The sequence below is a fragment of the Promicromonospora sp. NPDC057138 genome, from assembly GCF_042670845.1.
Lineage (GTDB): Bacteria > Actinomycetota > Actinomycetes > Actinomycetales > Cellulomonadaceae > Promicromonospora.
The window spans coordinates 56820-106459 of record NZ_JBHUUX010000013.1 but is presented as its reverse complement, the minus strand read 5'-3'; the positions used below and the strand labels follow the sequence as shown (position 1 = coordinate 106459).

Sequence of the window (49640 nt, the reverse complement as noted above, 5' to 3'; positions counted from 1 at the left end):
GCCACGACCCACCCTCGACCTGAAGACCCCCGCCCAAGCACTCAAGAACCTCCTGGCCCAAGCCGCCTAAGTTGCACTAACCGATTGACAACGGGGGCGCCGATCGACGCGTCCGCTGCGGTTCGGCGCCCGAACCCGCTAGGCCGCCAGCAGCGAGACCGCCACGGCCAGCATGATCAGCGCGATCACGCCGTCGAGCACGCGCCAGGCGCCCGGGCGCCGCAGCACGGGCGCCAGCAGGCGCGCGCCGTACGCGAGCCCGGTGAACCAGGCGACGCTGGATACCATCGCGCCGGCGGTGAACCACCAGCGGGCGTCGCCGTAGGTGGCGGCGACCGAGCCCTGCAGCATCACCGTGTCGAGGTACACGTGCGGGTTCAGCCAGGTCAGCGCCAGCGTGGTGAGGACGACGGGCTTGAGGCGCCGGCCGGGGCTGTCGCCCAGGGCGCCGTCCTCGGCGGCGGCGAGCGTCGTGTCGCCCTTGACCGCCCGCACGGCGGCCATGGCGCCGTAGCCGAGCACGACGGCGGCGCCCAGCCAGCGCATCACGACCACGGCGTCGGGCCACCGCTCGACGAGGGGTCCGAACCCTGCGCCGCCGGCCGCGTAGAGCACAGCGTCCGAGGCCGCGCAGATCGCCGCCACGACGCCCACGTGCTCGCGGCGCAGGCCCTGACGCAGCACGAACGCATTCTGGGCTCCGATGGCGACGATGAGCGAGAGGCCGAATCCGAGTCCGGCGAGCAGGGCGAGCATGGCCTCACGTTAGGCAGCGTCACCACCTGAAGACCAGTTCACGTTTCTCAACCAACATAAGCAGAACTGAAGATGGGCCAGACTGGGAGCATGCGATGGGACTCCCGCCAGCTCGAGGCACTGGCCGCCGTGGTCGCCGAGGGTTCGTTCGACGCCGCGGCGCGGGCGCTGCACGTCACGCCGTCCGCCGTCAGCCAGCGGATCCGCGCCCTGGAGAACGCCGCTGGCAGCGTGCTCGTGCGGCGCGCCCGGCCGGTGGTCGCTACGGCGTCGGGCCAGGCGCTCCTGCGGCTCGCCCGGCAGACCGAGCTGCTGGGCGCGGAGGTCGCCGCGGAGCTGGGCGCGAACGGCGTGGGCGACGGCCCCGGCGAAGGGGCCGACGGCGGCACCGCCGACACCTTCGTCACCGTGCCCCTCGCGGTCAGCGCGGACTCCCTGGCCACCTGGGTGCTGCCCGCTCTCGCCCAGGTCGACGGCGTCACCTTCGACCTGCACCGCGCCGACGACAGCCGCACCGCCGACCTGCTGCGCGAGGGCGTGGTGATGGCGGCGGTCACCTCGCAGACCGCCCAGGTGCAGGGTTGCCGCAGCACCCCGCTCGGGATCATGCGCTACCGGCCGGCCTGCACGCGCGCCTTCGCGCGGCGCTGGTTCCCCCACGGCCCGACGCCGGAGGCGCTCGCCGCCGCACCGGTGATCGTCTTCGACCGGACCGACGACCTGCAGGACATGTACCTGCGCGAGCGGGCGCCGGAGGCCAGGCCGCCGCGGCACCACGTGCCGAGCACCATCGAGTACGAGGAGACGATCTACCTCGGCCTCGGCTGGGGCATGCTGCTGGTCAAGCCCTCCCTCGGCGGGCGCCCCGCCGGCAGCGACATCACGCCGCTGGAGGCCGGCACAGTGGTCGACGTCCCGCTCTACCTGCAGCAATGGAAGCTGCGTTCCGCGGTGCTCGACAGGGTCGCGGCGGCGCTGCGAAAAGAAGCAACACGCGAGCTGCTCCCTGCGTCAACTCTGGACGTTCCCCCATCTTTAACCCTGATTCAGCCCTACCGCACTTCCGAATCATGAACCGGACATCCGCCGTCCGACTTCCTACCGTTCGGACATGCTTTCCGCCCTCGCCGGCATGGCCTTCGGCCTGTCGCTCATCGTCGCTGTCGGGGCGCAGAACATCTTCGTGCTCCGCCAGGGGCTGCGCCGGGAGCACGTCGGCCTCGTGGCCGGGATCTGTGCCGCCAGCGACTTCGTGCTCATCTCGGCGGGGGTCGGCGGGCTGGGCGCCCTGATCCAGAGCGCGCCGCTGGTCGTCGAGATCGCGCGCTGGGCGGGCGCCGCCGTAGTCCTGGTCTACGGCGGGATGGCCGCGCACCGCGCGGTCAACGGCCAGCGGGTGGTGATGGGTCGGCACAGCGTCACGGACCGGACGGTCGGCGCCGCCGTCGCCACCACGCTCGCCCTCACCTGGCTGAACCCGCACGTGTACCTCGACACCGTGGTGCTCGTGGGCGGGCTCGCCGCCACGCACGGCGACGACCGCTGGTGGTTCGGGCTCGGCGCCTGCGTCGCCAGCGCCGCGTGGTTCGTCGCGCTCGCCTACGGGGCGCGCTACCTCGCCCCGCTGCTCGAGAAGCCCGGTGCGTGGCGCGTCCTGGACACCGTCGTCGCGGCGACGATGCTGGTCGTAGCGGTGTCCCTCATCTTCGCCACCTGACCTGCTTGGCCGGGTCAGGCGCAGACGCCGTCGATCAGCACCTCCGGGCTCGGCTTGGGCTTGGGCTTGGCCGCCGTGCCGCCGTCGGCCGTGCCGGTCTCACCGGTCCCGGTGCCGCCGGTCTCCGTCGTGTCGCCCGTGCCCTCGGGCTCGGTGCCGGTCTCGCCCGTCCCGGCGTCGCCCCCGGCATCGCCCTCGCCGGTGTCCGCAGCACCGTCCCCGGCGGCACCGCTCGGGTCGGACGACGGCTCGGCGTCCGGCAGCACCACCTGTTCGGGCGGCTCGTCAGCGGCGACGCGCCGGAAGATCTCGGCCGACTCCGGCGACCACGAGACCGTGGCGCCGTCGGCGTTGTCGTAGACCGGGACCGCCGTCATGATGATGTTTCGCTTCTCGATGTCCCTCAGCGACCAGGCAAGGCCGGCGACGCTGCCCGGGTTGGCGATCGCCGGGTCCGCGCTCAGGGAGCCCAGTGCCGCGTTGATCAGGCGGAAGGTCTTGGTGGGGTCGGCGAGAGTCTCGGCCGACAAGATCTGCCGGAGCAGCGCGTTGATGAACCCCTGCTGCCGCTGGATCCGCGTCAGGTCGCTCCCCATCTCGAGCCCCATGCCGGTGCCATGGCGCACGCGGAGGAACTGGATGGCCGTCTTGCCGTCGAGCCGGTTCTCGCCCGCCGGGAGGTCGATCCGGGCCGACGACGGGTCGCCGTGCAGCTCCTCCGGCAGGCACATCTTCACGCCGCCGATCGCGTCGACGACATCGATCACGCCGTTCATCTTGACAACGGCATGGTTGGAGACCGTCACGCCGGTCAGGGAGTTGACCGTGTTGATGGTGCACGCGGCCGCGTACCGCATGTCCGCCGCGGCGCCGCCACTGCCTGTCTCGAACGCGGAGTTGAACCGGTCGGTGTACGGTGCCGACTCGCCTCCGCCGGGCAGCTTGCAGGCGGGCACGTTGACCATCGAGTCGCGCGGGATGGACACGATCTCGATCCACTGCCGGTCGGCCGAGATGTGCACCAGCATCGTCGTGTCCGACCGCATCCCGCTGACCGAGCCGCCGATGTCGGCGTTCGTGCCGTCGCGGATGTCGGTGCCCATGAGCAGCAGGTTGACCGGCTCGTCCTTGAACGGGTCGGACGGGTCCTTGGGCTTGACCTGCTCGGCAACGAGGCCGTCCAGATCCTGGACCTCGATCTGCGAGACCGCGCTCTGGTACACCGTCGCGGCCGCAGCGGAGCCGAAGGCCATCACCCCGACCACGCCCATCGTGACGCTGCGGAACACGAGGGCCTTGCGCCAGCTCCGCACGTGGCGGGGCTGGCGTTCGCCCGTTCGCGCATGTCGGGGAACCCCGGGAATTATCTCGCCGACAGGTCGGACCGCCGTCCAGAAGTCACTCGCCACGTCTCGGAGGGTAGGGCCTCGGTGCAACAAACGTGTAAATAAGTCCGGCCGTTCCCAGGCGGCATCCAGACCGCGTTTGGCGTTCAGTCGGCGCATACGCCCGGCAGCAGCGAGGGCGAAGGCGACGATTCGGGCGTGTTCGACGGCGTCGGACCGCCGTCCTCGCCTGTTCCCGAACCGCCGGAGGAGCCCGATGCCCCGCCGGAAGGTTCACCCGATGCCCCGCCGCCCCCCGCGCTGGTCGACGGCGACGGCGTCTCGTGCCCGGGTGGCGGCTCGTCGGCCGCCAGGCGCTCCCAGATGGCCGTGGCGTCCTCGGTCCAGACCACCCGGTTGGGATCGCTCGGGGCGGCCACCACGGGCAGCTCGGTGAACACGATCTTGGCCGGGTCGATGTTCCGGATGCTGTACGCGAGGCCCGCGAGCGCCGCCGGGTCGGCCAGCCCGGGATCCGCGGAGATGGCCTGCAGGATCGCCCGGATGGTGCGGTACAGCCGCGGCGAGCTCGTCACGACGTTCTGGTGCAGGACCTGGCGCACGAGCGCGTCGACGAAGGCCTGCTGCCGCTCGATCCGCGTGAGGTCGCTGCCCACCTCCAGGCCGAGGCCGGTGCCGTGCCGGGCCCTGAGGTAGCCGATCGCCTGGCGTCCGTCGAGGGTCTGCTCGCCGGCGGGCAGCTCGAAGCGCCCGTAGTCCGGGTCCTGGACCAGCGGCTCGGGCAGGCACATGCGCACGCCGCCCAGCGCGTCGACGACGTCGACGACGCCGTCCATCTTCACCACCATGTGGTTGGTGACCGGGACGCCCGTGAGCGTCTGCACGGCGGAGATGGTGCAGGCCGCGGCGTAGGTGAGGTCCTCCTCCGCGCCGCCGCCGATCGTGAACGCGCCGTTGAACATGCCGTAGGTGGCACCGGACTCGGTGCCGTCCGGCAGCTTGCAGGACGGGATGTCGACCAGGGAGTCGCGCGGGATCGAGACCACCTCGATGCGCTTCCGGTCGCCGGAGATGTGCACCAGCATCGTGGTGTCGGAGCGCATGCCGCCGTCGCCCGCCCCCGCGATCTCCGTGTTCTCGCCCCCGCGCAGGTCGGTGCCCAGCACGAGGATATTGAGGCTGCGCCCGGTGAACGGGTCGTCGGGGTCCGCCGGCGACGGCGTCGGCCCCTGGACCAGCCCGGAGACGTCGCTGACCCCGATCTGGTGCTTGAAGTCGAGATAGGCGGCGGCGCCGCCGGAGGCCACGAGGGCGAGCACGCCCACGACAAGGAGCGCCACGGCTCGCGCGACGTGGTGACTGCGCTGGTTACGGAGGTGCCGGGGCACATGTGGAGCATATGCATGTACCCCGGCACAAGGCCTGTTAAGTAGCGGATCAGCTCACCGCGGCGACGCCGAGGTCCGGGTTGTCCGTGAAGAAGCCGTCCAGGCCCGCCTCCATGAAGACGCGGATCTCGCCGACGAGATCACCGATCCCGTTCGGGTCGGCCGACGAGCGGAACTCGGTCGGCAGGAACTGGTTCTCCCGCCGGAACGTCCAGGTGTGCACGTCGAGGCCGACGCGGTGCGCGTCGCGGATCACCGCGGTCGGCGCGGCGAGCGTGCTGTCGGCGTTGCGCGGGATCAGCAGGCTCTTCTCGGCGCCGATGCCGTCGGCGTAGGCCGCGACGTCGCGCAGCCCGCTCCGGGTGACCATGTCCGCGTAGGTGCGCGGGTCACCGTCGGCCACGAAGTCGTAGGGCGCACCGCTGCTGCTGATGAGCTGGGCGAGCGGCACGTCGGTCAGCTCGTCGAGCTCCTGCAGGTTGCCGACCTCGAACGACTGGATGATCACCGGGGCGCCGGCGCGGTCGAAGCCGCCCAGGCGCAGCTCGCGTACGAGCGGCTCCTCCAGGGACAGGCCCACCGAGTCGAAGTAGGTGGGGTGCTTGGTCTCGGGGTAGACGCCGACGGGCGCGCCGTCGCAGGTACGGCTGTTGCGCGCCAGGTCGAGGACCTCGTCGAGGGTCGGGATCAGGTAGAGCCCGTCGAACGCGGTGTTCTGCGGCCGGACCTGGGGCAGGCGCTCCTTGGCGCGCAGGGTGCGCAGCTCGGCGAGCGTGAAGTCCTCGGTGAACCAGCCGGTGAGCTGGACGCCGTCGATCGTCTTCGTGGTGCGGCGGTCCGCGAACTCGGGGTGGGCGGCGACGTTCGTCGTGCCGCTGATCTCGTTCTCGTGCCGGACGACCAGCACGCCGTCCTTGGTGGAGACGACGTCGGGCTCGATGTAGTCCGCGCACATGTTGATGGCGGTCTCGTACGAGGCGAGCGTGTGCTCCGGCCGGTAGCCGGAGGCCCCGCGGTGCCCGACGACGGTCACGCCGTCGTCCGTCACGCGCTTCTCCGTGAGGTTCACCAGGGCCATCTCGGTGTCGTCCGGCGTGCCGGTGACGCGCGCGTCGTTGCCCGGGTAGTTGTTGTCGTTGCCGATCAGGAGCGTGTCCCTGTCGACGAACAGGACGGTCTCGAAGGACTGCACGGGCAGCGCGAACGTCTCGCCGAGGCCGTAGCCCTCCCCGGCGTCGATGCCGCGCGGGTTGGCGATCCGCAGCGCGTCGACCACGAGGTTCTTGCGCACGAACCCGTCCCGGCCGGTGCGGCCCAGGTCGATCTCGTACACGCGCTTGGTGACCGCCTGGTCGCCCTCGAAGTCGTCGCGCTCGATGAGCAGCATCGAGTCGCTGCCGGTCGCGAACGCGTCGCCGACGACGTCGGCGGGCTGGTCGGTCTGGTACGCCCAGCGCTTGCCCGTGTACTCGCCGCTCCGGGTGTCGAACTGGTAGATCCAGCGGCGGCGCGCGTCGGCGTCGTCGGCCAGGGCGCCCTCCACCACCGGGTAGAGGTAGCGGCCGCTGGCCGCCATGGCCTCGAAGCCGCGGCTGCTTCCGACGTTCGGCTTCTCGCCCGGCTCCAGGTACGGGTTGGCGGGCGACTTGCCGTCCGGGAACTCGTACGGGGCCTCCAGCAGCGTGCCGTCGGCGTCGAAGTGCAGCAGGAACGGGCCGAACTCCTCGCCCACCCAGAACGTGCCGTCGGCCGCGCGGACCAGGGACTCGATGTCGAAGTCGGCGCCCGTGAGCAGCCGGTCCTCGGTGTCCTCGTTGACGATGTCGAAGTCGAGCACGTCGTTGCGGTCGTTGTACGCGATGAAGTCGAGCACCTCGATCTCGCCGTCGCCGGAGCCACTCCGGCCGGTGTCCCAGTGGGGGCGCACCAGGTAGTTGCGCAGCAGGAAGTCGGCGGAGTTGCCCTTGGCCCCGAAGCCGTTGTCCGGCTGGGCCCAGAAGGTGCCGTCGTGGTTGTCGACCATCGCCGAGAAGCCGGGGATCACCTGGCCGTCCCAGGGACCCTGCCGCCCGTTGGCGGGGGTCGCCGCGGCGCCCGACGGCGGGCCTTCGGCCAGGTAGTCGGCCGACAGGGCGGCGCGGCCGGCCAGGGTGGCGGCGAGGTAGGTGCCGCCGTCGTGCTCGGGCCCCGGACCGGGACCGTGCTGGGGTCCGGCGACGGCGACGGCCGCCGGAAGCAGCAGCGATGCCGCTGCGGCGACGGCCGCCACGCGCGAGGCGCGGGTACGCATGGGTGTGCTCATGCGGCCGAGCCAAGTCGGCGGAGCCGACGTCCCGGTGAATCCCGCCCGAAGCGCGGGTGAACACTCAGATCGGCGTGTGCCAGCCGCCCTTGCGGTACGCCGGGGTGGCCGTCGCCAGCACGACGAAGGCGAGCAGGCCAGCACTGAGCATCACCGAGGACATCGCGACGGTGTCGCTGCCGAGCAGGCCGACGATGGGCGACACGAGGCCGGCCAGCAGCGACTGGATGGCGCCGATCATCGCCGCGGACGTCCCGGCGATCTCGCCGTGCCGGGACATGGCCAGGGCCGACGCGTTGGCCGGGATGAGGCCCTGGAACGCGAGCACGAGCCACAGAGCCACCAGCAGGCCGATCAGGCCACCGAGCTGCGTGACCGCGACCACGAGCAGCAGCACGGACATCACCAGCTGCGCCACGAGGGCCGTACGCAGCAGGCGAACAGGAGCGACGCGCCGCACCAGCGCCGCGTTGACCTGCGCCGAGAGCACCAGACCGAGCCCGTTGATGGCGAACAGCAGCGAGAACTGCCCGTGCGTGAGGCCGTAGCCCTGCTGGAACACGAACGGCGAACCCACCACGTAGCTGAGGAGCGCGCCCATCGCGAGCCCGGGGATGAGGGCGAGCGCCATGAAGTGCCGGTCGCGCAGCAGGGTGCGGTAGCCGCGCAGCACGGACGACGCTCCGCCGGTCGTACGCCGCGCCACCGGGTTGGTCTCGGGCATCACGAAGAACACGATGACCGCGAGCGTGGCGCCGATCAGCGCGAGCACCACGAAGATCCAGCGCCAGTCGAACGCCTCCAGCACTATCGACCCGAGCGACGGCGCCAGCATCGGGGCCACGCCGATCACGAGCATGAGGCGCGACAGGATGCGGGCGGCCTCGGCGCCCACGAAGCGGTCGCGCACGGTGGCCATCGCCGCCACGCTCGCCGCCGAGTTGAAGAAGCCCTGCGCCAGCCGCAGCCCGATGAGCATGTACGCGTCGTCCACGACGGCGCACGCCAGGGAGACCAGAACGTGCATGCTGATGCCGATCATCAGAGGCAGACGGCGCCCGAAGCGGTCGGTCAGCGGGCCGATGACGAGCTGGCCGATCGCACCGCCGACGAGCATGCACGAGACGGTGAGCTGGGCGAGCGCGTCGGACGCTCCGAGATCGGAGGCGACCTGCGGCAGGGCCGGCAGGTACATGTCGACGGTGAGGGCGGGCAGGCACGCCAGCGCACCGAGCATGATCACCCACTTGAGGGTGGATCGGGATGACGGCGCCCGGCGCGCGGGCAGGACTGGGGAGACGCCCGACGGCGCAAGGGTTGGCATGCCGACCATGCTATCGAATCGATACGACCGTGAACAGGGTGACCCTGGTCTCGTGCCGGCTCTGTGTCGCCGAGTGGTCGGCAAAAGGTCACGTGATCGGTAGCCCGGAATGCCGATCACCTGACTTTCTGCCGATGACTCGGCGGCATGTCAGTGGCTCGGGGGATGCTGGGGGCATGTGCGGACGGTTTGCTTCATTCACCCAGACCCAGGACCTCGCCGACCAGCTCGCGATCGCCGAGATCGCCGAGGACACGCGGCTCCTGCCGCCGTCCTGGAACGTGGCGCCGACGGACCCGGTGCGGATAGTCGTCGAGCGGGCGGCCCGCGACTCCACCGAGGTGACGCGGTCGATGCGGCTGGCCCGCTGGGGTCTCGTGCCGTCCTGGGCCAAGGACCCGAGCGTGGGCGCCCGCATGATCAACGCGCGCTCCGAGTCGCTGCTCGACAAGCCGGCGTTCGCCAAGCCGTTCGCGGCGCGCCGCTGCCTGGTGCTCGCCGACGGCTACTACGAGTGGCGCAAGCTGACGCTGCCGGACGCCGGTTCCACCGGCTCCAGGAAGGTTCCGAAGCAGGCGTACTGGATCCATCCGGCTGGCCCCGGCGTGGCCGCCTTCGCCGGGCTCTACGAGTTCTGGCGCAACCCGGCGGCGAGCGAGACCGACCCCGACCGCTGGCTGATCTCGACGACGGTGGTGACCCGGCCGGCGTCGGACAGCATGGCCCCGATCCACGACCGGATGCCGCTGGTGCTGCCGCGGGGAGCTTGGGACGCGTGGCTGGATCCTGCCGTTCGCGACGCGTCAAACCTGTTGCAGGTCGACGCCCCGCGGCTGGCGACGCTCCCGGTGGGCGACGCCGTCGGGGCGGTGCAGAACGACGGGCCGGGGCTGATCGAGGAGGACCCGGAGCCTAGAGACCCGGAGCCGGTTCTGGTTTGACAGGCGTAGAACGAGCTGGTTTATGGCTGGTCGTTGCGTATACGCAACGTAGCGAGCGGATGCCAGACTTCCTCTATACGCTCGCCTCATGACCATTGAGACCGGCGATGCCGGCGTACCCGAGGGCTACAGCAAGTTCATCGCGGACCTGAAGCAGCGCGTCCGCACCACGCAGTTCCGGGCAGTACGCGCAGCCAACACTGAGGTACTGCGGCTGTTCTGGTCGGTAGGCCGCGACATCCTCGACCGCCAGACGAACCAGGGCTGGGGCGCCAAGATCGTGGACAGGATCTCGGCCGACATGCGGCGTGAGTTCCCGGATCAGAAAGGATGGACCCGTCGCAACCTCATGTACATGAGGACGCTCGCGTCCGTCTGGACCACCGAGGAGGAATTTGTGCCACAGGCTGTGGCACAAATTCCTTGGGGTCACGTTCGCGTCATTCTCGACAAGCTCATTACCCAAGAGGATCGCGAGTGGTACGCCGCCAAAGCTGTCGAAGGTGCCTGGTCGCGTGCAAGCCTCGAGTTCGAGATCAAGATGGACCTTAAGAGCCGTCTCGGGTCGGCCCCGTCCAACTTTTCCGCGACCCTCGATGTCGCCGACTCCGATCTCGCCCAGCAGGTCGTCAAGGACTCCTACGTATTCGAGCACCTGGATCCCGGGAAGCAGATCGCGGAACGCGACCGCGAGCAGGCGCTCATAGATCGCATCCAGGACACCCTGCTGGAGCTCGGCCGCGACATGGCGTTTGTCGGGCGCCAGTACCGCATCGAGGTGGGCGGTGACGAGTTCTTCGTCGACCTGCTCTTCTTCCACGTCACTCAGCTGCGATACGTCGTCGTCGAACTGAAGGTCGGCAAGTTCCAGCCCGCACACATGGGCCAGATCGGCACCTACGTCGCGATGGTCGACGGCGAGGTCCGGGATCCAGACGTGCACGCGAAGACGGTCGGGATCCTGTTGTGCACCGAACGCAACGACGCGACGCTCGACTACGCGCTCGCAAGTACTGCGTCCCCTGTCGCGGTCGCTCTCTATGAGGGCCTGACACCGGAGGAGCGCGCCGCGCTCCCGAACCCTGGAGAACTCGAAGCTGTCATTGAAGAGGAACTCCAGGCCCACGGGTCGCTGATCGAATCGGCGCCGGATCCGATCGAGGTCTGACGGCGATCGGAGTCGGCGCAATTGGCCAACAGCACGTTGGCCAATTGCCACCTGAACCAAGGGACCGGATTTGCGCCACATCCCGTGGCACAAATCTGGAATTGCCCAGCGACGGGATCGACGATCCGAATTCGTGCAACAGCCTGCTGCACAAGTGCCGCCCGGCCCTTGCATAGCGCTGGGCCTGCCAGCCAGCTGATCGTCCTCGGACTGCCGGCTACCCCACCGGCGGCACCTCGTCCAGCGTCCGGATCCGGTCCGCCACCTCCGGATACCGGTCGTGCCGGTCCAGCAGCACCGCGTTCAGGCCGGCGTCGAGCGGGCCCCAGTAGTCCTTCTCGACGTCGTTACCCACCATGAGCACGTCGCCCGGCGCGACGCCGAGCACCTCGCACGCCGCCGCGTACGCGCGGGGGTCGGGCTTGCCCGCCGGCAGGTCGTCGGACGCGACGACGACATCGAGATGCTCAGCCAGGCCCACCCGCTCGAGCTTGAGCGCCTGGTGGGCGGAGTCGCCGTTGGTGAGCACCGCGGCGACGAGGCCGGCGTCGTGCACGCGGCGCAAGGCGGGCACAGCGTCGTCGAACGCGGTCCAGGCCCGCTTGTAGCGGGTCAGGTAGCCGGAGAACAGCTCCTCGGCTTCGTCGTCGGTGGCGTCGACACCCAGGAACTCGCGCACGCGGATCCTCCGCTGCTCCGCGAAGGTGATCTCGCGCCGCTGGTAGCGCTGGTAGGCCGCCTCCGCGATGGTGCTCCACGCGGTGACCAGCTCATCCGGGTCATCGAGGCCCAGGCCCAGCTCCGGCACCCAGTCGAGCAGTGCCGCCCGCGAGGCGCCCTCCTGGTCCACGAGTGTGTCGTCGAGATCGAAGAGAACGACTTTCAGCACGCTCGCATCGTGCCACACCCCGCCCGCGCCGCATCCGCTATGCCCCTCCGGTCAGGCCCACGACCTGGCCGTTGATCGCGGTGTTGGCCGCGGACCCGAGCCAGACGACGGCGGTCGCCACCTCGTCCGCGTCCAGCAGCCGGCCGAGCGGGGACCGCTGCTCGTACAGGTGACCCACCTGATCGACGACGTGGGTGTTCGTGGCGGTCCTCGTCAGCCCCAGCATCGCCACGTTGGAGAGCAGGTCGCCGTCCTTCCCGAGCGAGAACGCGACCGAGCGGCTGAAGCCGTGCAGCGCCGCCTTGGCCGCGACGTAGTACTCGGCGCCCGGGGCGCCGTCGGTCACGAGCGACGACGAGAGGTGCACGAGCCGCCCCCAGCCGGCCTCCCGCATCAGCGGCGTCACGGCGCGCGTCAGCCGGATGGCGCCCTCGACGTTGCCGCGGATCAGCCCGGTCCACTGCTCGTCAGGCACGCTGTCGAAGGGCACCATGTCGCCCCATGCCACGGCGTTGTTGACGAGCACGTCCACGCGGCCGGTGGCCTCGACCGCCGCGGCGACGAGCGCCTCGGCGGCGTCCGGGTCCGCCTGGTCGTACCGCACGACGACCGCGCGGCTGCCGATCTCGTCGGCCACCTTCTGCGCCCCGTCGCGGGCGGTGCGGTAGGTGACCACCACGGTGGCGCCCTCCGCCGCGAAGGCGGTGGCGATCCGTCGCCCGACGCCGCCCGACGCGCCGGTCACGATGACTGTCCGTTCCTGAAGTCCGATGTCCATGGCTCCACGGTGCGCGGGGCCGCCGTCGGGCAACCAGGCCGCCCTGAGGCTGGCCCTGAGCGGGCCACCCTCCGCGCCGTCGGCCCACCTACCCTGGAGCCATGACCAGCGAGCTCGGCGACCTCCTGCGCGCCTACCGCGAGGCCCTCGCCCCGGAGGACGTGGGCCTGCCGCGCGGCGCCCGACGGCGGACACCCGGCTTGCGCCGCTCGGAGCTCGCCACCCTCGCCGAGGTCAGCGTCGAGTACCTGACGCGGCTGGAGCAGGGCCGCGACAAGCACCCGTCGCCCGAGATCCTGGGCGCGCTGGCCGACGCGCTCCGGCTGGCGTCGGACGAGCGCTTCCTCCTGCTCCGGGCCAGCAAGGGCACGGGCGGGGCATGCACCACCGAGCCGCCGGCCGACTCCGTACGGCCGCCAGTCCGCGCGCTCCTCGACCGGCTGGAGCCGTCGCCCGCGGTGCTGCTCAACCGCGTCGGGGACGTCCTCGCCGCCACCAGCACGTACCGCCGCCTGCTCGGGCCGTTCGGCCTGTTCGACGACGACCACCCGAACCTGCTCCGGTTCGTCCTGACCGAGCCCCGCGCCCGGGAGGCCTACCCGGACTGGGAGCGCGTCGCGGACCGCCAGGTCGCGGCGCTCCGGATGGAGTCGGTTCCCGGCGACCCGCACGTCGTCGAGCTCGCCCACGCGATGTCCGTGCTGGCCGGCGCGGCGTTCAGCGAGCGGTTCGCCGCCCCGCTCCAGCCCCGCTACCGCACTGCCACGGAACGTATGCGGCACCCCGAGGCGGGCGACCTCCGGCTGGACCTCGAGACGCTGGCGCTGCCCGACGCCGACGGTCAGCGCCTGGTGGCGCACCTGCCCGCGGACGAGGCGACGTCGGCGGCGCTCGACCGGCTGGCCGGACGGCGGCCCGGCGCGCTGCGCGCCGTCTGACACGAGCGCGCTCCGCGCCGTCTGACACGAGCGCGCTACGCCGTCCGGCACGAGTACCGGCCACATCCCGGGCAATCCGGGAACAACGGATGAACTTCGCGATCCGGGGCAACGAAAACCGCAGGTCCGAGCGTCCCTTGCTGCGACAGGTCCCTGTCCTTACCCAGCTGGGGGATTCATGACCGCACGCAGCTTGTCCCGTCCATCACTGCGCCTGCTCACCATGGGTGTGGCCGCGGTGCTGGCCCTCGGAGTGCTCGGAGAGGGAGGTGCGGCCGACGTCGCATCCGCAGCACCGTCGACGGATACCGCCGTGCCCGAGGCGACCGCGCAGCCGCCGGGCCTTCGCTTCGCTCCGGCGGCCAAGACCGTCGAGGCCTACGGCTACGACGGCTACGTGTACTTCGACTCGGCCGTCTGGATGGCCGCCTACGGCGAGGGCTACGAGTTCCGGGCCACCCGGGCCAAGGCCTCCGACCCGGTCAAGCTCACCAAGACCGTGATCCGCGGCGACGAGCGCACCACCACGAAGGCCCCCGCCAAGATCGTCGACGGGTTCAACGGCTTCAAGAAGGGGCTCACGGTCCAGGTCGTCGACGCCAACGGCAACGTGCTGAGCAAGAAGAGCCGCAGCCTGTGCCTCAGTGGTGGGGAGCGCCAGCGCATCGAGCCGACCGGCAGCACCGAGCCGGTCTACCCCATGTGGTGCGGCGGAAGCTGGTTCACGAAGGCCTCGGTCTCCGGGATCGAGCAGGGCTGGGCGACCCAGCTCGACACGTACTTCGAGCTGAAGACCGCGCGGACGAACCTCAGGATGACCGTGACCATCAGCGACCCCGTCGCGGACTTCCTCGGCCTCCCCGCCGACAGCCGCTCCGTGACGCAGCGGGTCAAGGTGGTCGACGAGTGCGGGATGATCGACTGCGGAGAGGTCGGGGAAGAGCTCATGGGCGAGCCCGACGAGGGCTTCAGCACCCTGGCTGAGGGGGAACCGTCCCCGCAGGAGGAGCTCCGGCAGGCGCAGACCAGCGGCGCGCACGCGGGCCACGGCGACAGCACGGAGTCCACGCACCGCACGAACCTCTTCACTCTCCTGGACGACCAGGAGCACACCGGCGGCGACCACCCGGCCCTCGGCCAGCCGGGATCGACGCCCTCGAACGAGACGCCGGCCATGGAGACGCTCCCCGACCTCCAGGCCGTGCCCGCGTGGCAGATCGGGACCGAGCGAGACGGTCGCACCGACCGGCTCACCTTCAGCGCCCACGAGTGGAACGCCGGACCGGCTCCCCTGGTCGTCGAGGGCTACCGCCGAGGCGCCGGGGAGGTCATGGACGCCTACCAGTTCTTCTACAAGGACGGCAAGGAGGTCGGCAGCACCAAGACCGGGACGATGAAGTACCACGACGCTCCCGAGCACGATCACTGGCACTTCCTCGACTTCGCGAGCTACGAGCTCGTCAAGCCCGACGGCTCTCTGGTGACGACGAGCGGCAAGCAGTCGTGGTGCCTGGCGCCGACCGACCCCGTCGACCTCACGGTGCCGGGTGCCACCTGGCGGCCGGAGGCCACCGGCCTCGACAGCACGTGCGGTGACAGGTCCGCCATCTGGCTGCGCGAGGTCCTGCCGGTCGGCTGGGGCGACACGTACAACCAGTCCCAGACCCAGGCGTTCAGCCTGACGGGCGTCCCCAACGGGACCTACCAGATCAAGATCACGGTGAACCCGAAGGGCACGCTGCACGAGCAGACGTTGACCAACAACGTCAGCTACCGGACCGTCGTCCTCGGCGGGACGCCCGGCAAGCGCACGGTGAAGGTTCCGCCGTACGAGGGCGTCGACACGGAGATCGTGGAGGACGGCCGCTGACGGACCGGCTCCACCCGCGTTCTCGGGGGCCGGCGCTGCGTAGGCTGCGCCCCATGAACGCGAGCACGACGCCGTCGGCAGTCCCGTCCGGGAGCCGCATCACCTGCAGCCTCTCGGACGGGATCGCCGATGTCCGCCTGGACCGTCCCGACAAGCTCAACGCGCTGTCGCTCGACATGCTCCGGGAGCTCAGGGCCACCGCGCGCCGGCTGCGGCGCGAACCCGGGCTGCGGGCGGTGGTCATCTCGGGCAACGGCCGCTCGTTCTGCGCGGGGCTCGACCTCGGCGCGGCGGCCCGCGACCCGGCAGCCGTGGCGCGGGCGTTCGTCCCGACGCCGCGGGGCACCAACCTGTTCCAGGAGGCCTGCTGGGCGTGGCGGCGTCTGCCCGTACCGGTGATCGCCGCGGTGCACGGGCACGTCTTCGGGGCCGGCGTGCAGATCGCCCTCGCCGCCGACCTGCGCCTGACCACCCCCGATGCCCGCTGGTCCGTCAAGGAGGTCGAGCGCGGCCTGGTCCCCGACATGTCCGGGATCCGCGCCCTGATCCAGCTCGTCGGCATCGAGACGGCGAAGCGCCTCACCTTCACCGCCGAGGAGTTCCCGGGGTCCGACGCCGGCCGGCTCGGCCTGGCGGGGACCGTCACCGACACGCCCCTGGACGAGGCGTTCGCGCTGGCCGCCCGGATCGCCGAGCGGCGTCCCGAGGCGGTGGCCGCGGCGAAGCGGCTGTTCGACCGCCGCTGGTCGTCGGGCGACCGGCGCACCTTCGCGGCCGAGCGGTGGGCGCAGCTGAAGTTGCTCCCGGGCGCGATGCGGACCCTGCGGAACTCCGCGAAGTAGAGCGGGTGTCCGGACGCACGCTCTACTTCGCGGGCCGAGGCGGTCAGCCGCGGTAGGCGTGCTGGAGGCGGACCGGGGCCAGCCGGCCGATGCCCGGGACGTCGCGCGGCGGCTGCGCCGTCAGCGCGTAGCGCGAGCTCGCGGCGAGCTTCGCCGCCGTGTCCTCGTCGACGAGGACCGACGACGGGTCGGCCTGCTCGGTGAGGCGCGAGGCCAGGTTCACGGTCGGGCCGAAGATGTCGCCGAACCGAGACAGCACCCGGCCCCAGACGAGCCCGACACGCACCGGGATCTCGGGGTCGCCGGGGGCGGCGGTGCCGAGCGCAGCGCCCGAGGTCTCGGCCAGGCCGAGGGCCACCTCGGCGCCGGTGGAGACGTCGTCGGTCACGAACAGGACGGCGTCGCCGATGGTCTTCACCACGCGGCCGCCCGCATTGACGATGATGTCGCGCGCGCCGGCCTCGAACCGCTGCACGAACTCCGCCAGCTCCTCCGAGCCGAGCCCGGCCGTGCGCTTCGTGAACGACACGATGTCCGCGAACCCGACGGCCCGCAGCAGCGGTAGCTGGTGGGTATCACCGCGGTCGTCCGAGTGCGCACCCGCGAACTCGATGGCCATCCGCCCGGTGAGCGCCGCGAGCTGACGTCGCCACGCGTGCTCGAGCTGCCCCTGCAGCATCTCCGTCATCTCGGGGAGCCGGTCCAGGGCGAGCAGGCGGGCCGAGGTCTCGTCCAGCTCGTAGCGCCGGGCCAGATGCTCCACGAGTGCCTCGACCTGCCAGAGCGCCAGCCTGTCAGCGGTGTGGCCCACGGAGCGGATGAACGTCATCTGGGCGCGCTCGTCCATCCGCTCCTCCGCGAACAGCTCCGCCGCGTCCTTGAGCGCCTCGACGTCGGCGTCGGTGAACCAGGTCTCCGTGGGGTGCGTGACCGGCAGGCCGATCCAGCGCCAGTAGCGGGTCACGAACTGCTTGTCGAGTCCCGTGAGCTCCAGCACCTGCGACAGCGTGTAGCGGCGGGCTCCGCCCAGCAGCGTCTCGTCGAGCCGTGCGGCGGTGTCGGCCCCCGGTGCGTCGTGGTGGGTGGGGGACGTATCGGAGTTGTGGAGCACGTCACTACTGTAGGCGTGCCCACCTCGTGCAACCGCATGCATCCGCGGCCCGGGCGCTCGTAGCCCAGCCGTTGCTCAGCCCCAGAATGTGAGCGCCAGGGGGATCCCCATGAGCACCAGCAGCATCCCGACCGTGGTGACGACGTTCCACAGGCCCAGCCGCACGCCGCGCACGCCGTCGTCGCGGTAGAGCAGGACCCAGACCACCAGGAGCCACGAGATGCCCGCGGCGATCAGTCCCGCCGTCGGTGTCCCCTCGCTCTGCACGAAGCCCCGGTCCAGCCGGACCGTGCTGATCAGATAGACCGCGACGATCGCCGCCGCGCACACGATTCCCTTCGCCACACCGACCGTGGCCCGACCTGCCTCCATATGGCATCTCCCGACCGTCGCACGCCGATCTTGCCTGCCGTCGCCTGTGGCGGACATTACCGCAGGCCGCACGCCGCGCGGCGGGGAATGCCGCCGGTTTCACCCCGGCGACCCTGCAGTTCACCCGGAGTGCGTCATCGCAGGTGCCAGACGTCGCCGGCGGTCACCGCGCGTTCCTCGCCCGACTCCACGCGCACCACCAGCGCTCCCGACGCGTCCAGGGCCACGGCCTCGCCCTCCAGCACGCCGGCCCCGCCGGCCAGCTCGACCCGCACCTGGGTGCCCAGCGTCGCGGAGACCGCCGTGTACTCGTCGAGCAGCCCGGCCGCCGCGGCGTCGCCGGCGGCCTGCTCCCAGCGCCGGACGACGGCGTGCACCTCGCCGAGCATCCGCACCAGCACGTCGGTGCGGTCGGGCCTGGGGTAGCCAGCGAGCGCCAGCGACGTCGCCGTCGGCACCGGCAGCTCGTCCGCGGACTGCGACACGTTGAGCCCGATCCCGAGGACGACGGCGAGCGGTGCGTCCGGGTCGGAGCCGCCGGGCACCACCTCGGCGAGGATCCCGGCGACCTTGCGGTAGAGCCCGAGGCCCGCGACGGTGTCGACGGCGGGCAGCAGCACGTCGTTGGGCCACTTCACGGCGGCGGTGACCCCGCCGTCGGACACTGTGCGCACCACCGCGAGCCCCGCGAGCAGCGGGAGCCAGCCCAGCGTCCCGGCCGGGACCTGGGGGCGCAGCAGCACGGACACGGTGAGCCCGGTGCGCGCGGGCATCGCCCAGGACCGCCCGGCGCGGCCCCGGCCCGCGGTCTGGTGCTCGGCGATCAGGGCCGACGGCGCCGGCCAGGCGGCCGGGTCGGCGCGGACCGCTGAGACGAGGTCGGTGTTCGTGGAGGGCGAGGTCTCGACCACCTCGACCCTTGCAAAGCCGGGGACGGTGAGCTCGTCGAGGGACAGGGACTGGTGCACGCCCCCATCCTCTCCCCTGGTCGCCGCGGATGCTCTTGGAGGAAACCCACAAGTCAGCGGCGTGACCCGCTGGACGCTCACGCATCGAGCCGGAGGCATCCGACAACTACGCTCGAACTGTGAACGACGCCATCACCACCCTCGCCGGCACGCGCGCCAAGCTCGACGACCTCGACGCCCGCCGGGCCGCCGCCATCGACCTCCCGGAGGAGACGGCCCAGGAAAAGCAGCACAAGCGGGGCAAGAAGACCGCCCGGGAACGTATCGACGCGCTCCTCGACGAGGGCAGCTTCACCGAGCTGGACGCGCTGGCCAAGCACCGCAGCCGCAACTTCGGCCTGGAGAAGAGACGCATCGCGGGCGACGGCGTCGTCACCGGGTACGGCACCATCGACGGGCGCCAGGTGTGCGTCTACTCCCAGGACTTCACGGTGTTCGGCGGGAGCCTCGGCGAGGTGCACGGCCAGAAGATCACCAAGGTGCAGGACCTCGCGCTGCGCACCGGCGTGCCCCTGATCGGCATCAGCGACGGCGGTGGGGCGCGCATCCAGGAGGGCGTCGCGGCCCTCACCCAGTTCGCCGAGATGTTCCGGCGGAACGTGGCCGCTTCGGGCGTGATCCCGCAGATCTCCCTGATCCTCGGCCCCAGCGCGGGCGGCGCGGTGTACTCCCCCGCCCTGACGGACTTCATCGTGATGGCCGACCAGACGTCGAACATGTTCATCACCGGCCCGGACGTGATCCGCACGGTGACGGGCGAGGACGTCGACTTCGAGACCCTCGGCGGCGCCCGCACGCACAACTCGAAGTCGGGCGTGGCGCACTACATGGGCAGCGACGAGGACGACGCCCTCGACTACGTCCGCCACCTGGTAAGCTACCTGCCGCAGAACAACCTCTCGGACGCGCCGGCGTTCCCGCCGGAGGACGAGACGCCGCTGGAGGTCACCGCCGAGGACGAGGCCCTCGACGCGCTGATCCCCGACAGCGACAACCAGCCGTACGACATGCGCGAGGCCATCGAGGCGGTCCTGGACCCGGAGTCGTTCCTCGAGGTCCAGCCGATGTTCGCGACCAACGTGCTGATCGGGTTCGGGCACGTGGAGGGCCAGTCGGTCGGCATCGTCGCCAACCAGCCGCAGTCCATGGCGGGCACGCTCGACATCGACGCCGCCGAGAAGGCCGCGCGGTTCGTGCGCACCTGCGACGCCTTCAACATCCCCGTCCTGACGTTCGTGGACGTGCCGGGCTTCCTCCCCGGCGTCGGGCAGGAGCACCAGGGCATCATCCGCCGCGGCGCCAAGCTGATCTACGCGTACGCCGAGGCCACGGTGCCGCTGGTCACGATCATCACCCGCAAGGCGTACGGCGGTGCCTACATCGTGATGGGCTCCAAGCAGCTCGGCGCCGACGTCAACCTGGCGTGGCCGACCGCGCAGATCGCCGTCATGGGTGCGAGCGGCGCGGTGAACATCTTGCAGCGCGGCGCGCTGAAGACGGTCCAGGAGGCGGGCGGGAACGTCGAGGCCGAGCGGGCCCGGCTGACCGCCGAGTACGAGGACGCCATCGTGAACCCGTGGGACGCCGCCGAGCGCGGGTACGTCGACGCCGTCATCCGTCCGTCCGAGACCCGCGTGCAGGTGGTGCGTGCGCTTCGCGCGCTGCGCACCAAGCGATCTACGCTTCCTCCGAAGAAGCACGGAAACATCCCGCTCTGACCGGAGGAGATACATGACTCACGAGGACGCCACCCACGGCCCGGCGCCGATGGGCCGCGTCGACGCAGAGCCGATGCACCGCGCGGTCGACGCGCTGGCAGCTGCCCTGCACGACTACGTGGGGACGGCAGTGGGCGTCCGCGCCGAGTTCGGCGCTGCCGAGGCGGACGAGGACCCGCGCGTGCTGGCCCTCGAGTCGAAGGTGGGGCACCTGAACGCCGCCCTGTTCGACGCCTTGCACGGCTCGCTCGGCATGCACCCGGACCTCACCTCGTCGGTGTGGGAGCCGGAGGAGGAGTCGGAGGCCGACGAGGTCGTCGAGTCCGGCCTGCCGGAGGGTGGCGAGTCGTTCTACCTGGGCTTCGTCGTCGCCGCACGCGGTGGCGACGCCTCCCTGGACGGCGTGATCGACCTGCTCGACGCCGCCGGCGAGTCGGTGGCCACGCACCTCACCGAGGGCGGCTACGACATCGCCGAGTGGGCGGCCTCGCGCGGCGAGGCCCCGGGCTTCGGGTTCTACGAGGAGGACGACGAATGAGCTCCGAGGTACGCGTGGTTCGCGGCCAGCCGGACGACGTCGAGGTGGCCGCCCTGGTCGCGGGCCTCGCCGCGGTCGCGGCGACCGGCTCCGAGCCCGAGGACGCCGCCCCGCTCGACGAGTGGACGAACCACTCCCGGGTGCTGCGCGGGAACGGCGCCGCGACGGCCAAGAACTTCGGCGGGCGCTCCGGCCGGCACAACGCCGACGCGTGGCGCTGGAGCCTGCGGTCCTGACCTCCGCGCCGAGGTCGGGGTGGTGTCAGCGCGTCCGGCGGTCGTCCCGGACGCCGAGCCGCCGCGCCCGCGAGAAGGTCGAGAGCTGCTGGCGCAGGCCTCCGAACATCACCGCCTCGGCGAGGAGGGCCGCGACGACGAGCGCCCAGAGGGGCGAGGGGCGCGAGATGCCGACCGTGTCGGAGGGGCCGTCGGCCGCGGCTATCGCCAGAACGACGATGATTGCGAGGCCGGCCATTCCCGCGAGAATGATCGGCGCGAACACGATGCTCCACCGCAGCTCGGTACGGGTCGGCGAGGTGTCCTGATCAGACGGTGCTGCCACGGCCGGCCTCCCCTGCTGGACGAGCGCTCGCTCGCCGCTGGACACCTTACGACACGGACGCGGCCCACCGGCGGCAGCACCGCCGTCCGCCCCCGGCAACACGCGGACCTGCCGGAAAAGCCTCCGCCTCCGTGCGGGCTCGCGAAGTAGGCTCGGCCGGGTGACCACACCCATCACCCGCATCCCGACGCCGATCGACGCCATCGCCGACGACTACGTCACGCGTCTCACCGAGCTCGCTCCCCTGTCCGCCACCGCCATGGGCCTGCCCGGGCACGATCACGAGATCGGCGATCTCTCGCCGGCCGGGCACGACGCCCTCGCCCAGGCCGGCCGTGAGGTCCTGGCCAAGCTGGACGGGCTCGAGCCGGCGGACGACGTCGACCGGGTCACCCTGTCCGCGATGCGCGAGCGCGTGGGGCTCGACCTCGAGCTGCACGAGGCCGGCGAGGGCCTGCGCAGCCTGAACAACATCGAGTCGCCGGTGCAGCAGCTCCGCGACGTCTTCGACATCATGGCCACCGACTCGGTCGAGGCCTGGGAGAACATCGCCTCCCGGCTGAACGGGCTGCCCGGCGCCGTCGAAGGGTACATCGAGTCGCTCACCGAGGCGGCCGCGCAGGGGAACGTCGCCGCGATCCGGCAGGTGCGCGAGTGCGTCTCCCAGGCGCGCGAGCTGGCCGCCGCCGACTCCTTCTTCACGTCGTTCACGCGTGGCAAGGCGGTCGACGACGTGCTGGACGAGTCGGCCGCGTGCAGCCTGGTCCGCAAGGAGCTGGAGCACGGCGCTGCTGCGGCCCGCGGCGCCTACGCGAAGCTCGCCGACTTCCTGGAGCGCGACCTCGCGCCGCAGGCTCCGGAGGCCGACGCCGTGGGCCGCGAGCGCTACACCCTGTGGTCGCGGTACTTCCTGGGCGCGAAGGTGGACCTCGACGAGACCTACCAGTGGGGCCTCGAGGAGCTCGCCCGCATCGTCGCCGAGCAGGAGTCGGTGGCCGCCACCATCGCCGGCCCGGGCGCAACCGTCGAGGAGGCGGTCGCGGCGCTCGACGCCGACCCCGCGCGCAAGCTCCTCGGCACCGCCGCCCTCAAGGCCTGGATGCAGGAGACCTCCGACGCCGCGATCACCGCGCTGAACGGCACCCACTTCGACGTGCCCGAGCCCGTGCTGAACCTGGAGTGCATGATCGCGCCGACGCAGTCCGGCGGCATCTACTACACCCCGCCGAGCGACGACTGGTCCCGGCCGGGCCGCATGTGGTGGGCCGTGCCGGAGGGCGTCACGGAGTTCAACACCTGGCGCGAGAAGACGACGGTCTACCACGAGGGCGTCCCGGGCCACCACCTGCAGTGCGGCCAGGCAGTGTTCGCGCGCGAGACCCTCAACAGCTGGCGCCGGCTGGCCTGCTGGGTCTCCGGCCACGGCGAGGGCTGGGCCCTGTACGCGGAGCGGCTCATGGCCGACCTCGGCTACATGGAGGACCCGGGCGACCGCCTCGGCATGCTCGACGCGCAGCGCCTGCGCGCGGCTCGCGTGGTGTTCGACATCGGCGTGCACCTCGGCAAGCCCGCCCCCGACCAGTGGGGCGGCGGCACCTGGACCGCCGAGAAGGCCTGGCCGTTCCTCATGGCCAACGTGAACATGCCGGAGCAGTTCGTCCGCTTCGAGTTCAACCGCTACCTCGGCTGGCCGGGGCAGGCGCCGTCGTACAAGGTGGGCCAGCGGCTCTGGGAGCAGACGCGGGACGCCGCCAAGGCGGCCGCGGGCGAGAGCTTCGACGCCAAGGCCTTCCACGCCCGCGCGCTCAACCTGGGCTCCGTGGGCCTGGACACCCTCCGCGAGGCGCTGGCCTGACGCCCTTGTTGTGGGCGTGATCGTTGCGCCTCAACCGGACGTGTGGTCGCAACCATCACGCCCACAACAAGAGTGACGTGGGTCACGTCGCGGGGATTGCGGTTTCCCTGTTTCGCCCGGCCGCATTCTCGTTACTGTGGCGCGCGTGCCACGCCTGGTCCTCGCCTCACAGTCCCCCGCCCGACTCGCCACGCTGCAGGCTGCCGGAGTCACCCCGGAAGTCGTGGTGTCCGGGGTGGACGAGGACAAGGCCCTCGCCGACGCCGCCGAGCGGTTCGGCGAGCTCGATCCCGCCGACGCCGTGCTCGTCCTCGCGCAGGCCAAGGCCGAGGAGGTAGCGAGCCGGCTGGAGGAGGCCCGGGACGACGCCGATCCCGACGGTTCGACACCGGAGGCCGACGGCCCGGATGACGAGGGCCCGACCGACGTCATCGTCATCGGCTGCGACTCCATGCTGGAGGTCGACGGCGCCATCGTGGGCAAGCCGGCCGACGCCGACGCCGCGCGCGAGCGCTGGCGCTCCATGCGCGGCGGCAAGGCTGTGCTGCACACGGGCCACTGGGTGGTGGACCTCCGCGACGACACCGCAGGCGGCACCGGCGGGACCATCGGCTCGACCAGCTCGACCACCGTCTGGTTCGCCGACATCGACGACGACGAGATCGACGCCTACGTCGCCACCGGCGAGCCCCTGCACGTCGCGGGCTCGTTCACCATCGACGGCCTCGGCGGCCCGTACGTCGAGCGCATCGAGGGCGACCACCACGGCGTCGTCGGCATCAGCCTCCCCCTGCTCCGCGAGCTCCTCGCCGAGCTGAACGTCCCCTGGCGGACCCTCCGCACCCCGTGACCCCGCGCCGGGTCCGTGAGTGGGCAGCCGAGCGCGGGGTTGGTCGGGTCATTGGCGCCCATTCCGCTACTACTACGGCACTGGTGCAGACACCGCTCACCCGCCGAGCTCGACCGATGTGCCAACCGCGGTGCCCTGCACCCAGCCGAGCCGGGCCAGACGCTCGGCGATCTCCCTGCCGACACCGTCGTCGTCGGCCATGCTCCGGGCAGCCGGGAACCTGAGGACGATGAGTCGGTCCGTACCCACGAGACCATTCTGCCGCAGCGCGTCGTCGGCGAGCATCGCGGCCCCGGAGTGGAAGGCGCGGCCGTCGATCTCGACCACCACGTACCGGCCGTCCGGGAGGCTCCAGACGAAGTCGACCCGGCCGAGGAAGACACCACCCGAGGTGAACGTGACCTGCTGCCCGTCGGGCGGGACGCCGTGGTCTATGCAGGACAACCGCGCGAATGTCTCGGCAGGAGACGCGTCGCGACCGTCCACCAGGCAGAACAGGCTGTGCACCCGCGCGGCGCCACGCCGTCCCCGCAGAAGCTCCCGCACGCGCCGTAGCCCATCCTGGTCGATGTGCCCCTCGTGCAGCGCATTGCTGAGCACGGCCACCGCTGCATCGCGGGGGAGGTCAGGAAGGGCCTGCGCCAGCGCATGGACGAAGGCCGCAATCCGGCGCCCGCGATAGCGCTCCACCGGGAAGGCGCGGTACCGCCGTAGGACCCCTCCGCCGCCCACGGCCGCGTCCGCGCCCCCGGGCCGTGCCGCCTCCGGGACGAGGTCTGCGGGCAGGCCGGCAACCCCGTGGAGGGCAAGGGCGCAGGCGCCGGTGGCGATACCGTCCGGAACTGCGAGCATTCCGATCCAGGCCGCCCGACGCCGGACGTGGTCGTGGTAGTCGTCGCGCTGCCGCCGCTCGACCGGCACCGGGTCGGTGTCGTAGACGCGCCGGGTGACGCGGGTCCAGGTCCCCTTCTTCACAAGTCGCGCTACGGCATGCTTGTCCAAGCCGGCCGCGTCGCACTGGGCCTTGTTCACCAAACCCTCCTGGGTCGCGGCATCGGAGCGCAGGCGGGATGGGAGCGGTCTCGGGGGTCTCATGAACCCGATTCCACCCCGGCAGGCCACGTTCTGAGGGCTGCCGCGAGGCCCGCTGTGGACGGATGCGCCCCAGGGGAGGCTGTGGTCGCGCTCCCTGCCCGGAACCGCCGTCGGGCATACGTAAAGGGCTGGAGGAATTTCTCTGCAGCTGGCGGGCCTCGCGCTCGCCGAGCCCCGGCGGCGGACCTGGATCTGGCCGAACGCAGGCTTAGTTGCCCTATTGGCCCTCATTCCGCTACTGCTTCGGCAGTCGGCGAGGGGCGGTCCCCAGCCGCCAGCCTCGCGGCAAGCGACGGCATTGCTGCGCTCTGCCGGATACCCACAACCAGGCGACCCGCATCCGACGTCGCAGGCCACACGCCATGTCCGAACCCTCCAAACGGCCCGGGTCGAGGTTGGTCTGGTCTCCAGACTTTGCGCCGGGTGCCCGGGGGCGGTACGTCGGTCCCGCACGACCGGGTTACGGTGAGCCGTGCCCAGTTCAAGCCTGCCCCGAACCATCTCGAAGGTGCTCATCGCCAACCGTGGTGAGATCGCCGTCCGCGTGGCCCGTGGATGCGCCGACGCGGGGCTGACTTCCGTCGCCGTCTACGCCGACCAGGACCGCGAGGCCCTGCACGTCCGCCTCGCCGACGAGGCCTTCGCGCTGGGCGGTGCCCGCGCCGCCGACACGTACCTGGACCCGGCCAAGCTGCTCGACGTCGCCCGCCGCTCCGGCGCCGACGCCGTGCACCCGGGCTACGGCTTCCTGTCGGAGAACGCGGAGTTCGCCCAGGCGGTGCTCGACGCCGGGCTCGTGTGGATCGGGCCGCCGCCGTCGGCCATCGAGGCGCTGGGCGACAAGGTGAGCGCGCGGCACATCGCGCAGCGCGCCGGCGCGCCCCTGGTGCCCGGGACGCCCGACCCGGTCAAGGACAGCAGCGAGGTCAAGGCCTTCGCCGAGCAGTACGGCCTGCCGATCGCCATCAAGGCCGCGTTCGGCGGCGGCGGCCGCGGCCTGAAGGTCGCGCGCACGTACGACGAGATCGACGAGATGTTCGACTCGGCGGTCCGCGAGGCCGTGGCCGCGTTCGGCCGGGGCGAGTGCTTCGTGGAGCGCTACCTGGACAAGCCGCGCCACGTGGAGACCCAATGCCTCGCGGACGTCCACGGCAACGTCGTCGTCGTGTCGACCCGCGACTGCTCGCTGCAGCGCCGCCACCAGAAGCTGGTCGAGGAGGCGCCCGCACCATTCCTCACGCAGGAGCAGGAGAAGGCCCTGTACACGGCGTCGGAGGCGATCCTGCGTGAGGCGGGCTACGTGGGCGCCGGCACGTGCGAGTTCCTCGTGGGCGTGGACGGCACCATCTCGTTCCTCGAGGTCAACACGCGGCTCCAGGTGGAGCACCCGGTGACCGAGGAGGTCACGGGCATCGACCTGGTGCGCGAGCAGCTGCGCATCGCCGCGGGCGAGGAGCTCGGCTACGACGCCCCTGTGGTGCGCGGGCACTCGATCGAGTTCCGCATCAACGGCGAGGACCCGGCCATGGGCTTCCTCCCGGCGCCGGGCCGGCTGAACACCATCGTGTGGCCGTCGGGGCCGGGCGTGCGCGTCGACACGGGCGTCGTCGCGGGCGACTCGGTCTCCGGCGCCTTCGACTCCATGATCGCCAAGCTCATCGTCACGGGCGCGACGCGCACCCAGGCGGTCGAGCGGGCCCGGCGCGCGCTGCGCGAGCTCGTGGTCCAGGGCATCCCCACGGTGGTCCCGTTCCACAAGGCGGTGCTCGAGTCCGACGCGTTCGTGCCCGCCGACGGTTCCCCGTTCCGCGTGCACACCCGCTGGATCGAGACGGAGTTCGCCGACACCCTCAAGACCCTGGCCCCGGCCACGCCGGCCCAGGACGACGAGGCCGACGAGGTGACCGCCGAGCGCGTGGTCGTCGAGGTGGGCGGACGCCGGCTCGAGGTCGTGCTGCCCGCGGGCCTCGGCGTCGCCGCGGGTCGCGCGCGTTCGGCGAACGCCGCCCGCCGTCCGGCCCGGCGCGCCGCCGGGGCCAAGACATCGGGCGGTTCGGCCGGGAACACGCTGGCCTCGCCCATGCAGGGCACCATCGTCAAGGTGGCGGTGGAGGACGGCGCGCAGGTGGCCGAGGGCGACCTCATCGTCGTCCTGGAGGCCATGAAGATGGAGCAGCCCATCCTGGCCCACCGAGCGGGCACCGTGCGCTCCCTGACGGCCCAGCCGGGCGCGGGTGTGACTGCGGGCGCGCCGCTGTGCGAGATCATCGACTGAACTGCGGGGCAAACGGGTCAAAAAGGTCGCAGTTGATCCGCTAGATTTTGCGGCGTGACCCATGTCGTGACACTCAGCCCCGAAGAGGCCATCGCCCTCGTCCGTCCTCGCAAGACCCTTCCGTCGTTCGTCAGCGATCTGACCTGCGACGACGGCGTCATCTCCGTGACGGCGGACCTGCGCCGCCTCACCTACGCCCCGCTCCCCGTCAAGATCGCGGCCAAGGCCGTCCCCGTCATGCACGCGTCAGCGCGGATCACGTCGTTCTCGCAGAACATCGCGGTGCTCGACGTCGACGCCGACGCGGCCGGCCTGCCCGCCACCAAGCTGCTCCCGCTCGCTTCGGGCACCATCGCCAAGATGGTGAAGAAGAGCGGCCTGCCCGAGCACTCGGTGCAGCTCCGCAAGGACGGCACCGTCTCCCTCGACGTGCGCGCCCTGATGCGCGGCTCGTTCACCGAGGTGACCGGCTTCCGCCTCGAGGACGGCAAGGTCGTCGTCGAGGGCGTACCCGCCTGAGCCCGAGCCGAAGGTGCAGCACAGGGTGCGGGTCGGTCGCTGACAGTTTCGGCTCCGACCTGACAGACTGACGCCGTGCCGAACGCGACCGTACCCCCGACCGATCTACACCGGCACGGCGGTGACGGCTGGGTGACCTGCGGGAACCACCGCCACTGGGGCCTGTTCGGCGCCGCGGGACTGCTGCTCGTCCGGCGGGACGCCGACGGGGCGCCGTCGCACCTGGTGCTCCAGCACCGCGCCCTGTGGTCGCACATGGGCGGCACCTGGGGCATCCCCGGCGGCGCCCTCGCCCCGGACGAGAAGCCGTCGGCGGGCGCCCTGCGCGAGGCCGCCGAGGAGGCAGCCATCGACCCGGCGGCCGTGCACGTCGTGGGCACCCACGTGCTGGAGCACCCGGCCTGGACCTACACGACCGTCGTGGCCGACGTCGCCCCGGGGTACCGCATCGAGCCGCGCGCCGCCGACCCCGAGAGCCTGGAGGTGCGCTGGGTGGGGCTCGGCGACGTCGGTTCGCTGACCCTGCTGCCCGCGTTCGGCGATGCCCTGCCCCGGCTGCTCACCATGCTGGGTTAGGGTCGAATCGTGCATATCCGGATCGCTCCCGAAGAGGTGCTCGGCCTGGCGAGGATCGCCAAGCAGGCCCCGCCCATCATCACGTCCGTCGTCGGCGACGGGGACGCGATCCGCGTGGTCGCGGACCTGCGCCGCCTCGAGACCCTCCCCGGCCCGCTCAAGCTGGCCGTGAAGATCGCGCCGATAGTGCGCGCGGACGTCAGGCTGGCCGCCTTCGAGCGCGGCGTCGCCACGCTGACCGTCGAGGTGAACGCCGCCGGCCTGCCGGCGCACCGGCTGCTCAGCCTCGCCGCGGCGCCCATCGAGCAGGAGGTCGCGAAGCAGGGGCTGCCCCCGGGCGTCGTGGACGTGCAGCCGGACGCGCGGATCGCCGTCGACGTCGAGCGCCTGCTGGAGGCCAAGGTCCCGGGCCTCACGGTCTCGCACGTCAAGATCGAGGACGGCCGCATCATCCTCGACGCTTCCGTCGCCTAGCGCCGAGGGCTACTTGCCCACTCGGGCGTCGAGGACGCGCGCGCCCTCCGCGATCGAGCCCGACAGCGACGGGTAGATCGTGAACGCCGAGGCGACGTCCTCCACCGTGAGCCGGTGCTGCACCGCCAGCGTGATCGGGAAGATCAGCTCCGACGCGCGGGGCGCCACCACGACGCCGCCGAGCACCACGCCCGCCTCGGGGTGCGCGAACAGCTTCACGAACCCGTCCCTGATGCCGAGCATCTTGGCGCGCGGGTTGCGCGCGAGCGGCAGCGTCGTCGTGATGTATCGCGAGCTCTGCGCGCGCAGCTTCTCCTCGCTGTAGCCGACGGTCGCGATCTCGGGCGCGGTGAAGATGTTGGAGGCGACCGTGCGCAGCGCGAGCGGCTGGACGGCGTCGCCCAGGGCGTGCGCCACGGCGATCCGCCCCTGCATGGCGGCCACGGACGCGAGCGGGAGGACGCCGGTGCAGTCGCCGGACGCGTAGATCCCCCGCACCGACGTGCGTGATACCCGGTCCACGACGACGTGCCCGGACTCCGACAGCCGCACGCCCGCCTCCTGCAGCCCGAGGCCCGACGTCGCGGGCACGCCGCCGACCGCCACGAGCACGTGCGATCCGTGCACCACGCGCCCGTCGGACAGCGTCACCTCGACACCGTCGTCGGTGCGCACCGCGGACGCCGCTCGCGAGCGGGACAGCACGGTCATGCCCCGGCCCCGGAACACGCCCTCGAGCAGCTCGGCGGCGTCCTCGTCCTCGCCGGGCAGCACGCGGTCGCGGCTGGAGACGAGCACCACGTCCGACCCGAGCGCGTTGTACGCGCCCGCGAACTCGGCGCCCGTGACGCCCGAGCCCACCACGATCAGCCGCTCGGGCAGCTCCCGCAGGTTGTACATCTGGGTCCAGGTGAGGATGCGCTCGCCGTCGGGCACCGCGGTGGGCAGGGTGCGCGGGGTCGCGCCGAGCGCGAGGAGGATCGAGTCCGCGTCGAGCGCGGTCGTCGAGCCGTCCGGCAGGTCCGCCACCACACGCGAAGGCCCGTCCAGGCGCCCCTTCCCGACGATGATCCGGATACCCTCGCGCTCCAGCCGGCCGCGGATGTCGGCGCTCTGCGCCCCCGCGAGCGCGAGCACGCGCTTGTTCACGGCCTGCAGGTCCACGAAGTGCTTGCGCTTCTCCGCCGTCCCGGCCGCCGACGCCGCTGCCTGCACGCCCGCACCGCTCAGCGTGGGGGCGGCGTAGGCGGACACCACGGGGATGCCGCCGGTCGCGAGCGAGACGTCGACGTCGGACAGCGGGTCCACGACGTCGTCGGGCATGCGGATGCCGAGCTCGGGGGCGCGGTCGGCGATGGTCATCCACTCGGCGGTCGCGATGAGGGTCTTGGAGGGGACGACGTCGGTCAGCACCGCCGCGCCGCCCAGGCCCTGCTGCTCCACCACGGTGACCCGCGCTCCGTGGCTGCGGGCCACGAGCGCCGCCTCGTACCCGCCGGGGCCACCTCCCACGACGACGACGTGGTGCGGGACTGCTGTGGGATCGAGGGGGGTCACGGCTCCATTCTCGCATCGTCGGCGACCGCTCAGAAGTTGCCCCCCGTATGGGCGCGTGCCAGGAGGAAAGTGGCGATAACCTCGGACCATGAGTACGGACCTGGATCTGGACGACCCGACGACCGACCCGTTCGACGTCGCTGCAGCCGCCGCTGAGTACATCGCGGCCAAGACCGGGGTGCCGGAGCACGACATCGCGCTCGTCCTCGGCTCCGGCTGGGGTGGCGCGGCCGAGCTGATCGGCGATGTCGTCGCGGAGATCCCCACCGCCGAGATCCCCGGCTTCGTGCAGCCCGCGGTCCAGGGCCACCGGTCCACCACGCGTTCGGTCCGCATCGAGCGGCCCGACGGCGCGGTGCGGTACGCGCTCGTGCTCGGCTCCCGCACGCACCTCTACGAGGGCCTCGGGATTCGTCGCGTGGCGCACGGCGTCCGCACGGCGGCGGCCGCCGGCTGCGAGACCGTGATCCTCACGAACGGCTGCGGCAGCGTGCACATCGGCTGGCGTCCCGGGCAGGTCGTGCTCATCAAGGACCACCTGAACTTCACGGGGCAGACCCCGCTCGAGGGCGCCAAGTTCGCCGACATGACCAACATCTACACGCCGCGCCTGCGCGACGTCGCCCGGAGCGTGGACCCGGACCTGCCCGAGGGCGTGTACGCGCAGTTCCACGGCCCGCAGTACGAGACCCCGGCCGAGGTCAAGATGGCGAGCCTGATGGGCGCCGACCTCGTCGGCATGTCGACGGCGATGGAGGCCGTCGCCGCCCGGCACTGCCGCATGGACGTCCTCGGCATCTCGCTGGCCACCAACCTGGCCGCCGGGATCAGCCCGCACCCCCTCTCCCACGAGGAGGTGCTGGAGGCGGGCCGCGAGGCCGGGCCGCGGATCAGCGACCTGCTCGCCCGCGTGATCAAGCAGATCTGATGGCCATGTCCTCAAACACGCCGACCGCCACCGGGACCCTCTCGGCGCCCGACCTCGTCGCGCGCGCCGAGTCCTGGATGGCGGCCGATGTCGACGACGCCGACGTCGCCGACCTGCGTAACCTCGTCTCGAAGGCCGACCACCCCGACGTGGGCAGCGACGCGCTCGCCGAGCTGGCCGACCGGTTCTCCGGCCCGCTCCAGTTCGGCACCGCCGGGCTGCGCGGTGCGATGGCCGCCGGGCCGAACCGGATGAACCGGGCGGTGGTGATCGCCGCCGCCGCGGGCCTGGGGGCCTTCCTCACCGCCGAGATCGGCGGGGGGACCCCGCGCGTGGTGATCGGCTTCGACGCCCGCCACCGCTCTGCCGACTTCGCCCGCGACACGGCCGCCGTCCTCGTCGCGGTCGGGGCCGAGGTACTGCTGATGCCTGCACCGGGCCCCACGCCCGTGCTCGCCTTCGCGGTGCGTCACCTGTCCGCCGACGCCGGTGTGATGGTCACCGCGAGCCACAACCCGGCGGCCGACAACGGCTACAAGGTGTATCTCGGCGGGCGGGTCGTCGCCGACGCGGGGCAGGGCGCGCAGATCGTCCCGCCCTACGACGCCCTCATCGCCGGCGAGATCGCCCTCGTGCGCGCCGCGAAGGACGTGCGGCGCGCCGACTCCGGCTGGACCGTGCTCGACCAGGAGATCACCGAGGAGTACCACGCCGCCGTCGCCACCCTGCACGACGGCGAGCCCCGCGCCCGGCTCCGCATCGTCACCACGTCGCTGCACGGCGTGGGCGGCGACGCCGTCGCGCGGGTGCTGGCCGAGGCCGGCTTCACCGACGTCGTCCCCGTGGAGGAGCAGGCCGAGCCCGACCCGGACTTCCCCACCGTGTCGTTCCCCAACCCGGAGGAGCCGGGCGCCATCGACATGGCGCTCGCTCTGGCGCAGGACGCCCACGCGGACCTCGTCATCGCCAACGACCCCGACGCGGACCGCTGCGCCGTCGCCGTGCTCGACCCGCAGTACGGCACGTACCAGGGCGCGGAGACCGCGTTCTCCCAGGGCTGGCGCATGCTGCACGGCGACGAGGTGGGCATGCTGCTCGGCTGGGACGCGGCCGAGCGGGCCGCGCGCTCCGGCCGGGGCGGCGCGCTCGCGTGCTCCATCGTGTCCTCCCGGGCGCTGGCGGCCATCGCGTCCCGGCACGGCCTGGACCACGCCACGACGCTCACCGGCTTCAAGTGGATCTCCCGTACGCCCGACCTGGTGTTCGGCTACGAGGAGGCGCTCGGCTACTGCGTGGACCCCGAGCACGTGCGGGACAAGGACGGGCTGTCGGCGGCGGTCGCCGTAGCGCAGCTCGCCAGCAGGCTGGCCGCCGAGGGCCGCACCCTCCTGGACCGGCTCGACGACGTGGCGCGCGCCTGCGGGCTCTACGTCACCGGCCAGGTGTCCGCGCGGTTCGACGACCTGGCCCTGATCGAGTCGACGATGTCTGCGCTGCGCACGTCGCCGCCGTCGGCCCTGGCGGGCTCGCCCGTCGACTCGGTGCGCGACCTCGCCGAAGGTATGAACGGCCTGCCGCCCACGGACGGCGTGGTCCTGCTGACCGCGGACGACACGCGGGTCATCGTGCGGCCCAGCGGTACCGAGCCCAAGGTCAAGTGCTACATCGAGGTGGTCTCGGCGGTCGACCCGGACGCCTCCGCCGGCGCGCTGTCCGCGGCCCGCGTCGCGGCGCGGGCCCGGCTGGCCCGGGTGCAGGCGGACCTCAGCTCGGTCCTGGGGCTCTGACCACCCCGCCGTCTCCAAGAGCCGGCGGGGCCGGTCACGCCGGAGCGACTACTGCACGACTGCGGGCAACAGGTCCATCGTGTCCTCGTTGGCGGCCAGGAAGTCCGGCACCTTGTCCTTCGCCACGGCCTGCATGAGCGGGTCGAACGCAGCGCGGTCAAGCACGACTATCGACTGCCCGTCAGCGCTGCGTCCCGTGCCCGTGTAGGGGGCGGTCATGAACGTGATGTCGTTCGTAGAGATCTCCCGGGCGCTGTCGAACAGCTCCTGCATCTTATCGATGGTGAGCGCCTCGTCCACCGCCACCGAGCTGGTGACGGCCTCGAAGAAGCGCGTCATCTTCAGGGGGTCGCTCCGGTTGTTGTTGACCTTCGCGACGATGGCCCGCATCCAGGCCTGCTGCCGCTGCACGCGGCCGAAGTCACCGTTCGCCAGGGCGTGCCGCTCGCGCGTGAAGGCGAGCGCCTCCTCCCCCGTCATCGCCTGCCGCACCGAGCCGCCAGCGCCGTCGGGCACCGTGATCAGAACGCCGCCCAGGGAGTCGGTGAGGGTGGTGAAGGACTCGAAGTCGGTCACCGCGAAGTGGTCGATGCGCACGCCCGTCAGGTCCTCGACGGTCCGGATCATGAGGGTCGGGCCCCCGTAGGAGAACGCGGCATTGATCTTCGCCTCCCCGTAGCCCGGGATAGGCACCCACGAGTCGCGCGGGATCGAGATCGCGGCGGCCGACTGCCGGTCGGCGGACAGGTGCACGAGCATGATCGCGTCGGTGCGCTGCGCGCCGGCCTCCCACGCCGACGGGTCGCCTGCCGAGATCCGGCTGTCGGAGCCGAGCACCAGGATGTTCACGGGCGCGGTCGGCCCGTCCGCCGGCGAGGCGCTGGGCCGCGTCGAGGGATCGATCTCGGCGAACGGGTCGAGCCGCTCCACGTTGTCGTCGAGCGACATCCGGTAGCCGAAGTAGGCCGCGGTCGCGCCACCGCCGACGAGCAGGAGCGCGCCCGCGACGATCCCGGCGACGAATCCTTTGCTCCGGCGGGCGCGACGTGCGTGACGCACGTCACCGTCGACGGGATTGGGTGCGGTGAGGAGATCGCCCACGCGATCGGGTGCAGCCATGGTCGGTGATCTTAGTGGCGATTTCTACGCAAAAGCCGTCTACTACTCTGTGCCCTGCACCGCAACCGGAGAGTGTCCTCAGGGCTGACGAGACGGTGGACCCTGACGAGCCGCCAGACAGAACGGAGAGTCGCAGTGATCGCTCGTGCGAGAAACCAGCAGAACCGCGCGATTCTCCTTGTCACACACCACTTTGCGCCCGAGACGGGGGCACCCCAGAGGCGCTGGAGCGCCCTCGCAAACTACCTCATTCCGGTCGGATATCCGGTAATTGTCCTCGCGCCCCCGCCGCACTATCCCTCGGGAAAGTTCACCCACTCTTCACCCGATCTCCTGCCCGGCTCAGTGACGACGGGACGCCACGGCGAAAAGATCGTCCGAGTGAATTTCCGCGAACATTCTCACGGGCTCGGCTCGCGCATCGCCGACCAGCTGGTCGCCGCGGTCAGCTCGGTGCTACGCGGTGTGGGGCCCGCGGTCGGCCGGCCGGCCGTCGTCATCGCGACGGTTCCCGGCATCCCGAGCGTCGCCGCCGGCTGGGCACTCGCCCGCTGGTACCGGGCCCGGCTGATCGTGGAGATGCGCGACGCCTGGCCCGACCTCATCCAGCCGAGCGGCATCCTGCTGCGCCGGGACCGGCCCGGCGGCCTGCGCCGCCGCCTGCGCGACCTCGCGGCCCGCGTGGTGCATCGCGCCGTCACACGGCTGCAGTCCAGGGCGGACCTCGTGGTCACCACCACTGCCGCGTTCGCCGAGGTGCTGCGGTCGCGCGGCGTCCGCAACGTCGCGGTGGTGCGCAACGGGACCGCGCTCACGCCGGTCCGCGAGCACGCACCCGTGTCCCTGGCAGGCCGTCCGCTGCGCGCCGTCTACGCGGGCACGATCGGGCGGTCGCAAGGCCTGGACGTGATGGTGCGCGCCGCCGCCCTGGTCCAGGAGCGCGGGTACGCGCTGGACGTGCGCATAGTAGGACACGGCAAGGAGCTGGAACCGCTGCAGCTCCTGGCGGCCGAGCTCGGCGCACCGGTCCGGGTGGAGCCTTCCGTGCCGTCGACCCAGGTGCGCGATCTGTACGCGTGGGCCGACACCGCCGTCGTCTCCCTGCAGGACTGGGAACCGTTCGAGTGGACGGTCCCGTCCAAGCTGTACGAGGTCATGGCCTCCGGCGTCGTCGCCTCCGCGTGCCTTGCGGGCGAGGCGGCCGACCTGGTCACCGCGAACGGCGCGGGCGCCGTCGTGCGCCCCGGCGACGTCGAGGGCCTCGCAGACCTGTGGTGCGGCTGGTTGTCCGCCGGCGTCGTGCCCGCCGCCTCGCCCGACGCCGCCGCCTGGGTCGCGGAGCACGCGAGCGACGCGGTGCTGGGCCACCGGTACACCGAGCTGCTCGACGAGCTGCTCCCGCACCCGCTGTTCCGCGCGGAGCCCGATCACGGGTCGCGGTACTGATGGCACGACCGATGCAGCGCGCGGGCGAGCTCACGCGAAACCTTCGATACACCGCGTCCTTCGTTGCCCGGACGCTCGTGGAAGACCCCCTGTGGCTGGCCGTCCAGGCCGCCCGGCGGGCGCCCGAGCGGCTGCGCAGGCCGCTCGTGCGGGCCCTCGGCACCGCGCCCGCGCCGTCCGCCCCGCACGCGCTCGGCCGGATGCTGGCGGGCGACGCCGCAGGTGCCGCGGACGAGGCGGAGCGGCTGCTGGCCCGGCGCGACGGCCGTGGCCTGCGGGTCGCGGCGGAGGTCGCCGTGGCGGTGGGTCGCCCCGAGCTGGTCGACGACGTCGATGCGGCCGGTCCCGCGCGCTACCGCGCCGCCTGGCTGCTGGGCGACGTCGAGGCGATCGGGCCGGACGCCCCGGCCGGGCTGCGCGCCCAGGCCTCCGAGCTGCAGCCCGAACCCCCGCCCGAACCGCAGCACGCGGCCCCCGGCCCTCGTCCCGGCGTCACATCCGGGAGTGCCGTCGGGGCACCCTCCGACGCGGACCGCCCGAGTTCCGTCACCGTCCTGCACCACCTCACCAACTCGTTGCCTCACACGCAGAGCGGCTACACGCTGCGCTCGCACGCGATCCTGGTGGCGCAGCGTGCCCATGGGCTCGCCGCGTCCGCCACGACGCGCCCCGGCTACCCGCTGACCATCGGGTCCCTCACCGCACGCGGGACGGACGTCGTGGACGGCGTTCCCTACCGCCGGCTGATCCCGGACCGCGCGGTGTCCGACGCCACGCTCCGGGCCACCCAGGAGACCGACCTGCTGGTCGAGGCCGCCCGGGAGGCGAAGGCGGACGTGCTGCACACCACGACGCCGTCGGCCGTCGGGACGCTGGCCCGCGCGGCGGCGCGACAGCTCGGGATCCCCTGGGTCTACGAGGTCCGCGGCCTGCCCGAGGAGACCTGGGTTGCCGCGCACGGCACGACGGCGGCGCGCGACCGGGCGGCGGCGTCGGGCCGCCGGGCGCTGATGCGGGCGAAGGAGACCGAGCTCGCGCTCACCGCCGACGCCGTGGTGACGCTCAGCGGGACCATGCGCGACGAGCTCGTCGCACGTGGCGTGCCCGCGGACCACATCACGGTGGTGTCGAACGCCGTGCCGGACACCCTGCTCACCACCCAGCACCCGACGCCGGAGGCGGCGCGCGCCACGCTGGGGCTGCCGGCGGGACCCGCCATCGGCACGGTGAGCAGCCTGGTCGACTACGAGGGCCTGGAGACCGTGGTCCGCACGGTCGCGGCGCTCCGCGCCCGCGGCCAGGACGTGACGGGCCTCCTGGTGGGCGACGGCGTCTCGCGGCCCGGGCTGGCGCGCCTCGCCCGCGAGCTGGGCGTGGCCGACCACGTACTGCTCCCCGGACGGGTGCCGCCCGACGTCGCACTGACCTGGCTGGCCGCGCTCGACGTCGTGCTGGTACCCCGACGCGACCACCAGGTCACCCGCCTGGTGACGCCGCTCAAGCCCGTCGAGGCCATGGCCGTCGGGCGCCCGGTGGTCGCGAGCGCCCTGCCCGCGCTCGTCGAGGCGGTGGGCGGCGCGGGGCTGCACGTCGATGCCGACGACATGGAGGGCTGGGCCGAGACTGTCGGCTCGCTCCTGGACGACGCCGGACGGCGTGCCGAGCTGGTCGAGCTGGGCCGCAAGGTGGCCGCTGAGAGGACATGGGTGAGGAACGCGGAGACGTATCTGGGCGTCTACCGGGGGTGCCTGGGGGTGGCGGCATGAGCGGGCCCGAGACCGGGTCGTACTCCGCGCTGTTCGACGCGTCGCCGACGACCACGAAGCTGGTGACTCTCGGCAACCTGTCCCGTGTCGGCGCGCGGCCCCCGCTGGGGCAGTACGTGCGGCTGCTGTGGGCGCGCCGGCACTTCCTGTGGGCGGACGCGCGGGCGAAGGTCACCAGCGGGACGCGGCAGAGCCTGCTGGGCAACGCGTGGATGGTGCTGAACCCACTGCTCAACGGGCTCGCGTACTACCTGATCTTCGGCCTGCTGATGAAGAGCTCGCGGGGCATCGACAACTTCATCGGGTACCTGCTGATCGGCGTGTTCCTGTTCCAGTTCACCACCCAGTCGATCAACGGTGGTGCGCGCTCCGTGCAGTCCGGCAAGAACCTGATCCGGGCCTTCACGTTCCCGCGCGCGGCGCTGCCGATCTCCGTGGTGCTGCGCAACGTGCTCAACCTGGGTCCCACGCTGGTGACCCTGGCCGCACTCATCTACTTCGTGCCCCCGGCCGAGGAGTACACCTGGCGCATCGCGCTGGTGGCGGCCGCCCTGGCACTCCAGGTCATGTTCACCACGGGGCTGTCGCTCCTGGTGGCCCGGTGGGCAGCGGCGCTGCCGGACATCACGAACCTCATCGGCATGGTGATGCGCATCTGGCTGTACGGGTCGGCGGTGTTCTTCTCGTTCGACCACCTCCTCGCCGACAAGCCCGACCTGAAGATATGGCTCGAGGCGAACCCGATGTTCATCGTGCTGGACATCGTGCGGGACTGCGTCCTGTACGCGACCACACCCGACCCGATGCGCTGGGTGTGGCTCGGCGGCTGGGCCGTCGGCACGCTCTTGATCGGGTTCGTCACCTTCTGGCGGGCGGAGGAGACCTATGGCCGCTGACCTCGACTACCCGATGCCGCCGCCGCTCCGGCAGAACGGCCCCGCCTCGATACCGGTGCCCGTCCAGCACCCGCACTCGGGGACGATACCGATGTCGGTGCAGGCCCCGCCGCACACCGGCCAGCTCGCCGCCGTCGGCCCGCGGTCCGGGGGCACCCCCGTGCTGTGGCCCACGGTGGCGGTGCAGGGCCTGCGGATGTTCTACCGGACGCCGTCGACGGACACGACCCGCGGTCGCCGCGCCAAGCTGAAGCGCGCGGTGCTCAACGCCGTGGGCCAGGAGCCCAAGGTGACGGTGCGCGCCCTGACGGACATCTCGTTCGTCGCGAACTCCGGCGAGCAGATCGGCCTGGTGGGCCAGAACGGCTCCGGCAAGAGCACCCTCCTGCGGATCATCGCCGGACTGGAGAAGCCCACCAAGGGCCAGGTGCTGGCGGAGAGCACGCCCGTGCTCATCGGCGTGAACGCCGCCCTGGTCCCCGACCTGCCCGGTGAGGAGAACGTGCGCCTCGGCTGCCTCGCCATGGGCCTGTCCCCCGCGGAGGCGCGAGCCGCGATGCCCGACGTCATCGAGCTGGCCGGCCTGGGCAAGTCGATCTACCTGCCCATGCGCACCTACTCCTCCGGCATGGCGGCGCGCCTGCGCTTCGCTATCGCGACGGCGGCGCGCCCGCACATCCTGCTCATCGACGAGGCCCTGGCCACCGGCGACGCCGCGTTCAAGGAGCGCAGCGAGGCCCGCATGGAGAGGCTGCGCGAGCAGGCCGGCACGGTCTTCCTGGTCAGCCACGCGGCGCAGACCATCGAGGAGTCCTGCACCCGCGCCCTCTGGCTGCACCACGGCCGCCTGGTGCTCGACGGCGAGGCGCAGGACGTCGCCGTCCGGTACCGCAAGTGGGCGTGGGCCCACGCGAAGGACAAGCCCAAGGAGGCCAGGAAGGTCCTCGAGGGCGCGTTCGCCGAACGACGGGAGACGGAGGTGCGGTTCGACACGCCCGAGCTGCCCAAGGGGCGAGTGCGCCAGCGACACGCCCGGCCGACAGGCCGCGACGCCAAGCAGGCCAGGGCAGCGGCCGCGCGAGCCGCCACGCTGCTGGCCGGGACGGACGGCCAATGACCCGCCCGCTCGTCATGACGATCTACGGGACCCGTCCCGAAGCCATCAAGGTCGCCCCGGTCATCACGGCGCTCGAGGCCGACGACCGGTTCGACTCGCTGACCGTCGTCACCGGCCAGCATCGGGAGATGCTCGACCAGGTCAATGACGTCTTCGGCATCGTGCCCGACCACGACCTGGACGTCATGAGCCACGGCCAGACGCTCGGGCAGATCTTTGCGCGCGTCATGACCCGGCTCGACCCGATTCTGGAGGCTCACCGGCCCGACGCCGTCATCGTGCAGGGCGACACGTCGACGTCGGCGGCCGCCGCGCTCGCCGCGTTCTACCGGCAGATCCCGGTGGTCCACCTGGAGGCGGGCCTGCGCAGCGGCGACATCGCATCACCGTTCCCGGAGGAGGCGAACCGGAAGATCACCTCCCAGATCGCCTCCCTGCACCTCGCGCCCACGCTGCGGAGCCTGGCCAACCTCGTGGCCGAAGGAGTCCGGCTCGAGAACATCGTCGTGACCGGCAACACCGTCATCGACGCGCTGTACCTCGCCGTCGAGAACCGGACGGCGTTCACGGACCCGGCCGTCGAGCGCGTCGCGGCGTCGGGACGCCGGATCATGCTGGTGACCACGCACCGTCGGGAGAACTGGGGCGCCGCCATGGAGGGCGTGGGCCGCGCCCTGGCGCGGATCGCCCGGCGGTTCCCCGACACGGAGATCGTGCTGCCGGTACACCGCAACCCCGTGGTGCGCGGCACCGTGCTGCCGCACCTCGACGGACTGCCGAACGTGACCGTGACCGAACCGCTCGGTTACGGCGAGTTCACGCACCTGCTCTCGGTGTCGACGATGGTGCTCACGGACTCCGGGGGGCTCCAGGAGGAGGCACCGAGCCTCGGCAAGCCGGTCCTGGTGATGCGCGAGAACACCGAGCGACCCGAGGCGGTCGAGGCCGGCACCGCCCGGCTGATCGGAACCGCCGAGGAACGCATAGTGGCCGAGGTGAACCGCCTGCTGACGAACGATTCCGCGTACGCGGCCATGGCGCAGGCGATCAACCCGTACGGCGACGGGCGCAGCGCGGGCCGCGTGCTCGACGCCACGGCGCGCATGCTCGCACCCGCGCTGCCCGGCCTGCCGCCGCACCTCGATCTGGACGAAGAATTCACGACAGCTACCGCAGAGGGTGGGGCATGAGCAAGACCAGGGTCTTTATCTACGGCTCGTGCGTGTCACGAGACACATTCGAGCACCTCGACCCCGACCTGTTCCAGCTCGTCGAGTACGTGGCACGGCAGTCGGCGCTCAGTGCGACCACCCACCCCGTCGAGACGCTCGCTCCGCCGACGCTCGAGTCCCCGTTCCAGCAGCGGATGATCACGGGCGACTTCCAGTCGAGCTTGCGGCCGTTGCTCGTGCAGCGCGCGGGCGAGATCGACGTGCTGCTGATCGACCTGACCGACGAACGGCTCGGCGCCTACCTCCTGCCGGACGGCACCGTCGTCACCCGGTCGGTCGAGCTCATCGAGTCCGGTGCGGAGCGTCTGCTGCCGCCGGGCTCCCACCACCTGGCGTTCGGTACTCAGCAGCACTACGAGTACTGGTCCGGCGCCGTCCGGGCGCTGGGCGACGCCATCCGCAAGACGCTCCCGCAGGTCTCGGTGGCACTCCTCGACATCCCGTGGGCGGAGTGGTCGGAGAACGGCCGGCCGACGCCGAGCTCGTTCGGGGTGAGCGCCGCGGACGCGAACCCCGTCCTGCGGTCCTACATCGAGGTCGCGGCGCAGGCGCTCGGCGCTCACGTGATCTCGCTGGACCCCGCCGAGGTCCTGTCCGGGCCGCACCACCCCTGGGGCGACGCGCCGTTCCACTACGCGGAGAAGGTGTACCTGGAGGCGGTGCGCCGGCTGACCGGGATCGACGGCCGGGTCGTTTGGGGGCCGGGAGCCCAGGTGCCCTCGGGGGCGCAGGTCTCGGTCCCGAGCGCACCGACGCGCGCGACGCGCGTGTCGGTGCGCGAGCGCCGGGCGCCGAGCGGCACCGGCCAGCAGGCTCAGGCGCCGGCCCAGCGGGCGCCGGCCGGAAAGGCGCCTGCCCAGCCGCTCCGCCGGCTCGAGGGCGGCCCGAGCTTCCTGATCGCGGGCACGCAGCGCGGTGGGACCCAGTGGCTGCAGCACCAGCTCAACCGTCATCCGCACCTCCATGTGGCCAAGGACTCCACCCCGTTCTTCAGCCAGCCCGGACGGCTCACCAAGGACGACGAGATCCAGAAGTTCCTCAAGCCCTTCGCCGGCGCCAAGAAGCCGCTGCTGGGCCACCGCTCACCGGGGTACTTCTGGGTGGCCGACCCCAAGAGCAAGTTCTCGACGCCACGCAAGCTGGGCACTGCCGGTGCGATCCGGGACATGCTGGATCCGAACGCTCCCGTCCTGCTCAGCCTGCGCAACCCCGTCGAACGTGCGATCTCGGCCTACTGGCGACACTTCTCGAATGCCGACATCGAGCTGGGCGCCGGAATCTTCCAGACCCCGGCCCGGCTGGGAATCGTCGACCGCGGCTTCTACCGGCGGCACTACGAGGACTGGGCCCGCACGCTCGGCCCGGAACGCCTGCACGTGCTCGTCTTCGACGACCTCGTCGATCGTCCGCGTAAGTACCTGCAGGAGGCGCTCGGCGCCCTGCGTGTCGGGGACGCACCAGAGTTCTGGGGGTCTCTCAAGCCCAAGGTCAAGATCGGCAACGTGGGCTGGCTCCCGCAGTTCAAGAAGCAGAGCCCCATCACCGCTCAGGAAATTGCGGCGCTCCAGGCGCTCTACGCCGACGACATCAGATTCATGGAGGAATTGCTCGGCCGCAAGCTGCCGAAATGGCACAACGTTGGTCATCTCATCAAGCAGTACACCGCCGAAGGAAAGTAGACCCGTGTACGACTCAGCCGCCCCGCGCGACCCTCTCGGTTGCATCTTCATCGTCACGTACGGGCGATCCGGTTCGACTCTGCTCCAGGGGGTCCTCAACTCGATCCCGGGCTACGTGGTCCGCGGCGAGAACGGCGACTCCTTGTACAGCCTGTTCGCGTACTTCAACACGCTCGACAAGGCGCATCGCGAGCACACCGATCCGAAGAAAAAGGCTCCGGACACACCGTCGCACCCCTGGTTCGGGATTCATCAGTTCTCGGACGAGACGACTCTCGCGCTGTTGCGGTCACTCGTCCTGGCGTCCCTGCTGCAGCCCCCGGCAGGAACCCGCGTGACTGGTTTCAAGGAGATCCGGTGGGTCCACTCCAACTGGCGGGCCTACGCCGACTTCCTGATCCGCCTCTTCCCTCGAGCGCGGTTCGTCGTCAACACCCGCGACCACGCGGACGTGCTCGCGAGCAAATGGTGGAAGAGCCGCGAGAACGGTCCCGCGATACTCGACCGGGCAGAGGCTCAGTTCTCCGAGCTCGAGGCCGCCTACCCCGATCGCACCTACCGCGTTCATTACAACGACTATGTCGCCGACCCCGGCACGCTCGAGGGGCTCTTCAAGTGGCTCGGCGAACCGTTCGACAAGGACAGCGTGAATGACGTCTTCACCCGCAAGCACTCGTACTGAGGTCGCGCCCGTCCCTGCTGGCGCTCGTCTGCTGCACATCGGCCTCCCGAAAACCGGCTCGACCGCGCTGCAGCATGCCGCTTCACGGCTCAAGAAGAAGCTCCGCGCAGAGGGCGTCATCTACCCGGGAAATGGCGAGAACCATCACAAGGGAACCTCATGGCTCGCCGGGCTGAAGATCGGATACCTGTCCGATCCGACACCACAAGAACAGTGGTGGCTCAACCTCAAGCGAGAGCTCGACCGGCACGAGTCCAGGCGTGGACTCGTCTCGTTCGAGATGATCTGTACGACGGACATCGACGGGGCGCATCGGACGGTCGACGCGCTCGGCGACGGCGGACGAGTTCCGGTTCACGTCACGCTCGTCCTGCGCAACTTCGGCACCTTCGTACCGTCCTACTGGCAGGAAAGTCTCAAGCGGGGAAACACCGAGTCGCTCGACGCGTACCTCCGGCGTGTGCTCAAGGACCCCGCCGCGGTGGAGGCCTCCGGCGCCTTTCACCGGCGTGACGGCCATAGCCTCATCGAACGGTGGTCCGCGGCGGTCGGCCCCGAGAACATCACCGTCATCGTGCTTGAGAAGGAACAGCCCGCACGCCTGCTCGACACCTTCGAGTCGATGCTCGACCTTCCCGAGGGGCTGTTGCGGTCGGGGAGCCCGACCGGCATCGGCGCGAACCGGGGTATGTCCGCCGCGGAAGCCGCCCTCGTCCACCGGCTCAACGAGCAGATCATCGGCGAGTGGCAGGCTTCGCCGTCCGATCATCGGTCCCTGGTGCACCACGGCGTGGTCAACCGCCTGCTGTCGAGCCGCGAGCCCGCGGACTCCGAGGGCAAGCTGACGATTCCAGGCTGGGCGGCCCAGTCGTGCGTCGAGGCCGGGAGGATCTTCGCCGACAGCGTGCGCTCAGCGGGCGTACGGGTCGTCGGGGACCTGGCGGAGCTTGAGCGTCCGGTCCCCACCGCCGACGACGAGTCGCTTGCGGCCCCCGACGTCGTTCCCTTCGACTTCGCGGTCGAGGCACTGCTCGGCATGTTCGCACGCGCGACCGGCTGGACTGCTGACCACACCAAGCAGCTGAAGCGACCGGATACGCACCAGACACGCCAGTGACCTGAGGGGACCGACCGTGCGTCCGGCGGCCCCCTCAGGTCAGCACAGCTCTTGCGCGCCCTCGTAGACGCCGATGACGGCTTGCAGAGCGAGCTCGCGCGGGATCCGGTGCTGGACTCCGATCGCTCCCTTGGCGGCGCCGGCAGACCGCGTGTCGAGGATCCGCCGGACGGCCGATGAGCGCAGCCGGCGGACGTCGGCGTCGTCAAGATCTCCGACGTCCGTGAGGTGCTCGTCGAGGGCGGCGAGGAACTCGGCCTCGGCCGCACTCAGCCCGCGGTCTCCGGTGCGTTCGTCCGCCGCGGCGACGGCGTCAGGCGCGGTGGAGGTTTGCGGTCCTGCCCCTCGGAGCTGGACAGCGCGTCGCGCCAGGCCGCCGGCCGCGATCAGGGCAAGGTCGCTCGGCACGTCCTCCGGGAAGGGCACCGGGTCACCGATCCGTCCCGCCGCGGCGAGATCGGAGAGGTCACCGACAACGCGGACGCCAGCAGACTCGATCTGTTCGGCGATCCGGATCGCGGCGGTCGCGGCACGTCTGGTCACCCATTCCGGCACGCGCAACGCGGGCTCGTCCGTCCGGCGCGGCCGCTGAGAGATCACGGCGTTCACCGCACCGCCGTGAAAGAGTCCTCGTCGGGCGCGGGACCCCGTCTCATGGAAGATCCGCTCCGCGGCCTGCCTGAAGAACTCGGTCTCGATAGCGCTCATGCCTGAGTTGGCGCTGACCCGGTCGAGCGTTCCGCGTGGCTGTGCGAGCAGATCCTCGAAGACCCGGAAGATGTGGTCGCGATCCGTGGGATCGAGCACGACGACGGTCATGTTCTCCGGTCCGAAGGCGTCCGCCCACCGTCCCACGAGGTTGGTGCCGTCGCTCTCGTCGAAGACGTCCCCGCCGGGCATGTGCAGCATCGGCAGGTCCCGGAAGGCATCTTTCAGCCACGCGTCGAGGGGCCCGAACTCGCCGTTCTTGACTCGCTGCTGCCACATGGACAGGAGCATCCCGGGCAGGGGCCGAAGGGTCAGCACCACGTGGGTCGGCATGGTGAACGCCTCCCGGACCGGCGCGATATCGCGCGCGCCGGCGGTCGAGAAGGCCTCGCTGCTCACCAGTGCGTAGTCGCGATCGTTGTCCACGAGCTGCTTGAGGATCCCCGTCGCCCAGTGGGCGGGCGCACGATCCGGGAGCCAGGGCTCCTTCGAGTAGCCGAGCAGCGACCTCGCGAACCGACGGTGGTTCTCGTACCGGCCCGGGTAGATCACCCCGCCTTCGCGCAGCCGCGGGCGCGAGCCGGCCGCCGACTGCTGGAGCGATGTCGTGCCTGTCTTGGGCGCACCGATGTGGAGCACGGTGGTACCCCGGGGCAGGGCGCCGACCTCGTCGACCGCATCGTGTGGCTCTCGAGCTTCCGCGGTCATTTCGGCAGCAGCTCCGCGAAGTCCACGGCCATGTCGTGCATCGTGTAGGACGCCGCGAACTGCTCGGCGGCCCGTGCCCTGGCACCGCCGCGCCGGTCCAGGCCCCGTTCGACAGCCTCGGCCAACGCGTCCACCCGAGATGTGGCATCGACGTCGAAGAACTCCACCCACTGCTCGCCGCCGTACTCCGCGAGCAGGTGCGGTTCACCCGGAACCACGCAGGGAACACCGAGTGTCGCGGCAAGGAGCATGCTCCCCGAGTTCAGGATCCGCGTGTACGGCAGAGCGAAGAGGTCACAGGCGGAGGCCCAGGTGACCACCTCGTCGTCGGTCAGCTGTCCGTGGCGCCGGTGCACCGTGACGTTTCCCGGCATCGCCTCCTCGATCTCCGCCATCGCCTCCGGGGTGGTACCACCGGCCAGCAGCATCGAGACCCGGGGATTGCGTTCGGCGAGCCGGCCGGCCGCCCGCAGCAGGTCTCCGACGCCCTTGTAGGGACGGATCCCGCCCACGATCCCGACCACCAGATCGCCGGGAGGGATGGTGCCGATCCGCTTGCGCGCTGCTCGGCGCCCTGGCGACGGCTCGTAGACGCCCCGGTAGCTCGCGTGCCGCACACGGCGCACCTTCTCGGACGGGAGCTCGTAGTACCGGGACACCACCCCGGGGGTCTGCGAGTTGAGGATGAGGATCCGCGACGACCGGCGAGCGAGCACCTTCGCGAGCTCGACCTCTTCGGCGTGGTAGGTCGTGTCGTGGGAGATCGTGTTGTGCACGGTCCAGAAGACGTTCACACCACGAGAACGGGCACCGGCCAGCGCAGTGTCGAGCCGCGCGATGCGCGAGCGGAGCTCCGCCGCGTCCTTCACCTTCTCGGCGACCGGGCTCGTCCAGTGGATGTGCATGATGTCACCGGCCTCGAGCACCGCGAGCTCGTTCAGCAGCTCGTGGTAGCGCCACTTCCCGTCGACGCGCCAGCCCCGCGAGCGAGCCTCCATGTAGAGCATGTTCAGGTAGGGGTTCGTGGTCCAGTAGGGGAACACGCTGATCCGCGCCACGTCATCGCTCCTTGACAAGTGCCGGTTCGGCCGCGAGCCGCGGCAGGCCGTCGGACCAGGCCAGCTCGGTCGCTTGGGCGGTCCCGTCGTCGTACTCGACCGAGACCAGGCACCGCGTGGCCTCCACCGCACCCCAGGCGGACGGCAGGACGACGTCCAGGTCGAGCTGGGCGGTCCCGGAGGGCAGCACGTGGTGCGGCACGCTGACCTGCTCGCCGAGCGCCTCGTTCGTGAGCCGCACCTCGGCGATCGGTGTCTGCGTGTCGGCCAGCAGCAGCGCAAGGCTCAGCACGGTCCCACGCGGACGGCGCACCGCGGCGTAGGCCACGGCCCGCAGCCCGTCCCTGGTCCGCCGTGCAGCCTCCTCGATGCGCGCGACATCGGACGTGCGCACCGCCGCATCGATGCTCCTGAGGTCGGCAGGCAGCGACTCCGCCGCGACCTCGGCATAGTGCCACCGACGCTTCTCCGCCAGCTCGGCCGCGTCGATGTCGGAGGCTGCGCCGGCGAAAGCCCGCAGAAACCTCACGTATTCGGTCCGCACGCGGTGGAGCGCCTCGCCATGGGACTCCTCCATGGCGGCGAGCCAGACCCGGTCCCGGTCATCAGTACTCACGGCCCCGCGCGGCGGAGCGGCCCAGGGCACCACGTCGCCCGACGACCACAGCTCCCAGGGGAACGCCTCGAGCAGCGCGTCCGCGTCGAACTCGGGGACGGGCTGGCCCCCCAGCACGAGCGCTTCCTCGACCGTCTCGGCGATCGGCTCGAACGCCCGGCCGGTGCCGGCGAGGTAGTCGCGGTACTTGAAAGGGTGCTCGTGCGCGGACCGCACGAAGCGCGCGGGGATCCCGAGCGCCTCCGCGACGATGACGGCGTGCAGCGACGTGCTGATCACGAACCGGCTCGAAGCGATCTGCAGGAGCACCGAGTCCACGTGGTCCTGTGGGTCGAGCGTCTCCAGCTCGTACTCGCCGGGCGCCGACGAGAGATCGGCCTTGTCGTTGAAGTTGGGCACGAAGAGCACGTCCCGCACCGGCGCACGGCCCACCCGGAGCAGCTCGGGCATGACGTCGGCCAGCAGGAGGACCGGATCGCCGTAGACCTCCGGCACCTCGAATCCCTGACCGGACAGGAAGCGCCGGGTCAGGGGTCCCCGAACGGCGCGGAACGACACCTCGTCCGGGATGTCCTTGGTCGCCGCCAGCTTCTTGCCGTTCACCCCGGACCCCCACACGACGGATCGCTCCGGCGCGAGGTGGAGGATCGATCCGACCGACAGGAGTGCCGGTCCGTCGGGCGCGACATTGCGGGTGGCGGGTCCGACCAGGCGGGACACGATCGCCGGGCCCAGGACGTCGCCGAAGTTCGCCACCGGCGCGCCCGACCGGACCGGGTTCCAGTGCACCACTGGCACCCCCGCGACCCGCGTGACGGCCCGGACTCCCCCGAGGACACCGGCGGCATGGACGTTCGGGTCTGCTGTCAGGTAGTTCATCAGGCACCGGCCTTCCGGGACGCGTGCTGCAGGGCGGCCTTCCTGCGGTTCTTCCGGGCGCGCAGGACGCGCCACTCGACGGCGCGATAGACCCGCAGCTTTCTGGCGCGCCGGCCGACCCGGACGCTGCGCCAGCGAGCCGCCGCAGCGACACGTGCCGGTCCGGAGGCGAACGTGCGCAGCCCGAGCTCCGGGCCGCCCGCGACCCGCATGGGCCGGACCACGCTCAGCGACGAGGTCCCACCCGGCCACTCGATGCGGACCGGCAGCTCGAGCTCGCCGAACGCGTCCGCGACAACCACTCGGAGCCGCCAGTCGTACCCCGGCTCGAGGGCCGCGAGATCCGCTTCGACGGACCATCCGGTCTCGTTCACCGAGACCCGGCCGAAGAGCCGCTGCCTGTGCACGTCCCGCTGCTTGCCCTCGGAACCGAGCGCCTCGAGCCGGAGCACCCGCACACCTGGGCGAACCGGCCCGTTTCCCTTCAGGTGCAGCACGCGGCCCCGGCTCCCCGCGACGGTGGCGGCGAACTTCGGCCGGTACTTGTACGGGTTGCGGTGGGCCTCGCGCCAGACGTCGTTCGACTCCCCGTGCAGCAACGCCTCCGCCACGCGCACCTCCCTCGTCGCCGGGGCGGTCGTCGACTGCAGCGGAACCTCCGGATCGATCCTGCTCGCGAACGCCATCATGCGTTCGGCAAGCTCGCCGTCCCAGGCATGGGACACGTCGATGAACGGGCGCATCACCTCGTCCCGCCACAGCTTCCCGACCAGGCGCCGGTCGATCCCGTCGGTCATCGCCGTCGAGATGGCCTCGGCGGAGGCCGAGATCGTCTCTGACGCGCCTGCGGGCCTCTTGCCGACCTCGCGTTCCCAGACGACGCGCGCCAGATCGAGGTGACCGTGCGCGACCAGGTGGAAGACCAGCGCGCGCCGCGCGCCGATCCGCTCCAGCGCCTCGAAGGGCGCCAGCGAGACGAGTCCGGCGACAGCGTCCGACACGGCAGCACGGTCATCCTTGGCGAGCTGATCGAACCCGTCCTGCATCAGCTTCCCGAGCGTCGCCCAGGCGTCGGAGCCGAGCGCCGCATGCCAGTACTCGCGTGCGAGCACGCTCCGGTCGTCATCCGCCACCAGCACCGCACACAGTCGTTCCTGCACGAAGTAGCCGATCA

Annotated in this window: 44 protein-coding genes (1 of these 44 only partly in view); 26 read left to right on the top strand and 18 right to left on the bottom strand. The window is 71.5% G+C overall.

Features of this window, described 5'->3' with window-relative positions:
- Positions 1–138 precede the first annotated feature (138 nt).
- Positions 139–756, bottom strand: coding sequence for a LysE/ArgO family amino acid transporter (locus tag ACFT2C_RS10860; RefSeq protein WP_377207060.1), 618 nt, complete (start codon positions 754–756; stop codon positions 139–141).
- Positions 757–846: 90 nt separating this feature from the next.
- On the opposite strand from ACFT2C_RS10860, the gene ACFT2C_RS10855 reads away from it, so the two are divergent.
- Both ACFT2C_RS10855 and ACFT2C_RS10850 read left to right on the top strand, forming a co-directional pair.
- Positions 847–1830, top strand: coding sequence for a LysR family transcriptional regulator ArgP (locus ACFT2C_RS10855; RefSeq protein ID WP_377207059.1), 984 nt, complete (start codon positions 847–849; stop codon positions 1828–1830).
- A 37-nt stretch (positions 1831–1867) separates the two neighbouring features.
- The gene (locus ACFT2C_RS10850; RefSeq protein WP_377207058.1) at positions 1868–2473 is read left to right on the top strand and encodes a LysE/ArgO family amino acid transporter; all 606 of its coding nucleotides are present in this window, start codon (positions 1868–1870) and stop codon (positions 2471–2473) included.
- A gap of 14 nt (positions 2474–2487) precedes the next feature.
- Here the strand turns inward: ACFT2C_RS10850 and ACFT2C_RS10845 are convergent, their stop codons facing one another.
- The 4 genes from ACFT2C_RS10845 to ACFT2C_RS10830 all read right to left on the bottom strand — a co-directional run bounded on the left by ACFT2C_RS10845 (position 2488) and on the right by ACFT2C_RS10830 (position 8833).
- On the bottom strand, positions 2488–3882 hold the full coding sequence (locus tag ACFT2C_RS10845; protein WP_377207057.1) for an LCP family protein: 1395 nt from the start codon (positions 3880–3882) through the stop codon (positions 2488–2490).
- A gap of 83 nt (positions 3883–3965) precedes the next feature.
- Positions 3966–5207: an LCP family protein gene (locus ACFT2C_RS10840; protein WP_377207056.1), complete on the bottom strand. Its 1242-nt coding sequence runs from the start codon at positions 5205–5207 to the stop codon at positions 3966–3968.
- 49 nt (positions 5208–5256) lie between these two features.
- The gene (locus tag ACFT2C_RS10835) at positions 5257–7509 is read right to left on the bottom strand and encodes an esterase-like activity of phytase family protein (RefSeq protein ID WP_377207055.1); all 2253 of its coding nucleotides are present in this window, start codon (positions 7507–7509) and stop codon (positions 5257–5259) included.
- A 64-nt stretch (positions 7510–7573) separates the two neighbouring features.
- Complete coding sequence (locus ACFT2C_RS10830; RefSeq protein ID WP_377207054.1) at positions 7574–8833, bottom strand: multidrug effflux MFS transporter; 1260 nt, start codon at positions 8831–8833, stop codon at positions 7574–7576.
- A gap of 176 nt (positions 8834–9009) precedes the next feature.
- On the opposite strand from ACFT2C_RS10830, the gene ACFT2C_RS10825 reads away from it, so the two are divergent.
- Together ACFT2C_RS10825 and ACFT2C_RS10820 are read left to right on the top strand one after the other, a co-directional pair.
- A complete protein-coding gene (locus ACFT2C_RS10825; protein WP_377207053.1) occupies positions 9010–9774 on the top strand; it encodes an SOS response-associated peptidase in 765 nt (254 codons plus the stop codon).
- Positions 9775–9862: 88 nt separating this feature from the next.
- On the top strand, positions 9863–10942 hold the full coding sequence (locus ACFT2C_RS10820; protein WP_377207052.1) for a YhcG family protein: 1080 nt from the start codon (positions 9863–9865) through the stop codon (positions 10940–10942).
- A 217-nt stretch (positions 10943–11159) separates the two neighbouring features.
- Here ACFT2C_RS10820 and ACFT2C_RS10815 read toward each other — a convergent pair whose 3' ends face one another.
- Together ACFT2C_RS10815 and ACFT2C_RS10810 are read right to left on the bottom strand one after the other, a co-directional pair.
- On the bottom strand, positions 11160–11831 hold the full coding sequence (locus ACFT2C_RS10815; RefSeq protein ID WP_377207051.1) for an HAD family hydrolase: 672 nt from the start codon (positions 11829–11831) through the stop codon (positions 11160–11162).
- Positions 11832–11868: 37 nt separating this feature from the next.
- A complete protein-coding gene (locus tag ACFT2C_RS10810; protein ID WP_377207050.1) occupies positions 11869–12609 on the bottom strand; it encodes an SDR family NAD(P)-dependent oxidoreductase in 741 nt (246 codons plus the stop codon).
- Between the two features lie 101 nt (positions 12610–12710).
- Between ACFT2C_RS10810 and ACFT2C_RS10805 the strand changes: the two genes are divergently transcribed.
- The 3 genes from ACFT2C_RS10805 to ACFT2C_RS10795 all read left to right on the top strand — a co-directional run bounded on the left by ACFT2C_RS10805 (position 12711) and on the right by ACFT2C_RS10795 (position 16259).
- Positions 12711–13547: a helix-turn-helix domain-containing protein gene (locus ACFT2C_RS10805; protein ID WP_377207049.1), complete on the top strand. Its 837-nt coding sequence runs from the start codon at positions 12711–12713 to the stop codon at positions 13545–13547.
- 178 nt (positions 13548–13725) lie between these two features.
- Positions 13726–15417 carry a lysyl oxidase family protein gene (locus ACFT2C_RS10800; protein ID WP_377207048.1) on the top strand — a complete coding sequence of 564 codons (1692 nt, stop codon included), beginning with the start codon at positions 13726–13728 and terminating at the stop codon, positions 15415–15417.
- Positions 15418–15470: 53 nt separating this feature from the next.
- Positions 15471–16259: a crotonase/enoyl-CoA hydratase family protein gene (locus ACFT2C_RS10795; protein ID WP_377207047.1), complete on the top strand. Its 789-nt coding sequence runs from the start codon at positions 15471–15473 to the stop codon at positions 16257–16259.
- Positions 16260–16302: 43 nt separating this feature from the next.
- Here the strand turns inward: ACFT2C_RS10795 and ACFT2C_RS10790 are convergent, their stop codons facing one another.
- The 3 genes from ACFT2C_RS10790 to ACFT2C_RS10780 all read right to left on the bottom strand — a co-directional run bounded on the left by ACFT2C_RS10790 (position 16303) and on the right by ACFT2C_RS10780 (position 18710).
- Entirely contained in the window at positions 16303–17370 is a 1068-nt protein-coding gene (locus ACFT2C_RS10790; RefSeq protein ID WP_377207046.1) for an adenylate/guanylate cyclase domain-containing protein, read from the bottom strand.
- Between the two features lie 75 nt (positions 17371–17445).
- On the bottom strand, positions 17446–17742 hold the full coding sequence (locus ACFT2C_RS10785; RefSeq protein WP_377207045.1) for a hypothetical protein: 297 nt from the start codon (positions 17740–17742) through the stop codon (positions 17446–17448).
- 134 nt (positions 17743–17876) lie between these two features.
- Positions 17877–18710: a biotin--[acetyl-CoA-carboxylase] ligase gene (locus tag ACFT2C_RS10780; protein ID WP_377207044.1), complete on the bottom strand. Its 834-nt coding sequence runs from the start codon at positions 18708–18710 to the stop codon at positions 17877–17879.
- A gap of 119 nt (positions 18711–18829) precedes the next feature.
- On the opposite strand from ACFT2C_RS10780, the gene ACFT2C_RS10775 reads away from it, so the two are divergent.
- From ACFT2C_RS10775 to ACFT2C_RS10765, 3 genes are read left to right on the top strand one after another with little or no spacing between them, the layout of a single operon-like run.
- Entirely contained in the window at positions 18830–20428 is a 1599-nt protein-coding gene (locus tag ACFT2C_RS10775) for an acyl-CoA carboxylase subunit beta (RefSeq protein ID WP_377207043.1), read from the top strand.
- A 13-nt stretch (positions 20429–20441) separates the two neighbouring features.
- Positions 20442–20966, top strand: a complete 525-nt coding sequence (locus ACFT2C_RS10770) for a hypothetical protein (RefSeq protein ID WP_377207042.1) — start codon at positions 20442–20444, stop codon at positions 20964–20966.
- A complete protein-coding gene (locus ACFT2C_RS10765; protein ID WP_377207041.1) occupies positions 20963–21202 on the top strand; it encodes an acyl-CoA carboxylase epsilon subunit in 240 nt (79 codons plus the stop codon). The genes ACFT2C_RS10770 and ACFT2C_RS10765 overlap by 4 nt, the downstream gene beginning before the upstream one ends.
- A 25-nt stretch (positions 21203–21227) precedes the next feature.
- Here ACFT2C_RS10765 and ACFT2C_RS10760 read toward each other — a convergent pair whose 3' ends face one another.
- A complete protein-coding gene (locus tag ACFT2C_RS10760) occupies positions 21228–21527 on the bottom strand; it encodes a hypothetical protein (RefSeq protein ID WP_377207040.1) in 300 nt (99 codons plus the stop codon).
- 160 nt (positions 21528–21687) lie between these two features.
- Between ACFT2C_RS10760 and ACFT2C_RS10755 the strand changes: the two genes are divergently transcribed.
- Both ACFT2C_RS10755 and ACFT2C_RS10750 read left to right on the top strand, forming a co-directional pair.
- The gene (locus tag ACFT2C_RS10755; protein WP_377207039.1) at positions 21688–23382 is read left to right on the top strand and encodes a DUF885 domain-containing protein; all 1695 of its coding nucleotides are present in this window, start codon (positions 21688–21690) and stop codon (positions 23380–23382) included.
- Between the two features lie 145 nt (positions 23383–23527).
- On the top strand, positions 23528–24232 hold the full coding sequence (locus ACFT2C_RS10750; RefSeq protein WP_377207038.1) for a Maf family protein: 705 nt from the start codon (positions 23528–23530) through the stop codon (positions 24230–24232).
- A gap of 96 nt (positions 24233–24328) precedes the next feature.
- Here the strand turns inward: ACFT2C_RS10750 and ACFT2C_RS10745 are convergent, their stop codons facing one another.
- The gene (locus ACFT2C_RS10745; RefSeq protein ID WP_377207037.1) at positions 24329–25327 is read right to left on the bottom strand and encodes a type IV toxin-antitoxin system AbiEi family antitoxin domain-containing protein; all 999 of its coding nucleotides are present in this window, start codon (positions 25325–25327) and stop codon (positions 24329–24331) included.
- 472 nt (positions 25328–25799) lie between these two features.
- Here ACFT2C_RS10745 and ACFT2C_RS10740 point away from each other — a divergent pair, with 472 nt between their 5' ends.
- The 4 genes from ACFT2C_RS10740 (at position 25800) to ACFT2C_RS10725 (ending at position 29171) form a co-directional block, all read left to right on the top strand.
- Positions 25800–27602 carry an acetyl/propionyl/methylcrotonyl-CoA carboxylase subunit alpha gene (locus ACFT2C_RS10740; RefSeq protein ID WP_377207036.1) on the top strand — a complete coding sequence of 601 codons (1803 nt, stop codon included), beginning with the start codon at positions 25800–25802 and terminating at the stop codon, positions 27600–27602.
- Between the two features lie 54 nt (positions 27603–27656).
- The gene (locus ACFT2C_RS10735; protein WP_377207035.1) at positions 27657–28121 is read left to right on the top strand and encodes a hypothetical protein; all 465 of its coding nucleotides are present in this window, start codon (positions 27657–27659) and stop codon (positions 28119–28121) included.
- Positions 28122–28196: 75 nt separating this feature from the next.
- Entirely contained in the window at positions 28197–28697 is a 501-nt protein-coding gene (locus ACFT2C_RS10730) for an NUDIX domain-containing protein (RefSeq protein ID WP_377207034.1), read from the top strand.
- A gap of 9 nt (positions 28698–28706) precedes the next feature.
- Entirely contained in the window at positions 28707–29171 is a 465-nt protein-coding gene (locus ACFT2C_RS10725) for a hypothetical protein (protein WP_377207033.1), read from the top strand.
- Between the two features lie 9 nt (positions 29172–29180).
- Here the strand turns inward: ACFT2C_RS10725 and ACFT2C_RS10720 are convergent, their stop codons facing one another.
- On the bottom strand, positions 29181–30728 hold the full coding sequence (locus ACFT2C_RS10720; RefSeq protein ID WP_377207032.1) for an NAD(P)H-quinone dehydrogenase: 1548 nt from the start codon (positions 30726–30728) through the stop codon (positions 29181–29183).
- A gap of 88 nt (positions 30729–30816) precedes the next feature.
- Here ACFT2C_RS10720 and ACFT2C_RS10715 point away from each other — a divergent pair, with 88 nt between their 5' ends.
- Both ACFT2C_RS10715 and ACFT2C_RS10710 read left to right on the top strand, forming a co-directional pair.
- Positions 30817–31656, top strand: coding sequence for a purine-nucleoside phosphorylase (locus tag ACFT2C_RS10715; protein WP_377207031.1), 840 nt, complete (start codon positions 30817–30819; stop codon positions 31654–31656).
- Positions 31656–33443, top strand: coding sequence for a phospho-sugar mutase (locus ACFT2C_RS10710; RefSeq protein ID WP_377207030.1), 1788 nt, complete (start codon positions 31656–31658; stop codon positions 33441–33443). Before ACFT2C_RS10715 ends, ACFT2C_RS10710 begins: the two co-directional genes overlap by 1 nt.
- A 48-nt stretch (positions 33444–33491) precedes the next feature.
- Here ACFT2C_RS10710 and ACFT2C_RS10705 read toward each other — a convergent pair whose 3' ends face one another.
- On the bottom strand, positions 33492–34562 hold the full coding sequence (locus ACFT2C_RS10705) for an LCP family protein (RefSeq protein ID WP_377207029.1): 1071 nt from the start codon (positions 34560–34562) through the stop codon (positions 33492–33494).
- Between the two features lie 135 nt (positions 34563–34697).
- On the opposite strand from ACFT2C_RS10705, the gene ACFT2C_RS10700 reads away from it, so the two are divergent.
- The 8 genes from ACFT2C_RS10700 to ACFT2C_RS10665 are packed head-to-tail and all read left to right on the top strand — an operon-like array spanning position 34698 to position 44497.
- Positions 34698–36008: a glycosyltransferase family 4 protein gene (locus tag ACFT2C_RS10700; RefSeq protein WP_377207028.1), complete on the top strand. Its 1311-nt coding sequence runs from the start codon at positions 34698–34700 to the stop codon at positions 36006–36008.
- Positions 36008–37774, top strand: a complete 1767-nt coding sequence (locus tag ACFT2C_RS10695; protein ID WP_377207027.1) for a glycosyltransferase — start codon at positions 36008–36010, stop codon at positions 37772–37774. The genes ACFT2C_RS10700 and ACFT2C_RS10695 overlap by 1 nt, the downstream gene beginning before the upstream one ends.
- On the top strand, positions 37771–38670 hold the full coding sequence (locus tag ACFT2C_RS10690) for an ABC transporter permease (protein ID WP_377207026.1): 900 nt from the start codon (positions 37771–37773) through the stop codon (positions 38668–38670). The genes ACFT2C_RS10695 and ACFT2C_RS10690 overlap by 4 nt, the downstream gene beginning before the upstream one ends.
- Positions 38660–39787 (top strand): ABC transporter ATP-binding protein, encoded by a 1128-nt coding sequence (locus ACFT2C_RS10685; protein WP_377207025.1) that lies wholly within the window; start codon positions 38660–38662, stop codon positions 39785–39787. The genes ACFT2C_RS10690 and ACFT2C_RS10685 overlap by 11 nt, the downstream gene beginning before the upstream one ends.
- Positions 39784–40977: a non-hydrolyzing UDP-N-acetylglucosamine 2-epimerase gene (gene wecB, locus ACFT2C_RS10680; protein ID WP_377207024.1), complete on the top strand. Its 1194-nt coding sequence runs from the start codon at positions 39784–39786 to the stop codon at positions 40975–40977. The genes ACFT2C_RS10685 and wecB overlap by 4 nt, the downstream gene beginning before the upstream one ends.
- Positions 40974–42698, top strand: coding sequence for a DUF6270 domain-containing protein (locus ACFT2C_RS10675; protein ID WP_377207023.1), 1725 nt, complete (start codon positions 40974–40976; stop codon positions 42696–42698). Before wecB ends, ACFT2C_RS10675 begins: the two co-directional genes overlap by 4 nt.
- A gap of 4 nt (positions 42699–42702) precedes the next feature.
- Positions 42703–43380, top strand: coding sequence for a sulfotransferase family protein (locus ACFT2C_RS10670; RefSeq protein ID WP_377207022.1), 678 nt, complete (start codon positions 42703–42705; stop codon positions 43378–43380).
- The gene (locus ACFT2C_RS10665; RefSeq protein ID WP_377207021.1) at positions 43349–44497 is read left to right on the top strand and encodes a hypothetical protein; all 1149 of its coding nucleotides are present in this window, start codon (positions 43349–43351) and stop codon (positions 44495–44497) included. Before ACFT2C_RS10670 ends, ACFT2C_RS10665 begins: the two co-directional genes overlap by 32 nt.
- Before the next feature lie 39 nt (positions 44498–44536).
- Here ACFT2C_RS10665 and ACFT2C_RS10660 read toward each other — a convergent pair whose 3' ends face one another.
- The 4 genes in view from ACFT2C_RS10660 to ACFT2C_RS10645 are tightly spaced (at most 1 nt apart) and all read right to left on the bottom strand, a layout consistent with a single transcriptional unit that may run on beyond the window.
- Positions 44537–45913 (bottom strand): hypothetical protein, encoded by a 1377-nt coding sequence (locus ACFT2C_RS10660; protein WP_377207020.1) that lies wholly within the window; start codon positions 45911–45913, stop codon positions 44537–44539.
- On the bottom strand, positions 45910–46971 hold the full coding sequence (locus ACFT2C_RS10655; protein ID WP_377207019.1) for a glycosyltransferase: 1062 nt from the start codon (positions 46969–46971) through the stop codon (positions 45910–45912). The genes ACFT2C_RS10660 and ACFT2C_RS10655 overlap by 4 nt, the downstream gene beginning before the upstream one ends.
- 1 nt (position 46972) lies before the next feature.
- Positions 46973–48466 carry a polysaccharide pyruvyl transferase family protein gene (locus ACFT2C_RS10650; protein ID WP_377207018.1) on the bottom strand — a complete coding sequence of 498 codons (1494 nt, stop codon included), beginning with the start codon at positions 48464–48466 and terminating at the stop codon, positions 46973–46975.
- On the bottom strand, positions 48466–49640 hold the 3' end of the coding sequence (locus tag ACFT2C_RS10645) for a glycosyltransferase family 2 protein (RefSeq protein WP_377207017.1). The gene runs 1765 nt beyond the window's last position; the window shows 1175 of its 2940 coding nt (coding positions 1766–2940); its start codon lies off the right edge, out of view — the gene reads right to left on this strand; its stop codon occupies positions 48466–48468. Before ACFT2C_RS10645 ends, ACFT2C_RS10650 begins: the two co-directional genes overlap by 1 nt.

Excerpts from the sequence above, each read along its gene's own strand:
- ACFT2C_RS10860 (WP_377207060.1), bottom strand. The coding sequence starts at position 756 with ATGCTCGCCCTGCTCGCCGGACTCGGATTCGGCCTCTCGCTCATCGTC.
- ACFT2C_RS10855 (WP_377207059.1), top strand. The coding sequence starts at position 847 with ATGCGATGGGACTCCCGCCAGCTCGAGGCACTGGCCGCCGTGGTCGCC.
- ACFT2C_RS10850 (WP_377207058.1), top strand. The coding sequence starts at position 1,868 with ATGCTTTCCGCCCTCGCCGGCATGGCCTTCGGCCTGTCGCTCATCGTC.
- ACFT2C_RS10835 (WP_377207055.1), bottom strand. The coding sequence starts at position 7,509 with ATGAGCACACCCATGCGTACCCGCGCCTCGCGCGTGGCGGCCGTCGCC.
- ACFT2C_RS10830 (WP_377207054.1), bottom strand. The coding sequence starts at position 8,833 with ATGCCAACCCTTGCGCCGTCGGGCGTCTCCCCAGTCCTGCCCGCGCGC.
- ACFT2C_RS10825 (WP_377207053.1), top strand. The coding sequence starts at position 9,010 with ATGTGCGGACGGTTTGCTTCATTCACCCAGACCCAGGACCTCGCCGAC.
- ACFT2C_RS10820 (WP_377207052.1), top strand. The coding sequence starts at position 9,863 with ATGACCATTGAGACCGGCGATGCCGGCGTACCCGAGGGCTACAGCAAG.
- ACFT2C_RS10810 (WP_377207050.1), bottom strand. The coding sequence starts at position 12,609 with ATGGACATCGGACTTCAGGAACGGACAGTCATCGTGACCGGCGCGTCG.
- ACFT2C_RS10805 (WP_377207049.1), top strand. The coding sequence starts at position 12,711 with ATGACCAGCGAGCTCGGCGACCTCCTGCGCGCCTACCGCGAGGCCCTC.
- ACFT2C_RS10800 (WP_377207048.1), top strand. The coding sequence starts at position 13,726 with ATGACCGCACGCAGCTTGTCCCGTCCATCACTGCGCCTGCTCACCATG.
- ACFT2C_RS10795 (WP_377207047.1), top strand. The coding sequence starts at position 15,471 with ATGAACGCGAGCACGACGCCGTCGGCAGTCCCGTCCGGGAGCCGCATC.
- ACFT2C_RS10785 (WP_377207045.1), bottom strand. The coding sequence starts at position 17,742 with ATGGAGGCAGGTCGGGCCACGGTCGGTGTGGCGAAGGGAATCGTGTGC.
- ACFT2C_RS10770 (WP_377207042.1), top strand. The coding sequence starts at position 20,442 with ATGACTCACGAGGACGCCACCCACGGCCCGGCGCCGATGGGCCGCGTC.
- ACFT2C_RS10765 (WP_377207041.1), top strand. The coding sequence starts at position 20,963 with ATGAGCTCCGAGGTACGCGTGGTTCGCGGCCAGCCGGACGACGTCGAG.
- ACFT2C_RS10745 (WP_377207037.1), bottom strand. The coding sequence starts at position 25,327 with ATGAGACCCCCGAGACCGCTCCCATCCCGCCTGCGCTCCGATGCCGCG.
- ACFT2C_RS10715 (WP_377207031.1), top strand. The coding sequence starts at position 30,817 with ATGAGTACGGACCTGGATCTGGACGACCCGACGACCGACCCGTTCGAC.
- ACFT2C_RS10710 (WP_377207030.1), top strand. The coding sequence starts at position 31,656 with ATGGCCATGTCCTCAAACACGCCGACCGCCACCGGGACCCTCTCGGCG.
- ACFT2C_RS10705 (WP_377207029.1), bottom strand. The coding sequence starts at position 34,562 with ATGGCTGCACCCGATCGCGTGGGCGATCTCCTCACCGCACCCAATCCC.
- ACFT2C_RS10695 (WP_377207027.1), top strand. The coding sequence starts at position 36,008 with ATGGCACGACCGATGCAGCGCGCGGGCGAGCTCACGCGAAACCTTCGA.
- ACFT2C_RS10690 (WP_377207026.1), top strand. The coding sequence starts at position 37,771 with ATGAGCGGGCCCGAGACCGGGTCGTACTCCGCGCTGTTCGACGCGTCG.
- ACFT2C_RS10685 (WP_377207025.1), top strand. The coding sequence starts at position 38,660 with ATGGCCGCTGACCTCGACTACCCGATGCCGCCGCCGCTCCGGCAGAAC.
- wecB (WP_377207024.1), top strand. The coding sequence starts at position 39,784 with ATGACCCGCCCGCTCGTCATGACGATCTACGGGACCCGTCCCGAAGCC.
- ACFT2C_RS10675 (WP_377207023.1), top strand. The coding sequence starts at position 40,974 with ATGAGCAAGACCAGGGTCTTTATCTACGGCTCGTGCGTGTCACGAGAC.
- ACFT2C_RS10665 (WP_377207021.1), top strand. The coding sequence starts at position 43,349 with ATGACGTCTTCACCCGCAAGCACTCGTACTGAGGTCGCGCCCGTCCCT.
- ACFT2C_RS10660 (WP_377207020.1), bottom strand. The coding sequence starts at position 45,913 with ATGACCGCGGAAGCTCGAGAGCCACACGATGCGGTCGACGAGGTCGGC.
- ACFT2C_RS10650 (WP_377207018.1), bottom strand. The coding sequence starts at position 48,466 with ATGAACTACCTGACAGCAGACCCGAACGTCCATGCCGCCGGTGTCCTC.